45 protein-coding genes and 1 riboswitch are annotated in these 47,414 nt (G+C 40.5%); of the genes, 32 read left to right on the top strand and 13 right to left on the bottom strand.

All coding sequences use genetic code 11. The annotated features are described in order from the left end of the window. Positions 1 to 151: 151 nt before the first annotated feature. Genes IEU71_RS03925 through IEU71_RS03935 form a run of 3 tightly spaced genes read left to right on the top strand, consistent with a single transcriptional unit; the run spans position 152 to position 4,857 of the window. Positions 152 to 3,298 (top strand): pectate lyase-like adhesive domain-containing protein, encoded by a 3,147-nt coding sequence (locus IEU71_RS03925; protein ID WP_143471449.1) that lies wholly within the window; start codon positions 152 to 154, stop codon positions 3,296 to 3,298. 11 nt (positions 3,299 to 3,309) lie between these two features. Further along, the gene (locus tag IEU71_RS03930; RefSeq protein ID WP_004910924.1) at positions 3,310 to 4,197 is read left to right on the top strand and encodes a hypothetical protein; all 888 of its coding nucleotides are present in this window, start codon (positions 3,310 to 3,312) and stop codon (positions 4,195 to 4,197) included. Positions 4,198 to 4,236: 39 nt separating this feature from the next. Beyond that, the gene (locus tag IEU71_RS03935) at positions 4,237 to 4,857 is read left to right on the top strand and encodes a hypothetical protein (protein ID WP_036066433.1); all 621 of its coding nucleotides are present in this window, start codon (positions 4,237 to 4,239) and stop codon (positions 4,855 to 4,857) included. A 105-nt stretch (positions 4,858 to 4,962) separates the two neighbouring features. Here the strand turns inward: IEU71_RS03935 and IEU71_RS03940 are convergent, their stop codons facing one another. After that, the gene (locus tag IEU71_RS03940) at positions 4,963 to 5,727 is read right to left on the bottom strand and encodes a WxL domain-containing protein (RefSeq protein ID WP_004910926.1); all 765 of its coding nucleotides are present in this window, start codon (positions 5,725 to 5,727) and stop codon (positions 4,963 to 4,965) included. A 260-nt stretch (positions 5,728 to 5,987) separates the two neighbouring features. Here IEU71_RS03940 and IEU71_RS03945 point away from each other — a divergent pair, with 260 nt between their 5' ends. From IEU71_RS03945 to thiD, 8 genes are all read left to right on the top strand, one after another. Beyond that, positions 5,988 to 7,058, top strand: a complete 1,071-nt coding sequence (locus IEU71_RS03945) for a WxLIP family cell surface protein (RefSeq protein ID WP_004910928.1) — start codon at positions 5,988 to 5,990, stop codon at positions 7,056 to 7,058. 279 nt (positions 7,059 to 7,337) lie between these two features. Further along, a complete protein-coding gene (locus tag IEU71_RS03950) occupies positions 7,338 to 7,934 on the top strand; it encodes a hypothetical protein (protein ID WP_036068147.1) in 597 nt (198 codons plus the stop codon). A 242-nt stretch (positions 7,935 to 8,176) separates the two neighbouring features. After that, the gene (locus tag IEU71_RS03955) at positions 8,177 to 9,688 is read left to right on the top strand and encodes a peptide chain release factor 3 (RefSeq protein WP_004910937.1); all 1,512 of its coding nucleotides are present in this window, start codon (positions 8,177 to 8,179) and stop codon (positions 9,686 to 9,688) included. Positions 9,689 to 9,846: 158 nt separating this feature from the next. Next, on the top strand, positions 9,847 to 10,299 hold the full coding sequence (locus IEU71_RS03960; protein WP_004910939.1) for an XRE family transcriptional regulator: 453 nt from the start codon (positions 9,847 to 9,849) through the stop codon (positions 10,297 to 10,299). Between the two features lie 11 nt (positions 10,300 to 10,310). Then, a complete protein-coding gene (locus IEU71_RS03965; RefSeq protein ID WP_143471448.1) occupies positions 10,311 to 10,754 on the top strand; it encodes a hypothetical protein in 444 nt (147 codons plus the stop codon). Positions 10,755 to 10,834: 80 nt separating this feature from the next. Then, on the top strand, positions 10,835 to 11,377 hold the full coding sequence (locus tag IEU71_RS03970; protein ID WP_004910942.1) for a hypothetical protein: 543 nt from the start codon (positions 10,835 to 10,837) through the stop codon (positions 11,375 to 11,377). Positions 11,378 to 11,483: 106 nt separating this feature from the next. Next, positions 11,484 to 11,580, top strand: a riboswitch (THF riboswitch). Positions 11,581 to 11,621: 41 nt separating this feature from the next. Beyond that, positions 11,622 to 12,179 (top strand): folate family ECF transporter S component, encoded by a 558-nt coding sequence (locus tag IEU71_RS03975; RefSeq protein WP_004910944.1) that lies wholly within the window; start codon positions 11,622 to 11,624, stop codon positions 12,177 to 12,179. Positions 12,180 to 12,213: 34 nt separating this feature from the next. Further along, entirely contained in the window at positions 12,214 to 13,026 is an 813-nt protein-coding gene (gene thiD / locus IEU71_RS03980; RefSeq protein ID WP_004910946.1) for a bifunctional hydroxymethylpyrimidine kinase/phosphomethylpyrimidine kinase, read from the top strand. A gap of 37 nt (positions 13,027 to 13,063) precedes the next feature. Here thiD and IEU71_RS03985 read toward each other — a convergent pair whose 3' ends face one another. After that, positions 13,064 to 13,747: a DUF6198 family protein gene (locus IEU71_RS03985; RefSeq protein ID WP_004910948.1), complete on the bottom strand. Its 684-nt coding sequence runs from the start codon at positions 13,745 to 13,747 to the stop codon at positions 13,064 to 13,066. 337 nt (positions 13,748 to 14,084) lie between these two features. On the opposite strand from IEU71_RS03985, the gene adhE reads away from it, so the two are divergent. Then, positions 14,085 to 16,787: a bifunctional acetaldehyde-CoA/alcohol dehydrogenase gene (gene adhE, locus IEU71_RS03990; protein WP_004910950.1), complete on the top strand. Its 2,703-nt coding sequence runs from the start codon at positions 14,085 to 14,087 to the stop codon at positions 16,785 to 16,787. 43 nt (positions 16,788 to 16,830) lie between these two features. Here the strand turns inward: adhE and IEU71_RS03995 are convergent, their stop codons facing one another. From IEU71_RS03995 to IEU71_RS04020, 6 genes are all read right to left on the bottom strand, one after another. Further along, positions 16,831 to 16,989, bottom strand: a complete 159-nt coding sequence (locus IEU71_RS03995; protein ID WP_004910952.1) for a hypothetical protein — start codon at positions 16,987 to 16,989, stop codon at positions 16,831 to 16,833. Between the two features lie 132 nt (positions 16,990 to 17,121). Further along, positions 17,122 to 17,661 carry a YagU family protein gene (locus IEU71_RS04000; RefSeq protein ID WP_004910954.1) on the bottom strand — a complete coding sequence of 180 codons (540 nt, stop codon included), beginning with the start codon at positions 17,659 to 17,661 and terminating at the stop codon, positions 17,122 to 17,124. A gap of 295 nt (positions 17,662 to 17,956) precedes the next feature. Beyond that, a complete protein-coding gene (gnd, locus tag IEU71_RS04005) occupies positions 17,957 to 19,384 on the bottom strand; it encodes an NADP-dependent phosphogluconate dehydrogenase (protein ID WP_004910957.1) in 1,428 nt (475 codons plus the stop codon). 294 nt (positions 19,385 to 19,678) lie between these two features. Next, positions 19,679 to 20,077, bottom strand: a complete 399-nt coding sequence (locus IEU71_RS04010; protein WP_004910959.1) for a VOC family protein — start codon at positions 20,075 to 20,077, stop codon at positions 19,679 to 19,681. A gap of 2 nt (positions 20,078 to 20,079) precedes the next feature. Beyond that, on the bottom strand, positions 20,080 to 21,561 hold the full coding sequence (gene rlmD / locus IEU71_RS04015) for a 23S rRNA (uracil(1939)-C(5))-methyltransferase RlmD (protein WP_004910961.1): 1,482 nt from the start codon (positions 21,559 to 21,561) through the stop codon (positions 20,080 to 20,082). 81 nt (positions 21,562 to 21,642) lie between these two features. Then, entirely contained in the window at positions 21,643 to 22,806 is a 1,164-nt protein-coding gene (locus IEU71_RS04020; RefSeq protein ID WP_004910962.1) for a DUF998 domain-containing protein, read from the bottom strand. A gap of 275 nt (positions 22,807 to 23,081) precedes the next feature. Here IEU71_RS04020 and IEU71_RS04025 point away from each other — a divergent pair, with 275 nt between their 5' ends. The 5 genes from IEU71_RS04025 (at position 23,082) to IEU71_RS04045 (ending at position 30,554) form a co-directional block, all read left to right on the top strand. After that, entirely contained in the window at positions 23,082 to 23,309 is a 228-nt protein-coding gene (locus IEU71_RS04025) for a hypothetical protein (RefSeq protein ID WP_004910965.1), read from the top strand. 51 nt (positions 23,310 to 23,360) lie between these two features. Further along, a complete protein-coding gene (locus IEU71_RS04030; protein ID WP_004910967.1) occupies positions 23,361 to 25,508 on the top strand; it encodes an AAA family ATPase in 2,148 nt (715 codons plus the stop codon). A gap of 231 nt (positions 25,509 to 25,739) precedes the next feature. Next, complete coding sequence (locus tag IEU71_RS04035) at positions 25,740 to 28,544, top strand: BspA family leucine-rich repeat surface protein (protein WP_158082475.1); 2,805 nt, start codon at positions 25,740 to 25,742, stop codon at positions 28,542 to 28,544. 83 nt (positions 28,545 to 28,627) lie between these two features. Next, positions 28,628 to 29,647, top strand: a complete 1,020-nt coding sequence (locus IEU71_RS04040; RefSeq protein WP_004910971.1) for a nucleoid-associated protein — start codon at positions 28,628 to 28,630, stop codon at positions 29,645 to 29,647. Next, positions 29,619 to 30,554, top strand: a complete 936-nt coding sequence (locus IEU71_RS04045) for a DUF1810 family protein (protein WP_004910974.1) — start codon at positions 29,619 to 29,621, stop codon at positions 30,552 to 30,554. Before IEU71_RS04040 ends, IEU71_RS04045 begins: the two co-directional genes overlap by 29 nt. Before the next feature lie 10 nt (positions 30,555 to 30,564). On the opposite strand, the gene IEU71_RS04050 is transcribed toward IEU71_RS04045, so the two are convergent. Then, positions 30,565 to 31,929: an aminotransferase-like domain-containing protein gene (locus IEU71_RS04050; protein WP_004910977.1), complete on the bottom strand. Its 1,365-nt coding sequence runs from the start codon at positions 31,927 to 31,929 to the stop codon at positions 30,565 to 30,567. Positions 31,930 to 32,045: 116 nt separating this feature from the next. Between IEU71_RS04050 and IEU71_RS04055 the strand changes: the two genes are divergently transcribed. Beyond that, positions 32,046 to 32,984, top strand: coding sequence for a multidrug resistance efflux transporter family protein (locus IEU71_RS04055; RefSeq protein ID WP_036066440.1), 939 nt, complete (start codon positions 32,046 to 32,048; stop codon positions 32,982 to 32,984). 32 nt (positions 32,985 to 33,016) lie between these two features. Here IEU71_RS04055 and IEU71_RS04060 read toward each other — a convergent pair whose 3' ends face one another. The 3 genes from IEU71_RS04060 to IEU71_RS04070 form a co-directional block, all read right to left on the bottom strand. Next, positions 33,017 to 34,447, bottom strand: a complete 1,431-nt coding sequence (locus IEU71_RS04060) for an aspartate ammonia-lyase (protein ID WP_004910981.1) — start codon at positions 34,445 to 34,447, stop codon at positions 33,017 to 33,019. Between the two features lie 95 nt (positions 34,448 to 34,542). Then, positions 34,543 to 35,229, bottom strand: a complete 687-nt coding sequence (gene rpiA, locus IEU71_RS04065; RefSeq protein ID WP_004910982.1) for a ribose-5-phosphate isomerase RpiA — start codon at positions 35,227 to 35,229, stop codon at positions 34,543 to 34,545. Continuing rightward, positions 35,226 to 35,507 (bottom strand): GNAT family N-acetyltransferase, encoded by a 282-nt coding sequence (locus IEU71_RS04070; RefSeq protein ID WP_004910985.1) that lies wholly within the window; start codon positions 35,505 to 35,507, stop codon positions 35,226 to 35,228. The genes rpiA and IEU71_RS04070 overlap by 4 nt, the downstream gene beginning before the upstream one ends. Before the next feature lie 120 nt (positions 35,508 to 35,627). Between IEU71_RS04070 and IEU71_RS04075 the strand changes: the two genes are divergently transcribed. The 11 genes from IEU71_RS04075 (at position 35,628) to IEU71_RS04120 (ending at position 41,886) form a co-directional block, all read left to right on the top strand. Continuing rightward, complete coding sequence (locus tag IEU71_RS04075; protein ID WP_004910989.1) at positions 35,628 to 36,170, top strand: dCTP deaminase/dUTPase family protein; 543 nt, start codon at positions 35,628 to 35,630, stop codon at positions 36,168 to 36,170. Continuing rightward, entirely contained in the window at positions 36,170 to 36,370 is a 201-nt protein-coding gene (locus IEU71_RS10165; RefSeq protein ID WP_004910991.1) for an NUDIX hydrolase, read from the top strand. The genes IEU71_RS04075 and IEU71_RS10165 overlap by 1 nt, the downstream gene beginning before the upstream one ends. Continuing rightward, positions 36,371 to 36,631, top strand: a complete 261-nt coding sequence (locus IEU71_RS10170) for an NUDIX hydrolase (protein ID WP_004910993.1) — start codon at positions 36,371 to 36,373, stop codon at positions 36,629 to 36,631. It begins immediately after the preceding gene. Positions 36,632 to 36,647: 16 nt separating this feature from the next. Beyond that, the gene (locus IEU71_RS04085) at positions 36,648 to 37,508 is read left to right on the top strand and encodes a metallophosphoesterase family protein (protein ID WP_036068143.1); all 861 of its coding nucleotides are present in this window, start codon (positions 36,648 to 36,650) and stop codon (positions 37,506 to 37,508) included. A gap of 2 nt (positions 37,509 to 37,510) precedes the next feature. Next, a complete protein-coding gene (radA, locus tag IEU71_RS04090; RefSeq protein ID WP_080519300.1) occupies positions 37,511 to 38,878 on the top strand; it encodes a DNA repair protein RadA in 1,368 nt (455 codons plus the stop codon). 372 nt (positions 38,879 to 39,250) lie between these two features. After that, positions 39,251 to 40,126: a hypothetical protein gene (locus IEU71_RS04095; RefSeq protein WP_004911007.1), complete on the top strand. Its 876-nt coding sequence runs from the start codon at positions 39,251 to 39,253 to the stop codon at positions 40,124 to 40,126. 14 nt (positions 40,127 to 40,140) lie between these two features. After that, on the top strand, positions 40,141 to 40,320 hold the full coding sequence (locus IEU71_RS04100; protein ID WP_004911012.1) for a hypothetical protein: 180 nt from the start codon (positions 40,141 to 40,143) through the stop codon (positions 40,318 to 40,320). A 68-nt stretch (positions 40,321 to 40,388) separates the two neighbouring features. Further along, entirely contained in the window at positions 40,389 to 40,574 is a 186-nt protein-coding gene (locus IEU71_RS04105) for a hypothetical protein (protein ID WP_004911016.1), read from the top strand. Positions 40,575 to 40,842: 268 nt separating this feature from the next. Further along, complete coding sequence (locus IEU71_RS04110) at positions 40,843 to 41,391, top strand: hypothetical protein (RefSeq protein ID WP_036066453.1); 549 nt, start codon at positions 40,843 to 40,845, stop codon at positions 41,389 to 41,391. Between the two features lie 15 nt (positions 41,392 to 41,406). Beyond that, a complete protein-coding gene (locus IEU71_RS04115) occupies positions 41,407 to 41,592 on the top strand; it encodes a hypothetical protein (RefSeq protein ID WP_004911023.1) in 186 nt (61 codons plus the stop codon). A gap of 123 nt (positions 41,593 to 41,715) precedes the next feature. Next, a complete protein-coding gene (locus IEU71_RS04120; protein ID WP_004911024.1) occupies positions 41,716 to 41,886 on the top strand; it encodes a hypothetical protein in 171 nt (56 codons plus the stop codon). A 47-nt stretch (positions 41,887 to 41,933) separates the two neighbouring features. On the opposite strand, the gene IEU71_RS04125 is transcribed toward IEU71_RS04120, so the two are convergent. Next, positions 41,934 to 43,172 (bottom strand): YhgE/Pip domain-containing protein, encoded by a 1,239-nt coding sequence (locus IEU71_RS04125; RefSeq protein WP_004911028.1) that lies wholly within the window; start codon positions 43,170 to 43,172, stop codon positions 41,934 to 41,936. A 130-nt stretch (positions 43,173 to 43,302) separates the two neighbouring features. Between IEU71_RS04125 and IEU71_RS04130 the strand changes: the two genes are divergently transcribed. The 3 genes from IEU71_RS04130 to cysS all read left to right on the top strand — a co-directional run bounded on the left by IEU71_RS04130 (position 43,303) and on the right by cysS (position 47,003). After that, a complete protein-coding gene (locus IEU71_RS04130) occupies positions 43,303 to 43,890 on the top strand; it encodes a TetR/AcrR family transcriptional regulator (RefSeq protein WP_004911031.1) in 588 nt (195 codons plus the stop codon). A 97-nt stretch (positions 43,891 to 43,987) separates the two neighbouring features. Then, positions 43,988 to 45,484: a glutamate--tRNA ligase gene (gene gltX, locus IEU71_RS04135; protein ID WP_004911032.1), complete on the top strand. Its 1,497-nt coding sequence runs from the start codon at positions 43,988 to 43,990 to the stop codon at positions 45,482 to 45,484. A 109-nt stretch (positions 45,485 to 45,593) separates the two neighbouring features. After that, a complete protein-coding gene (gene cysS / locus IEU71_RS04140; RefSeq protein ID WP_004911035.1) occupies positions 45,594 to 47,003 on the top strand; it encodes a cysteine--tRNA ligase in 1,410 nt (469 codons plus the stop codon). Positions 47,004 to 47,414 lie beyond the last annotated feature (411 nt).

The following is a 47,414-nucleotide window of genomic DNA, read 5'->3' on the forward strand; positions in this document are numbered from 1 at the left end:
AGTGCGTTCTTGAGATGATAAACTAGTCATGAGTCGCAGTTCCTTTATGGTTGTTTTAGACAATTACCATTAAAGGCACTGCGGCTTTTTTATTCAAGTGTTCGGTTTAATTTTACAATCTACCATAAGTATACAAGAGAGAAATGACAACATGAAAATTAAAATATCAATATGCCTATCGATATTACTAATAAATATTTTAATTTCACCAATAATGATGGTTGCAGCTGATGAAGTGAATGCAACGAGTTCAATGGCAACATCAGTACGTGATGAGCAAAAGGTCATGGCCTCAGACGAAACAGTGAAAGAAGCGATAAAGGAAGCACAAACAGAATCTTCCGACACAAAGATAGATAAAAGCAACAAAAAGACCACTGAAGTTGAATCTAAAGATCATTCTAAAACAAGTAGCACTAAACGTGACATATCCTTATTAGATATGGCTGGGCAAGTAACAGTGACCAATGCAGCTGAGTTTACGGAAGCATGGAATACCGCAGCTGTGACTAAAATAACAGTAACTGATGATATTGATTTGAAGTATGATGCTGAGTTGAGAACACAAGAAACTGGTACAGCGGCGCCCACAATCTCTAATGCAGAAAAGGCAGTCGATGATTATATGGTGGACGCACTAAAGCCTAGAGCTAATAATATTGAAATTACATCTAACAATAAAACTATCAATCTGAGTTCATCCGTTTTCACTGTTAGACGGGCATCGGGCACAACTAATACAAGGATTGTAACGCGATATTACGGTTTACCAGTATCAACTGGTGTGGCGCCTGATATTAATATTAATCACTTAACGTTTACTTCAGCAAGTGCAGATGACTTTAAAAGTATGTCCGATTTTCGTAATAGTATCTTGTATCGTGGCACAACTAGCGCGTCAGGTGATATTGGTGGTACGTTAACATTATCAGACGTAACAGTGGCGATTGATAATGATCCTGCAACCGACGCAGGTAATACCATGTCTGCCTTTGTAGTACCGGGTATGAACATCGAACTTTATAACCATATTGATATGCAAACCCGAGGTACTCAACTGATGGGCTCAAATATTCATGCTGATGCCTCAGTCCGTTATAGAGGTATTCATGATAATGTACCGGGGGTTATTGGTGTAAATTCGTTTAGTTATTTAGCAAATACATGGGCGTTATACAATAACTACTATTCAGGTAGTAGCTCAGGAACGTACCAAAATTATACTAATACTATTGCTAAAAATATTGATATTGAAAAAGGTGCCAAAGTTTACATGTCACGGTTAAATTTTGGCGCAACAAATAATGCCAGTCTATCATATCAAAATGGTGTGATAGATGGCGCCATTAGTAATCTTAACATTGCTGGCACGCTGATGATGAATGTCAAAGATGATGGATTTGTTTTTCAGTCACGCCGAGGTAGCACCGTTAACATGTTGACAACCAAAATTAACGTTGCCTCTGCTGGTATCTTGGCAATGAACGGGACTAATACGACTGCTTCTGATTATTCTGGTGTTATTCAAGCACCTGCTAATCTCGTTCGAGGAGAATTTAACATTGCCGATGATGCGACTTTCTATTTAAAAAGTGGTCAGGGCTGTCAGACATTCTCTATTCCTGCTGGTGTTAACGAAACCAATGGCGGGATTGTTTTTAACGTTGAATCACCAAAATATATGTTAATTGCAAATCATAAGAGAGAAACTGATGCCGATGTTGCTGGTGCTGATTGGACGGGATATACAACTGGGTATATGCAATTAAACGTCAAGCATTCAGATGTTTCATTTTACAGTTCTGTCACGAATTATAATAATGGCAATCATTTAACTTATAATGCCCCTGCCGGATATAGTAGTTGGAAACGAGTTGGTATTGCAGACATGATGCAAGAAACTCAAGTTGGATCTACAGATAGTAGTTATTATAGTTTAAAAGAAACGCCTGAATCAAAAGTTACTGGTTCGGCAGGTGCTTTATGTAATAACAGATACTATCGTGTTTTTGAAATTCAGTCATACGTATTTAACTGGCTTAAATGGGTGCCGATGTCTGAAGCTGATACAGATGCAAAGTTGGCGCTGATTAGTGACGCCGAAAACCAAGAAGAAGCAGTTAGTGATGCGGATCGGTATATTCGTGGTCAATATGGTATATCAGAAAAACTGATTCCTAATTTTGCATTGCCAAATGCTGAGTGTGATGGAATTGCTGACTTTGAAAGCACAGGTGGTGCTAACAAACAAGTGACATGGGAAAGCAATCAGGTTGGCGTTAAACAAAACACAGTAACGACAAATAGCAATGGTATTTTTGTTTTTGAAAGCAATCGAAGTCAAGACTTCTCAATTCCAGGCGGTGATGCAAATAACCATGTTAAATATCAACAGGGTGATGATACAGTGTCTGTCACAGTGGATGGTGGAACCTATGAAACAAAGGTGGCATCAACACCAACCTACGCACCACAAGTCTATTATTTGCCCGCAGTGAATGTTGTTGGTGGCACAATCACTTTTAAAACATCAATGGCTGCGGATAACATTCTGATTAATGGTGAAGACAATGCTGAACAGTATGTCACGTTAGCAACACTAACAAAAGCTAATAATTCTGCGAATGGTGATGGGAAAGAATGGTCATTTAATATGACTGATTATAATAATGCCCATCAAGATGATCCAATTGAAGTTGGTGAAGGACTGGAGTTTTGGGTTATTGGAAATGATCAAGGTGTTGAAGCAGAATCAACTCGAACGACTTATACTTATCATGATTATTTGGCAGAAGCAGTTGGGTATCGGTTAATTGCTGCAGATGATTCATTGCCAATCATAGCTGATACAGTTGAAAAAATGACATTTGGTAATCTGAAACGTGGTAAAGATGGCTTATTTAATCGGGCACCGCTTGATTTGAGTCTGGACTACGGTCACTTAATAGTTGCTGATGGCACAATTCAAAAAACAACACCTTGGCAGATGCAAGCGTCATTGGTTGATAAAGGCTCTTTTGGCGATGATGAGTTACAACTTGAGTATGTTAACAGTACAAATGATAGTTCATTTTTGAGTAACGAAGGCGATTCATTATTGGTTGCTACGGCCCCTAACGGAAATAATGGCGATATGGTTGTGGAATTGGATACATCTTGGAACAAAGTAAGTAATGGTCAGGGCTGGTATTTGACGTTAAATAGTTTGAAAAAGTATTCGGTTGCGGATTATATTTATGATGATATAAAAACGCCGATAATGCAATGGACGCTAACAAGTGTACTTGGAGACGACTAAGGGAAAATATAATGTTACAAAAAATATTAACTTTTGCAACGGTTATTAGTCTATCGATTCTTATAAACCAAACAGTTGTTGCAGATTCAATTGAGTATGGGTCTGTAACGAATGGATTAGAGTTCGACGTGTCAAATAATTCGTTGCTAAATAACATTAATACTAATAGTGATTGGGGTACAGTGGGAGAGGTAATAAACCAAGAAAATGAAGGTATTATTATCGAAGATGGTGTGGGTTTTACACATTTCCCAGTCTTGAACTTCGGTGAAATAACGGAGAGCTCACTTGACGATGGACAAGTTGTGCAAAAATCAGACACGAGTTATAAAGTTTGGCCACTTTCTAATGTGCAACAAGTGGGAGATCAATCTGTTATCACACGACCATATTTGCAAATTGTAGATCAACGTTCTGATAAAGATGATCAACCTCTAAGCATTTCTGTACGTATGACGCAACCTTTCCAAGGTATGTATCGTGAGGCTGGGAGTGATAAAATTGATGTTCAACCGAACTTATTGGTGAGGACTGTGCCCTTTTTTGATTACAGCATCTCCGGATTGATTAATACGACGGGTCATTTTACTCAAAATTGGGGTGGCGAAGTAGGCGCTGGATCGGAATGGACTTTTGGACCAGATAGTTTAGAGATGACGGCTGGACCATCAGCAGATAGTTTTGGCACTATGAGCTACGAATATGGATCACTGAAAAATCAAACGAATATTGAAGCAGGTAGCAACGGTAATAGAGCTGGGACAGCTACTTACAACAGTAATGAACGCATTAAAAATGGTATATATCTTGAGTTACCTCGCAATATAGTTTTAAAATCAAAAAGTTATCAAGCAGAGTATACATGGTCAATTGTTAATGGGCCCAACAGTGATAGTTAGCGTAAAATTTGCAATCGTAGGATGGTGGAAAGATTAATAATGCTAAAAAAAATATTAAAAGGGTGTCACGTTATTGTTGTTATTAGTATTTTAATATCGTCTTGTTTGATGATGAATGTATCAGCTAAAGCCGATACGTCACATTCTAGTATCAATTTTGCAGATGGAGCAATTGATATCTCAGTGCCATCTCTTGATTTTGGTGAAATAGATGTAACATCGCTACAAAATAATGATACTACGGCTCAATTTTTTCAAACATCATTAGGTCATATGAAATATTATCAAGGGGATGCAAAGTTAGTAGCGACGGATAAAAGATTTAATTCACGAGACGGTTTTCGTATTACTGCATCAACTGATGGGGATTGGTATCAAGGTGAGGATAAGGTTGCTGATGTTACGAAATTGGTGTTATTTATGAAAGATCCAGGAGATGACGATTTAAACATATTGTATGGTCCTGGCGCTGTTGTTATGGACGTTGACTCGCCTATTCTAGGTGAGAATAGCGAACGTAGTTTTAATTATGATGAGGATTCGACGGATCATGTTAATTTTGGAATTTTTGTCCCTAATAATGCTGATGTGAGTGCGCTTAAAAATAAGACGCTAACAACAACAATTACTTGGACGACAAGTGATATTCCACAAGTTTAGTATAGATAGCATTTTTTTAACAATGATTGATATCAAAAGGTTATTCTGAAAATAGTAAATTAAAGGAGCGGATAGTAGATATATCCGCTCCTTTAATTTACTATTTTATGATAATGACACCAATGGGACATCGTTCATAATCCAAGTTAATTCTGCTTGATAATGCTTATTCATAATAGTGGTTCCCGCGGGAATGTCTAATGAAAAACCACCAACAACATAGTTTCTTTTGCCATTATTTTTCTGACTAAATGTGTTGGTCCAATCACCCGCAGCTGTTGTTTCTTCGCCCATCATCATGCAAACTGCTTGCTGATCGGCAAAAGCTTGATTATTGTAATCCCGTGTATTAGCTGTTGATCCTAATTCGGTACCGCTTAAATTATGATCAGTAGTACTAACTTTTAGTTGTGCATTGGCAAGTGTTTCACCATCAGCTGTTTTAAAGTCACCGGTTTGAATCACGGATGCGCACCAGACATGTGCATTCGAAACAGTATGCACTTGAACGAATGGATTGACGTTCACTTGCTTATTATTCAAGAGCACCTGATCTGCGGAAGGATATAAGGTGTGACTTGTTTTTAATAGAAGACTTTCATTGCTTTTTTTACTTGCTAAACTATCGATGATTGGCGAAAAATTTAGTTCAGAAGCATAAGCGACGTATATACCATCTGATCCAATTGTTGACATAGCAGTGTTGTTAATTGGCTTCACTGGTGTGTCATTGTTAATAATTGTAATTGGTTTATTCCCAGAAAGCCGTACTGTCGCTTTTGAAGTGTGGTGACCATCAGCTAACGCTATGCTTACAGGTGCCATTGCCAGCGCTAGAAAACTCAGGCTACCCAATAAATATTTTTTCATACAAAATTACCCTCAATTCTTCTTTACGTTTAGTGTATCAAATGGGTTAGTTTAAATTGGTAATAACTTTCGAATAGATTGTGACGAGTTGTGAAGAAAGTGTTGTGATCTGCCAATCCTTTTTGTTAATTAGGTGTTGCGTCATTTATTGCGGTTTAAGGACACAAAAAATTCCCATTTTGTCCACAAAATGCGCAAAGTGAGGTCACAAACTATTGGTATAGTAAAACTATAAATTGAAGTTGAGAAGGTAAAAAGTTATGCTAATTAAAAAAATTGGCCTTATTTTAGCGACAGCAACATTTTCTATGACACCATTACTTGGATTAGCGCATGGTGATGAGTCGTCATCGTCATCTGCTGATTCAGGAGCTATGGGGATGCGTGTTAGTGCCGTTTTGCCAGAAAATCAAGTTAATAAGGATCATACTTATTTTGATTTGTTAGTAAAACCCAATGACGAGCAAACGCTTGTTGTCAATCTGACTAACACGACTGACAAATCACAAACAGTGACGACGGCAGCAGCGGCTGCTAAAACTAATATTAACGTTGTGGCTGAATATGGTCCCTCAAAAAATAAATTAGATAAGTCAGCACCGTTTGATTTTGGAAAAGTCGCTGAGTTGCCGAAACAAGTTGAAGTGCCAGCTAATAGTACAAAAAAGTTAGAAATAAAGGTTAAAATTCCTGATAAGCAATGGCAAGGTATTGTGGCGGGTGGTATCACAATTACACAAGCTGCCACTGCAACAGAAAGTAACGCGTCAAAAAAAGCTGGCGTTACGATTCGTAATCGCTACGCTTATGCTATTGGTGTTGTGCTACAAACGGCTGAGAAGACAGATGTCAAAGAAAATCTCAGTCTTGAAAAGGTAGATGCTGGGCAAATCAGTTCACGCAATGCGATTATTTCAGAATTGCATAGCACGACGGAAGCATATTTGAATGGTATTTCAATTACATCCAAAGTAACCCGTAAAAATAGTAAAAAAGTGTTATATGAAGCCAAAAAAAGCAAGATGCAGATAACGCCAAATTCAGTTTTTGCATATCCGCTATCTCTTGACGGACATGCTTTCAAACCCGGCAAATATACGATGAACATGACAGTTAAGTCGAAAAAAAGCACTTGGCATTTTACAAAAGATTTCACAATCACTAATGAGGAAGCTAAGAAGTTGAATGATAAAGATGTCACGCTTGTTCATGATGAGGGCTTTAATTGGTGGTGGCTTGTGTTAGCCGGTGCAGTCATTATAGCAATCATTCTGTTTTGGTGGCAACGTCGAAAGAAGCAGAGCGTCAATAATGATGTTAAGCATTTCTAGGGGTTAATCGGTAGAACTTTATTAAAGTGTCACTTTGTCCCATCATTTTTAAATTTTAAGCGTACAAGGTGGCAAAGTATTCTTGATAAATGCCAAAAAACATCTTACGAATCAATAAAACTTACAAAATCAAAAAATAAGGGGACTGCTATTGCGCTGCTGTGTGCTTAAATGGCATTCCCTTTATCAAGTGCTGGAAACGCAGTTATTGGCAGTCCAATAATAATATATGTTGATTCTGGTAGGTAAATATGTGTAGTTATAAAAGGTAGGTTAGTTATGAAAATAGTCAATAGAATCATTATTGTGATTTTAACGGCACTAATTGCCCAGTCGCCCATTACAATTTCAGCTGATACTATTGTTAGTAGTTATATTCAGTTCCAGAATGGTGAACTGAGCATGTCTGTTGATGATATGGATTTTGGTGTTTTAGATACGAGTAATCTCGAGGATACAGATAACCAGACATTTATGTCAGACCTTGGACATTTCGTGTTATATAAGGGAGATGCTGAGTTAACAGTTACTGACGACAGGCTTGATAGTAATGATGGGTATACAGTGACTGTCAGTACTGAGGACGATAATTGGTATGATGATTCAGAGTCAGTAGTAGCTACAACTGATAGTATGGCTTTAGTACAGCTAATTTCTGATGATGAGATTAACTTAATTTCTAGCGGGACTAGCACGCTCGTGAAAACCGTCGATAATAGTCCCATTGCGCATCAAGAAGTTATTCCACTTGACAATAGCAGTACAGATATTGGGTATGCGATTTTAGTTCCAGCGAGTGTTGATGTGTCTAATTTGTTGGGAAAATCAATTCACACTAGTGTCGTCTGGACACTTGGTGATACGCCTTCTGAATAGTTAATGTTGTCAGTAAGATCGCGTAATGTCATCATCAAAAAAGATAAAACCCTTGTAAGTTTTATAAGTGAATATGTTTGTTATGAAAAATGTTTCACGTGAAACACTATTTCGATTAAAAAGGGCACTTTCTAATTGAAATGTTGTCAGTAGTTTTGTTAAGTTTCTTAGCGTGTTTGATTTAGTGGCTGTTGATTAAAAAGCTGGCCGTCGACTTGTTTTTCGGGTAAAATAGAAGTACTATGGAAAACTTTCAAGAACAACTAAAAAATCGGCGGACTTTTGCGATTATTTCTCACCCCGATGCTGGTAAAACAACCTTAACTGAGCAGCTATTGTTGCATGGTGGCGTGATTCGTGAAGCTGGAACGGTTAAAGGTCGTGGCTCAAATAAGCTGGCCTCGTCTGACTGGATGGCAATTGAACAACAACGTGGTATTTCAGTGACCTCGTCAGTGTTGCAATTTGATTATGAAGGTAAGCGAATTAACATTTTGGACACACCGGGGCACGAGGATTTTTCTGAAGATACCTATCGAACGCTGATGGCGGTTGACTCAGTTGTCATGGTTGTCGATGCAGCCAAGGGAATTGAGCCTCAAACAAAAAAGCTCTTTGAGATTGTGTCGCAACGTGGTATTCCCGTGTTTACTTTCTTCAACAAGATTGACCGAGACGCACGACCAGCGCTTGATTTGGTTGATGAATTAGAGTCTATTTTAGGTATTCAAGCCTATCCAATGAACTGGCCAGTTGGATCAGGACAAATTTTGCAAGGCATTTATGATTTGCAAAAAGATGAATTAGTACCTTTCAAAAATGCCAGTGATCACCCAGAAGTTGTCAGCGAGGCAATGGATGAAATTGAGTTATTACGTGATGCGGGTAACGAATTTGATGCCGATAAAATTGCTCATGGCAAATTGACCCCAGTCTTTTTTGGGTCAGCCTTGGTGAATTTTGGTGTGACACAATTTTTGCGTGAATATTTGACCTATGCGCCGGCGCCTGCTGCTGTGACAACAGTTGACGATCAAGTAATCTCGCCAGACAGTCCACAATTTACTGGTTTTGTCTTCAAAATTCAAGCCAACATGGATCCGCGTCATCGTGATCGCATTGCCTTTGTTCGTATTGTCAGTGGTGAATTTGACCGAGGTATGGATGTCACTTTACAGCGAAATGGCAAGAAATTAAAGCTGTCTAACGTTACACAGTTCATGGCTGAAGAGCGTGAAAATGTACAAACAGCAGTACCCGGAGACATCATTGGTGTCTATGATACCGGAAACTTCCAGATTGGTGACACGATTTATGCTGGCAAAAAGAGTGTGCAGTTCCCTGATTTGCCAACATTTACCCCTGAATTGTTTAACCGTGTGATTGCCAAAGATGTGATGAAGCAAAAGTCTTACCATAAAGGCATTGAACAGTTGGTACAAGAAGGTACAATCCAACTTTACAAGTCTTCGAATGGTGGTGATTACATCATTGGTGCCGTTGGACAATTGCAATTTGAAGTGTTCCAGTTCCGTATGGAAAATGAATACAACGTCGAAATTCAATTTGAACCAATTGGTTCAAAAGTGGCACGTTGGATTAAACCAGAAGAACTTGACGAAAAAATGGGTTCATCTCGTAATTTACTTGTTAAAGACCGTTATGACGCGCCAGTTTTCTTATTTGAAAACAAGTTTGCACTCAATTGGTTCCATGATAAATACCCAGATGTGACACTAGAAGAAAAAATGTAATGTGACCTAAACCACAAAATCAATAACGATTTTGTGGTTTTTGTTTGCCTTTTTGGTGATAAAATTGTGAATACATACGATAATATATTACATTTTAGGACAACAATGTGTTATTATTACATGTGAAATAGTTAACGAAAGCAAGGGGAGAATATATCATGGCTTTTCATATTGATGAAAATCACTATAATGAAGCATTAAAGTTTTTTATTAGGGAAAAGGGTGTGCCAGTAAAAATCATTTTGGCACACGCTGATATTTCACGTAGTCGTTTCTATGGTTATTTAAATGGGTCGGGTGATCTTGCAATGAGCAGATTACTCTCGATTTTGGAAGTGATTCATGTGTCACTTGACGAGTTTATGTTGTATGCGCGTTCATTAAAACCGGTCAATACCAACATGCAGTCACAACCAGAAGCGCCAATTGTTGATGAAGCAATGGTGGAAAACGCATTACAAATATACAAACAAACCAAGGATGTTGCGGCGATTGGAACAGCTATTACACAAATCAAAGCACATGATTCGGAAGAGGTTGCGGGAAAATTATTTAAAAAATTTTACCAACAGCTCGTAATATTTTGTGCAGACGTCATTATTTCTCGCTGATGGATGCGAATTTGTTATTAGATATCATGGACAATCTACGCTACGAGGATTTGCAAACAATTTTACCGTTTGTACGCAAAACAATTATGCAACAACAAGCTTGTCAACAGGCTGGTTTCAAAATGGAAATCGTACGTCAACAAGCATTACTCACTGTAATCTATCGGTACACATTACGAGCGTTTCACGAAAAAGCAAATGATGATACTAAGCGTGATTTTGATCTTGTTGATAGTCTTGAACCAGCTATCAGCGATTGGTATACGAACGTTATTCGTAAATTGATGACCGTGATAAAAACACTCATCGTTGTCGGTAATGAATATGAGGCGCGAGTGGCATACAATAACATTTTGGCAGCCGTTTATGCGATTCAACCACAATCGGCTTGGAATAATTATGAGAAGCTCATGCACAATAACTTCAATGATTTCAAGACATACGCTATGCCATAACCTCATTTAATTCGGGATTCGCATTCAGTTTTGGTCGTGACTTATGTTAAAATGTAGTAACACCACATTGGAGAAAAATAATGGCATATTACACACAACAACTTTTTAATGGCCAAAGAGATCGCATTTTGCGTGTCGTTGACGCTGCGGATGAAACGCAAGCAACAGCAGGCTTTATCCATATTTTTGACGAACGTCGCCCGTTTGATTTTGAATACGCAACGGAATTAAGTAATGGCGAAATGACACAAGAGGAATTTGATGAACAGGGTGGTGCTGGCAACACATTCAGTGCCAATTTTATGCCTATTGCTCAAAATGAGGATGAAGAGATACCTGCAGAAGTGTTTGAAGAATGGGCTGGTCTAGTTGGACGAGAGTACGCCTTAATTCCTAACTTGCACATCAATATGTACCAACAATCACTCAAGGCAGAAATTGAAGATATTGATAAAGATACTTTTGAAGAACGTTTGATGGAGTTAATCACACGTGTGTTGGGCTCATCTGTTGTGGGCTTTGAAGAAAAGTCATTGACACTTTATCCCAGCTTCTTAATCCAAGAGCAACCTGAACAGGCTGAACCACAAGGCCCTTCAACGCAAATCATTTTACCAGAATAAGACGCTGCCTAGAGGTGGCGTTTTTTTACGAACAATTAGCTAACTTTAATACCAACGTTCGGTTCATTTGGTGTTACAATGTTCGTTGTCGATAAGACAAAATAAAATCGGGGTAGATTGATGCGCGTTAAGTGCAGCGGAAACGGAATGTGGGTCGCTGACGAAACACGCTTGTGTGCGGTGCATCAATCACATTCACCAATATAATCATATAGGTGAACACTCCACTCGGAGGTTCTTTATTATGGAAAGTACATCGCGTACATGGGCGCTGTCAAAATTAGACACACGCCAATTTGTTGTTTTGGCATCTTTAATGGCCATTGACATGGCGTTAAACAAATTCACTGTTGGGACGAACGTGCTACAAGTCAGCTTTTCGTTCGTGGCAATGTCTTTGATTGCCAAGTGGTATGGTCCGCTGTGGTCGATGTTGATTGCTGCCGTATTAGACGTGGTTAATATCACGATTGTTAATCCCGGTGTCTTCTTCATTGGGTTTACGTTGACGGCGGTTGTTTCAACATTAATTTATGCGCTAGCTTATTATCGTCAAGATCACACAAGTCTATGGCGAATTATTGTTGCCGTTGGATTGGTGTTGCTCATCACTAACATTGTGATGAACACAGCTTGGCTGGTAATCATGTATCATACAGCGCATGATTGGCCATCATTGGTGGCGTTCGCAATACCAAGAATTATCAAAAACTTAATTATGTACCCAATCCAAGTTGCTATCACCTATTTCTTTCTAAATAATCCGGTGGTACGCCGCACAACAAAAATAATTTTTAGTTAAACAGCTTCGGCTGTTTTTTTGAAAGCAGGTTATTATGACAAACGAATTTCCTCAAGTATTAACAATTGCCGGTTCTGATTCTGATGGCTCAGCTGGTATGCAAGCTGATTTACACACCTTTTTTATTCGTAAGACGTATGGCATGAGTGTTCTAGTGGCAGCTGTTGCGGGTAATTCTTACGGTATCCACGCAGCGGAAACATTACCATTGGCGTTTATTGACCAACAGTTTGAGGCTTTGGCTGATGATTTTAAAATCAAAGCTAGTAAGACGGGAATGCTGTCTGATGCAGCTTTAATTGGTACGGTAGTTAAGGCATATCAGACTTACGATTTTGGGCCATTGGTCGTTGATCCCGTTATTACTACGAAACATGGGACACAATTATTAGAAAATGAAGCGTTCAAAGCTTTGAAACAACAGCTGCTACCATTGGCAACTGTTGCCACGCCTAATTTTTTTGAGGCACAATTGTTAACAGGACGAACAATTCAAAGCGAAACAGACCAAGCAGCGGCAGCACGGGACATTCAGGCACTAGGTGTTCAGAATGTCATTGTGAAAGGTTGGCATCATCAAGATGACCAACAAGAAGTTGCAGACTACGTGTTACTAGCTGATGGATCAGATTTTTGGCTGCGCCATCCTTATTTTGATACGACACATATCAACGGTACGGGCGATACGTTAAGTGCCACCATTGCAGCTGAAATTGCCAAAGGACAGTCAGTCGCTAATGCCATTCGTATCGCGCACGATGTGACAACGGCAGCTATTGCTAGCGAAATAGCGGTTGGCCATCAATTTGGTCCAATTAATCATTGGGCAGCTCAAAATATTGATTAAAAAAAGTGTGAGTTGATAAATTTCAACTCACACTTTTTTAGGCTTGGCCTGTGATATCACCATGGACAAGCCGTTTAAAAATATGTCGGTCGGCCCAAGCGATGTTACGACCTTGGAAAAGAAAAGATACAACTGTGCCTAGTCCTAAGGCCACAAGCTGGTGACTGAAAGGGAAACAGACTGCTGAAATACCAATGGCAACAGCAAAGTTACTCATTTGCGCTTTACTAGCATTGCCGTGAAAATAATCAAACCGTAAAATGTTGGTCAAGTCATCAAGGGGATGTAGAATCCAATTGACACGCTGATAAATGGAGATAGCAACACCAATCGTCCACACCGCAAAAATATCGATTGGAAGTAACCACCACCAAGCAAGATGTCGAATGCCTAAGGAGACAAAGAGATTAGCAAAGACGCCAACCAACAAACTAAACGACATGCCAAACACAATATTGCCAATTAAACGGGGCCAATTAAAGTGCATGGCGAGCCACATGTTCAAGAAAGCGACACTCGTAGCAAAAAAAGCAAGGAATAAACTGATCGGCGCACCAGTTAGATTGGATAAATTGGCAGCACCAGCCGTCCAAGGAGCTGATCCCATTGCAGTTGCCACACTCAAACCATTTCCAAAAGAATTGATAATTAAAGATACAACGAAAAAACTAATTTTTTGTTTGTACCCTAACTGGTAAAATTGTCCGTCAATATAATACATGTCGTCTCATCCTCAAGCTAATATATTATCTTATTATAGCATTGTCGTCGTAAAGTGCTTGGTACATTTAGATTGAGAGTTCACGATTTCATAACATTTAGGGCGCAATGTTTACACTTTCTTCAAAGAATGGTTATATAATAAGCCGTAGGCGTAATATTAAAAAATATGCCGATACTGTGATTAAGTACACAATATTATTTCCGTGTTTGTAAGCGCTTGCAAATGTACATTTATCAGGCGTTTAACAAATAAAAATTAAAAGTGTTGCTTTTTCTTGACACTTATTATATACTTAGATTGTTAAGAAATGAGCAAACAAAAAGGAGCACAAATTATGGCAGAAGCAACTGCAAAGAAGCCCGCTAAAAAGGTTTTGACACCTGAAGAAAAAGCTGAATTGACAGCTCAAGCTGAAAAAATGACGGCCGAATTGGTCGAAAAGTCACAAAAAGCTTTGGCAGAATTTTCAACATTTTCACAGGAACAGGTTGACAAAATTGTTGCCGCAATGGCATTAGCTGGTTCTGAAAATTCACTATTGTTGGCCCATGAAGCCCACGATGAAACTGGTCGAGGTGTTGTTGAAGATAAAGATACCAAGAACCGTTTTGCCTCTGAATCCGTTTATAACGCGATTAAGTTTGACAAGACAGTTGGCGTTATCAATGAAGATAAAATCCAAGGAAAGGTTGAATTAGCAGCACCACTTGGTGTATTAGCTGGTATCGTACCAACAACTAATCCAACGTCAACAACGATTTTTAAGTCAATGTTGACAGCTAAGACGCGTAATACGATTATCTTCGCATTCCACCCACAAGCACAAAAGTCATCAGTTCACGCTGCACAAATCGTTTATGAAGCAGCTGTGAAAGCTGGTGCACCCAAGAACTTTATCCAATGGATTGAAAAGCCTTCAATCTACGCTACAACTGCTTTAATTCAAAATCATGGCATCGCTTCAATCTTGGCCACTGGTGGTCCATCAATGGTTAACGCCGCTTTGAAGTCAGGAAACCCATCAATGGGTGTTGGTGCTGGTAATGGTGCTATCTACTTGGATGCAACCGTAGATACTGACCGCGCTGTGTCAGACTTACTTTTGTCAAAGCGTTTTGATAATGGTATGATCTGTGCCACTGAAAACTCAGCGGTTATCCAAGCGCCAATTTACGACGAAGTTTTGGCTAAATTACAAGAACAAGGTGCTTACCTTGTGCCTAAGAAAGACTACAAGAAGATTGCTGATTACGTCTTCAAGCCAAACGCCGAAGGTTTCGGTGTAGCCGGACCAGTTGCTGGTATGTCAGGTCGTTGGATTGCTGAACAAGCTGGTGTTAAGATTCCTGAAGGCAAAGATGTTTTGCTGTTCGAGTTGGATCAAAAGAACATTGGTGAAGCTTTGTCATCAGAAAAGTTGTCACCATTATTGTCAATTTATAAAGTTGAAAAGCGTGAAGAAGCCATTGAAACAGTTCAATCATTGTTGAACTATCAAGGTGCTGGTCACAACGCCGCTATCCAAATTGGTTCACAAGATGACCCATTCATCAAAGAATATGCTGATGCAATCGGTGCATCACGTATCTTAGTTAACCAACCAGATTCAATTGGTGGTGTTGGTGATATCTATACAGATGCTATGCGTCCATCATTGACGCTTGGTACCGGATCATGGGGGAAGAATTCATTGTCTCACAACTTGTCAACATACGACTTGCTTAACATCAAAACTGTTGCACGTCGTCGTAACCGTCCACAGTGGATCCGTTTGCCTAAGGAAGTTTATTATGAAGCAAACGCGATTACTTACTTGCAAGAATTACCATCAGTTAAGCGCGCCTTCATCGTGGCTGACCCTGGTATGGTGCAATTCGGCTTCGTTGGTAAGGTTTTGAGCCAACTTGAATTGCGTCAAGAACAAGTCGAAACAAACATCTACGGTTCAGTTAAGCCTGATCCAACTTTGTCACAAGCAGTTGAAATTGCACGTCAAATGGCTGATTTTAAGCCTGACACAGTGATTTTGCTTGGTGGTGGTTCAGCATTGGATGCTGGTAAGATTGGTCGTTTCTTGTACGAATATTCAACACGTCATGAAGGTATCTTGGAAGATAATGATGCTATCAAAGACTTGTTTACAGAACTACAACAAAAGTTCATGGATATCCGTAAGCGTATTGTTAAGTTCTACCATGCACGTTTGACGCAAATGGTTGCAATTCCAACCACATCAGGTACTGGTTCAGAAGTGACACCATTCGCGGTTATCACTGATGATGAAACACACGTTAAGTACCCATTGGCCGACTATGAATTAACACCTGAAGTTGCCATTGTTGATCCAGAATTCGTGATGACTGTACCAAAGCGCACAGTTGCATTCTCTGGTTTGGATGCTTTGTCACACGCCTTGGAATCATACGTTTCAGTAATGGCCTCAGAATTTACACGTCCTTGGGCTTTGCAAGCTATTAAGTTGATTTTTGATAACTTGGCTGATTCTTATCACTATGATCCAAAGAACCCAACTAAAGAAGGTCAAAACGCACGTACAAAGATGCACTATGCCTCAACTTTGGCAGGTATGTCATTTGCTAACGCCTTCTTGGGTATCAACCACGCCTTGGCCCACAAGACTGGTGGTGAATTCGAATTGCCACACGGTTTGGCCATTGCGATTGCAATGCCACATGTGATTAAGTTTAATGCCGTAACTGGTAACGTAAAGCGTACACCTTATCCACGCTACGAAACTTATACAGCACAAAAGGACTATGCTGACATCGCGCGTTTCCTTGGTTTGAAGGGTAACACAGATGTTGAATTGGTTGATTCATTGATTGCAGCTGTTAAGGATTTGGCTGCGTCAGTTGAAGTTAACCAAACATTGTCAGGCAACGGCGTTGACAAGAAGCACTTTGACGATTCTTTGGATAGCTTGATTGATTTGGTTTACAATGACCAAACAACACCAGGTAACCCACGCCAACCTAGTTTGGCAGAAATTAAGCAATTGTTGAAAGATCAATTTTAATTAATGTTCATGAAAAACACACACAACATGAGTTGTGTGTGTTTTATTGTGTCATCACATAAATCAATAATGCAATTATCACGATGATAACCAAAATTATAGTGCCCTTAATTGATAGTAAGCTCAATCCACGCTCTGCGTGGTTGGTGACATCGTTTAAAGTATCATCTAAATCATTGCGACCAAAACTGTCTTTTTTCATGTCGTTCTCCAAAGGGTAAGTTGACGGGATATATTTATCTGATTGCTAGATATTGTAATGCAAATTAATGAGGAATACCAGTTGTAATAAAAAACAAAGGATAAGTTTATCCTTTGTGTGTCAAACTTAGCATTAAATATTTTCAAGATGACCTTTTTTATCTTTAGCGATTAAGTAGTAAACGGTTGCGGCAATTGACCATGCCCAAACGATATGTCCCCAGAATTCTGAGAAATGTTCATCGAATGGTTGATGCCATGGTGCAGGGACAGTTCCAAAGGCGGGCATCAAGATGACGTGCCACACAATCCAAAGAACGATACCATAAGCGGCACCTTGCCACAAGCCAATTTTTGACCAGTATTGTGATACAAAAACGTACAAGACTGAAAAGGCGATAGCAAATGAAAAGTGCAAAATTAAGGTGAACCAGAAAACTTTTTGATCTTGTGAATAGTAGAAGTAAGATTCAACTAATTTTTTTGGGATACCTAATTGCATGGCCATGTGTTGTGGCGGATTAATCAGGTTACGGGCAATTGTACGAGGTGGAAAAATATTTTCCCAACCAATTTTGACCATGCCGGAAATCATACCGGCGATGAAACCGTACCAGACACTTTTGATAATGATTTCTTTGAGACTAGCCTTTGGCTTATTTAAAACAAACATCAACACTCTCCTTAAAATGTGAATAAAATAACAAACAAATACTAATTGTAAACGTTTATCAATTAGTTGTCAAGACAAGAAGTTGCAGTAGCTATTATCATCAAAAAAATAGGACAAAAAACCGCGACACCATTTTGATACAAACAAAAAGCCACCCAATTAATTAGTAAAATTTGATAGCTTTAAAATGAGTATTATTGTCTTCCGATTTAAGTCTCGGAGCTCTTACACTAACAAATAGATAGTTATTATGAGAAATAGTGAACATGAAATCACATATTACCACAGGTTAAAATTAGGCTTCATCATACCAAGAATAGTGGAACATTTCACCGGCTGGCTTATCCACGCGTTCATAAGTATGAGCGCCGAAGTAATCCCGTTGTGCTTGAATCAAGTTTGCTGGCAAAACAGCTGATCGGTAGGAATCGTAATAGGCGACTGCGGCAGACAACGATGGTGTTGGCACACCGGCTGACACAGCCAGTGCAACAACACGGCGGGCTGCACCTTGATACTTTTCAGCAATGTCTTTAAAGTAGCTATCCAAAAGCAAATTATGCAAATCACTTTTAGTTGTGTAGGCGTCAGTGATTCGTTGTAGGAATTGTGCTCGGATAATCGCACCAGCACGCCACAATTGCGCAAGTTCACCAAATGGTAGATTCCAATCATAATGATCTGAAGCCATCCGTAATTGGTCAAATCCTTGGGCGTAAGACATGATTTTACCAAAGTAGAGTGCCTGACGAACATCTTCTGCGACGCTGTCTTTGTCACCATCAAAGGTAAAATCAGGACCGTTTAGCAAATCGGCAGCTACGAGACGATCTGCTTTTAGCGCTGAAATATAGCGTGCGTAAACAGATTCAGTAATCAATGACTGTGGTGCACCAACTTCAAGTGCTGATTGTGATGACCATTTACCAGTGCCTTTGTTACCGGCGCGATCGAGAATAACGTCTACTATTGGCTTGTCAGAGCCCAAATCATCTTTGCGAGTTAGAATATCGGCTGTGATTTCGATTAAGTATGAGTTCAATTCACCACTATTCCAATCAGCAAAAGTCTTGGCCAAATCATTGGCATTCAAATCGAGTACACGCTTTAGAATATCGTATGATTCGGCGATTAATTCCATATCACCATACTCGATACCATTATGCACCATTTTGACGTAGTGACCGGCACCATTTGGACCGACATAAGTAACGGTTGGCCGACCATCTTCTGGTGCTTTTGCGGCAATTTCTTCTAAAATAGGTGCCACTGAATCATAAGCTTCGCGTTGACCACCGGGCATTAGCGATGGTCCTTCGAGTGCGCCTAATTCACCACCAGAAACACCCATGCCAATAAAGTTGATGCCTGATTGTGAGAGCTTTTCTGAACGACGAATTGTATCTTGGAAGAATGTGTTACCACCATCAATGAGCAAATCACCTTTTGATAGATGTGGCAGCAACTCGTCAATCACATCATCAGTGCCTTTACCAGCTTTAACCATTAGTAAAATACGGCGTGGGGCTTTGATAGATTGTACAAAATCTGGGATTGAATAACTAGGAATAAATGATTTATCAGCGTGCTTTTGAACCAAATCGTCTGTTCGCGCGCGAGACCGATTAAACACTGAAACGGTGTAACCACGTGACTCAATGTTGAGTGCCAAGTTGCGACCCATTACTGCTAAGCCAACAACGCCAAAATCTGACTGTGTCATACTATTTACCTGCTTTCCAATAATCGTATTTATACGTGATATGAACTGCGATTTTTATTTTGAATTGTATTTAACTTACTATCCCAAAATCTATTAGTCAGTGTCTCATACAACGGTATAAAAGAGTGCCTACTTTCCAAAATAAAATAATAGATTTGTTACTTTTATGGTAACACGCACATGGCTTTTGTCACTTGATATGTTTGTGAAAATTGTGAGTTTTTTGTGTTCAAATTGGCTTTTGAAAAGATGTTGTTTTAACCATTAGCGCGACAATAAAAAAAGCCTGATGACTCAGACTTCTTGGTAAACGAGTTCAATTTTTAATCGATCTGGATCTTCGAAATAAAGAGCTTGGTAATCTTGCCCGCCAGCGTATGGATATTGTTGCGGGTACAATTCTTTCAGATTAAGCTCATGAATCCAGTTACGCCAGTAGTCAAGTTCCTGACGTGAGGCGACATGGAAAGCGAGATGGTTTAGACCATTGTGCTTGCGATGGAAACTTGGTGATAAATAGTTGTCTTCGGTTTGGACAAATACTAAGTAGGTGTCACCTAATTTCATTGAAAAGCCAGCCGACCATTCTTGATAAAGGTCATAGTCGAGTGCTGTTAAAAAAGGTAGCCAAAATTGACGTGATTTCTCCAAATTAGCAACATTGATTTCAATATGGTGTATCACACCGCGCATAGTTAACCTCGTTTTGTTAATTTAACGACACCTTCCCAACGGGCAGTCTGTGGGAACATATCAATACTTTGAATATAATCAACCTGATAGACTTGTGCGAGATCAACTAAATCACGTGCTAATGTGGAAGCATTACATGAAATATAAACAAATTTCTCGGGTTTTGTGCGTAGAATTTCGCGCCGTAAAGCAGTGTCTAAACCAGTACGTGGGGGATCAACAATCAAGGCGTCGGCCACCCAGCCTTGCGCTTGCCACTTTGGAAATAAGGCTTCGGCTGTGCCAACTTCATAATGTGCATTTGTGATATTATTGCGTGCAGCGTTGTCATTGGCATCATCAACAGCCTCTGGTACAATTTCCATGCCACGGACTTCGCCAGCTTTGTCTGCTAATGTAAGACCAATCGTTCCAACACCAGCGTAGGCATCAACGAGTTTATCTGCATGGGTCAAATTTAGCGCGGTTAATGCTTCTTCATACGCCACAGTCATTTGCGTGTGGTTGAGTTGCATAAACGCCCGAGGCGATAATTGGAAGGTCTTGCCGAGAATGGTCTCTTCAATCGTGTCACGGCCCCATAATTTGAGCGTTTCCTCACCCCACACCAAACTCGTACGACCGGGATTGTAATTTTGGAAGATACCCACGACTTCAGGTAATGCTTGATTGATAGCAGCAATTAAAGCCGTATCTCCCGGGAAACCATCAGTATGCGTGACAAAAGTCAATTGCACGTCACCTGTTGTGTGTGAAACACGGGCGATAATTGTTTTCACAGTTCCGCGATTTTTATCTTCATTATAAATGGAGACAGACAGTTTATCGAGCAGTTCTGCGACCTTGCGGATAACTTTCATGGTGGCTGGGTCTTGCGTGTGTACAACGGGCAAATCGACAAGTTCATGACTGCCGCGTTTGTACATGCCAACACTTAATTTATCGCCAATTTTGCGAACGGGGAATTGCGCTTTATTACGGTAATCGTATGGGTTGTCCATGCCGATTGTGTCGCGTAATTCATAGTGTGTCCAGCCACGGGGTTGGAATTTTTCGAGTGCTTGGGCAATGACGTCTTTTTTGAAGGCGAGTTGCGCCGGATAGGTCATGTGTTCAAGTTCAAAGCCACCCACAGTATCAGCGTACTCATCGAGTGGTTTGACACGTTGTGGTGATTTCTCACGAATTTTGAGCACTTTGGCGGCGATGTATTTTGGTTCGACTTCCGTGACTTTCACCACAGCGACTTCGTCTGGTAAAGCGCCGGGGACAAAGACAATCTTGCGTTTGAAATAGCCAATACCCTCACCATTAATACCCAATCGTTTGATTGTTAATGGGAAATTTTGACCAACGCGAACATTGACCCCGTCTTGTGCGCCATGATTGGGTCGGCGGTTGCCTTTAAAAGACTGCTTATAAGTCGTCTTTTTTGGTGTATTGTTGTGACCGTTTTGGTAGGGCCGTTTTTTTTCTGTTGTCATGTTTTACTTTCTGCATTGCAATGCCAAATAGCGGTTCGTTACGTCCTTAATCATACCATGTTTGGATAAAGGAAAGGCACCTCAAGAAATTTTGACGACAAATGTTTGGTAGGCATGATAATACAGCCGGTAGATATTTTGTAATAGTAATAAAATCCAACTTAATGTCAGCCCAAAAGCAATGATTTCAAAAGCTGTCAGAGACAAATAACCAATGACTTCAAATAGCAGCATCGTGACGACCAAAACACCACCAATGACGTATGAAGTGACCATAAATTCACGCGGTGCATTTGGTAATAACCACCGATTGCCAGCCATCAAAATTAAAATAAAATAGACTAAGCCGTTGGCGATTTGATCATGAATAAAATGCAGTTGTCCGGCGTTATTTGGAAAGGCACCAATACCTGCTAGTGAGATGGCCGATAATGTTAGCAAAACGCGTAAGACAATCAGTCGGTGATTGCCACGCATGACTTGTTGCAGTGGTACAAACAAATAATCGACTAAGGCAATCCAAATTAAGCCAGCCAAAATCAAAGTTGCGTTAAATTGCCAAGCGTCAAGAGCGCCGTCTGTTCCTAAAAAGCTCAAGTTATATTGCCACCATAGCCGTGAACTGTTGGTTACCATCGCAATTAAGACGCCGCCAATCATAGTCATCACAAAAATGGCAGTAATAAATAAAGTCGAAATTGATAAAGCGGCGTAAATCATCAAAAAATTAATAATCGCATCAAATAAAACAAATAACACCACCGAGGTGAATAAATCAAAGGTCACATTTTGAAATAAGTAATTAATTGCCCAAAAGAAACCAGAGGTTATAAAGGCTAAAATAATCGCAAAAGCAATCAATAAAGCAGGGAAAACACGCCAGCTCGTTTTGCGCTTGAGTGAATTAGGTTGACGACGAACTTCTTGAACATAAGTTACCAAAAAACTAAGCATACCACTCATTTCGCCTAACAGAATGACAGCGCTGGCAATTGAATTGTCGCCGCCTAATGGTAATTGAAAGTGTCTTTGATACAGTGCATAACCAATGAATAACAATGCCGCCAACACTGATGGGACTAGGAAATGTCGCAGTGATAATGTTTGAATTTCATTTTGACCGTCTATTGGGTGTAGCGTGAGCGATCCGTTCCGTAAAGTTAAATGAAATGATTGTTCAGGCTGTAAGTGCAATTCAGTGACAACTTCTTCAGGTAAGTTGATATGGTAGGGTGTTTTAGACATGATATTCTCCAATAACATCTAGTTTATCATGACATCACTAGGGGAAAACAACTAATGTAATAAAATAAAACAACAATTCAATAGTTTACACTTGTGTTATGTCACAAATGTGATATACTATAAATATAGAGAGGAACAAGAAAAGTGAGTGATGAAATCTCACGAGCCTCTTTTTGATAAAGGAGATGTAACTAGATGTTTAGAAGCAGCAACTTTATACAAGACTACGCCCACAATCGTGTGCGTGGTCAAACTAACGAGGACGGCGATTGACAATGAGATTTGATATTAAAGCATATTTAGATGATAATTCGCTAACGATTTATCGTGTGGCGAAGGATTCTGGTTACGGGTATACAACGATTCACAAGTCGTTTAATAAAACACAATCAGACGCAACGAGCTTGAATATGCGCGATCTTGACGCACTCGCGAAGGCACAACACAAAGCAATGTGGGAAGTGCTCAGAGAACTTGAGAAACTTTATTTTGATGAACAGTAAACAAGTGCTTGGGGAAGCACAAGCACGTAGATAAAAAGGGGAATTTAAACTATGGCTAACAATAATTTTTTCAATGATCCATTCGGATCAGATATGAATGACATTTTTAACAACATGATGGGCAATATGAACGGTATGAATTCGGAAAATCGTCGTTATTTGATTAACGGTCGCGAAGTCACACCAGAGGAATTTGCGCAATATCGCCAAAGTGGTCAGTTACCACAAGGTAGTCAGCAAGCCGGCCAAGTGGCTGGTAATGGTCGCCCAATGGCACAACAACCGGGACAAGTTAAGCAAGAAGGCATGTTGGCAAAGCTTGGTCGTAATTTGACGCAAGAAGCACGTGATGGCTTGCTTGATCCAGTGATTGGTCGTAACAAAGAAATTCAAGAAACAGCAGAAATTCTAGGTCGTCGTACCAAGAATAACCCTGTGTTAGTTGGTGATGCCGGTGTTGGTAAGACGGCGGTCGTTGAAGGCTTGGCACAAGCGATTGTCAATGGGGATGTCCCAGCAGCCATTAAAGATAAGGAAATTTATAGCATTGATATTTCTAGCTTGGAAGCTGGCACACAATTCCGTGGCGCTTTTGAGGAAAATATCCAAAACTTGATGAAAGAAGTCAAGACAGCAGGTAACATCATCTTGTTCTTTGATGAAATTCATCAAATCTTAGGCGCTGGTTCAACTGGTGGCGAAGATGGTGGTAAGGGATTGGCTGATATTATCAAGCCTGCCTTGAGTCGTGGTGAAATTTCATTAATTGGTGCCACAACACAAGATGAGTACCGTAACACAATCATGAAAAACGCTGCCTTGGCACGTCGTTTCAACGAAGTAACGGTTAATGCACCAAGTCCAAAGGACACGCTTGAGATTTTGAAGGGTATTGCTAAGTTATACGAGAAGCACCACCATGTCTCATTGCCAGAAGATGTCTTAAAAGCAGCGGTTGATTATGCGGTTCAGTATATTCCACAACGGTCATTACCTGATAAGGCGATTGATTTGTTGGATATGACAGCAGCACATTTGTCAGCGAAGAATCCAGTGACAGACAAAGTCAGCCTAGAAAAGCAAATGACTGATGTTAAAGCAAAGCAAGAAAAGGCAGTTAGTGATGAAGATTATGAAGCAGCCTTGAAATATAAGAACCAAATTGCTGATTTGGAGAAGAAAATCAATAGTGCTGAAGATGCTACAAAAGTTGTGGCAACGCCAAATGATGTTGCGGAATCAGTTGAACGTTTGACTGGTATTCCCGTTGCACAAATGGGTGCTTCAGATATTGAACGCTTGAAGACAATTGGTGATCGCTTGGCTGGTAAAGTCATTGGTCAAGATGAAGCTGTTAACATGGTTGCTAAGGCAATTCGCCGTAATCGTGCAGGATTTGATGAAGGTAATCGTCCAATTGGTTCGTTCTTGTTTGTTGGACCAACTGGTGTTGGTAAGACTGAACTTGCTAAGCAGTTAGCGTTGGATATGTTCGGTAGCAAGGAAAACATTGTCCGTCTGGATATGAGTGAGTATTCTGACTTGACGGCCGTATCAAAGTTGATTGGTACGACAGCAGGATATGTTGGTTATGACGACAACAGCAACACCTTAACAGAAAAAGTACGTCGTAATCCTTACTCAATTGTCTTACTAGACGAAATTGAAAAGGCTAATCCGCAAGTTTTGACCTTACTATTGCAAGTGATGGATGATGGTCGCTTGACTGATGGTCAAGGTAATGTGGTTAACTTTAAGAACACAGTCATTATTGCTACATCAAACGCCGGCTTCGGTCATGGCGCAGCAGGTGACGAAGAAGACTTGATGAAGAAGTTGGCACCTTACTTCCGCCCTGAATTCTTGAACCGTTTCAATGGTGTGATTGAGTTTAGCGCTTTGACAAAGGCGGACTTGAAGCAAATTGTTGACTTGATGTTAGATGATGTGAACAAGACATTGGCTAAGAAAGACTTGACATTGCAAGTATCTGAAGCAGTCAAGAATCATCTGATTGAAGATGGTTATGACGAAGCAATGGGTGCACGTCCACTACGTCGTGTCATTGAGCAACAAATTCGTGACCAAGTAACCGATTTCTACTTGGATAACCCCGGTGAAAAGGCTTTGAGCGCTGACTTAGTTGACGGCAAGGTAGTCATCTCAGCAGTGGTTGCAAAGACACCAGTAACTGAATAATAGTTGTTAAATGATTGAACCAGTTCATCTATTGATGAGCTGGTTTTTTTGTGTGATTTGTTCACAAAATGGTCATCTTTTGTTCAAGGTAGCTTCACCCCCCCACTTTATACTAAATGATGACGATAAAACTGGGAGTATGCTGCATGAAAAAATATGTTAGAAAAGCCATCTTAATTAACGATAACTTTGCTACTGGTTAGCGCAAGTCCTGTACAAATGGTAGCCGCTGTGGCTGCCGAACAATCTAATCTGAAATCAGCAACACACGATAAGACAAAAAAGGCTGCATTGCTGGATAAAGTTTTTAAAATGCCAAAAAGACAGTCTGAGGTTAATACCTCGGCTGATACTGATAAGGCACCAGTTGAAGTTCAGCCAGAACCAAAGGCTGACCCTGTGCCAGAACCAGATAAGCCGGTTGTAGCGCAAAAAGAAAAAATAAGTGAACCGACGTTAGCACCACAGTTAAAAGCAACTGAGACGATCACAGGGACTTATGGGACATCACCATACACGCTGGACCCAGATACCGGCATTTTGGAGTTTGGAGCGGGAACGTTGGCAGCGGGTGAAATTATGTATGCTGCCGAGTTCGCAGGCTATGTCTCAATGATTAAGGAAATAAAATTCTTATCAGGTGCTAAGCTACCTTCAAATAGTAGTCAGATGTTTTGCTATTTATCCAATTTAGAAAAGTTTGATAGCGCGAATCTTGATACATCAGATGTGACGACAATGCTCCGAATGTTTTATGGTTCACAAGCACCGACGCTAGATTTGAGTAGTTTTGATACGAGTGCGGTGACTGGTATGAGTGATATGTTTAGTTATTCAGCGGCAACAACGTTAGATTTGAGTAGTTTTGATACGAGTGCGGTGACTGATATGAGTGATATGTTTTCTGGTTCAAAAGCGACGACGCTAGATTTGAGTAGTTTTGATACGAGTGCAGTCACTGACATGAGTCATATGTTTTATGAATCAGCCGCAACAACGCTAGACGTGAGTAGTTTTGATACGAGTGCAGTGACTAATATGAGATATATGTTTAGTGGTTCAAAAGCGACGACGCTAGATTTGAGTAGTTTTGATACGAGTGCGGTGACTGATATGAGTGATATGTTTAATTATTCGAACGCAACGACGATTGACATCAGTAGCTTTGATACAAGTCTAGTGACCGACATGAGCTATATGTTTTATCAATCACAAGTTTTGACGCTGGATTTAAGTCATTTTACGTTCAACTCAGAATGCGACGTTGACAACATGCTATATATGTATAATCGTAGCTTATGGAAGCTAACACTTGGCGCGAACCAAACATTTGATGGTGCAGCCAATATTCTGGATCCAATTGTGGGTTCGACTATTCCGGGAGCTGGTAGTGATTACGTGAGTGGCAATCGCTGGCAAATTGTTGGTGAGGGGACTGACCATGCGCCCACTGGTGCCTTGATTTCCGGTGGTGACATTCCAAGTGACAGTCGTGCAGTTACAACAACGTACGTTTGGCAACCTCGCGAAAAGTGGCGTGGTGTTAATGGTAATTCACCGTGGTATTTGAATCCAGATGATGGTGTTTTGACCTTTTACAAGTCTGAAGACGACTCGCCCACGGTGCTGGCTGAGGGGGTTTATGAGAACTTGAATGCGACTTTTGGGTGGGGTTCAGATTTACCACAGTTAGTCACTGCTATTAGATTTGAAGATGATGTTGCAGCGCCAGTGGATTCAAGCTATTTGTTCTCGGATTTGGAGAACTTACAATCATTTGATGATACGAATCTCGATACTGGTAATGTTGAGGATATGAGTGGCATGTTTGCTTTCGCATCACAGTTAAGTACGCTTGATTTGAGTCACTTCAACACTGATAAGGTTGAGAATATGGATACGATGTTTGGTGGATTGTCTAGTTTGACAGCGCTGAATATTGAAAGTTTTAACACGAGTAATGTAACAAACATGAGCTACATGTTTGCAGACGCGTCACTGAGTAGCCTTGATTTGAGTCATTTCAATACTGATAAGGTTGAGAATATGTCATGTATGTTTCTAATGATGCCTAACTTGACGGCATTAGATTTGTCTAGCTTTAATGCCAGCAATGTCACAGATATGTTTGGTATGTTTGCCTTGAACGGCCTGAAGCACTTAGACTTGTCACATTTCGATACGGCACGTGTTGAGAATATGCAAGTCATGTTTGTGGGTGCGTCACTGGAAACATTAGACACTAGTTCATTTGACTTATCTGGGTTAAAAGAAGTGAACCCTGAAGCGGGTGGAATCGGCGTTACCTCGCCGGTTGCGTTCATGTTTAGCTCATGGCAAGCGTTGGACCCTGAATCTGATCAAGAAAGCAACCTTTGGCAGGTTAAGCTTGGCGAACAGACAGTATTCCCAGAGGACCCCGGATTTGACGCAGCACCAGCGGCTGGCACAACGATTCCTAGCACAAGTTACGTCACGAATGACGCGGCTTGGCAGATTGTTGGTAACGGCACTGTCTTGAATCCAAAAGGTGACAAGGTTTCTACCACTGAAATGTGGGACGATGCGGTTCGACCGGTAACGTATGTTTGGGCCAACAAGAATCAAGCTTCGCCAAGTATTGTATCAGTTGATGACCTTAATTTTGGCACGTTAGCAGCCAGTGACTTCTTTAATGGCAATAGCCCTCTGGCAACCAACATGACAACTGGTTCAGTAGCCTTAGAAGATTTAGACAACAGTACAACGTATAATGTTACCGTGGCGCAAACAAGCGACTGGACAACTGATGGTGAATCAGCTACGATTGCTAATTCAGATTTGAAGATTAAATATGGCGCTAATGATTTATCCACGGGAGCTTGCAGTTTCTGGTCGGGCACATCAGCGACCGCAACCAAGAATATTCTATTTAACCATGATGATACCAAAAACTTCAGCATTTGGTTGAACCCTAATGCTGTCTTGTCGACTAATTTATTAGGCAAACAACTAGAATCAGAATTAACATGGACGTTAAGTGACACGCCAGAGTGATAACAGCAATGAGTGAAAATGGTACAATGAAGAAAATAGATAAAGGACTTTTTGCGTGTTAACCACGCACAACAGACATTACGATGATTATTCAACATGCCATTTTGCATATTTTAGATACGAACACAGGTAGTTTAATTGCTTCCCAAGCGGAAATGAACGTTGATAACGCTGGTGTTCATGATTATATTGACAAGATTGTCGCCAAGGTCATGCAAGGTGATATCAAGACAGGTCATCTCACCGCCGACAATTATCTCAAAAAAAGTTTGGCACAAGATAATTTTGCGACCATGACCACGCAACTCGCTGCTAAATTATTTGACACAATGGCCGGGAGTGAAGCAATTCACCCCGGCGATTTGTTGAGTTTTCAAGCGACGATGGACGAAGGGCCAGTATTTGGGTTGATAAAGTTGGATTTTGCACCACGTTATGCACATGCTGTCGAATACGAAGACGACAAAATGGTGAATAACTTGGTGCTAAATCAAGCTGTTTTGCCCGCTGCGACGCAAACGGTCAGTGAAGCAATATTGGTTGATTTAAACGATGATAGTTATCAACTGCTAGAAAAGAAATACCTCATTGATGGTCACCGCGTGCCGTATTTTTCCGAAAAATTCCTCGAAATAAAACCGGACGTTTCGGTAAAAGAGAATATTCAAACGATTAAGCGCACAGTTAAAAATATCGCTGAAAAATACGACGAACCAGAGCATGAAGCGCTCGCTATCACACAAACCGTGATCCACGATAGTATTGAGGCGACTGGTGAAATTGACACTGACAAAATTGCTGAAAAAGTTTTCACCAATAATATCAGCGCGAAGCAAGAATACACTGAAAAGGCAATTCCAAAGACTGTTGCTGTCCCCAACACGACCAAATACGAAAAAAAGTATCGCGTCCAAAAGTTTAAATTGGATTCCGGTATTGAATTATCTATTCCGATTGATATTTATCAAGATCATAGTAAAGTAGAATTTGTCAATAACGCGGATGGTACGATGTCGTTGGTGCTCAAAGACATTGCGTCCATCGTCAACAAGTTCAGCGTTCAAGGAGAAAAATATGCCCTATCAAGATTCCTATATTGCTAAAATACGTGAAAAAGTTGGTCATGACTTTGAATTGGTGACGGCCACTACTGACACCGTCATTGAAAATCAAAAAGGCGAGCTATTGATGGTCTTTAATCGTGATTTCAATGCGTGGGCTTTCCCCGGTGGCTACGTTGAGCCAGAAATGTCGTGGCAGGAAAATGCAGCGCGTGAATCACTTGAAGAAGGTGGTATCGTCGCGGACCCACAACAATTACAACTGATAGGAACAGTATCAGGACGCCACTACATTGCCCATTATCCTAATGGTGACCGGACGAAACTCTACACAACGGTTTATTTGTTAACATCATGGGATGATGAGTTATCTCAAATTGATGACACTGAAATCGACGCTAAGCGTTGGATGTCACCGAAAACAATTGCCCACACACCACTAACGTTTTCTGGGGACGCTGTTTTTAGAGTGTATCAGCAATACAAAGCAACCGGTCAAGCGCAAACATTGACGGTTGATAGTATCCTACAACGTTTTCTTGACGCCCAAAATGGTGAAATCATTGGCGTGAATTCCTATCAAGACGCACTTCAAGAATTAACCAATGGTCAAAAACAAACCCATTGGATGTGGTTTGTGCTACCACAATTAAAAGGTTTGGGTAGCAGCGCGCGTGCAATGTACTATGGTATTGATGGCGAACAAGAAGCCAACGATTATCTTGCTGATGACACATTACGTGAGCGTTTAGAAACGATTGTCACGACCACACTGAATTTGCCTGACTCTGATCCGGTGGCATTATTTGGTGAAGTCGATGCGCAAAAATTCCAAGCAAGTTTGACATTGTTTGGTAAAGTCGCTGACAATTCTGAACTGTACCAACGTGCATTGGTGAAATACTTCAACGGACGCTTACATGAGCCAACGTTAGCACTGTTAAAATAAAAACGCCTGCTTACCTAATGATAGGTTTCAGGCGTAACAGTATTTGCTGCAGTTGCGCTGTATCGCTAATGCCAGCAATTGCAATTCTGACAAAATAATCCCTGTGCGACCGCCAGCCACCAGCTTGAAATTGGGGGCTCAACAGCACATGGATTTTTTGTTGCGCCAAATCGTCTTTAACTTTTCCAATTTCCAACTTAGGATTAATTTTGACCCATTGAAAAGGACTGTTAGGGGCGCTGAGATCAAATATTTCACGAAAAACAGCAACATGACGTTCTATTTGCTCACGTTGATAATGGATTAAAGGTTCAATAAGATGATGTTCAATCAGATAGCGGATAATTTCAAAGTCTAGCGTCGGTTCTTGCAAATTTAAATTAGTAAATGAATGGCGCAATTGTCGATCAAATTGCTGGTCATACAAGAGAAAGGCGACGCGCAAACCGGGCGCAACAATTTTAGAAAAGCTAGTGATATAAACTGTGTTTTGCGGTGCTAAATCAATTATGGCAGGCAATTTTTGTGTATCTAAATGTCTCAAATAGTCATCTTCAATGATAATAAAATCATGTTGCCTACTCAATCTTGCTAACTGTTGACGCCGAATCAGTGGCATGGAACGATTGGTTGGATTGGATAAAAATGGCATGACGTAAACACCGTTAATTTTTTGATTGGTGAGTAAATGTTCGAGTGCAACGAGATCCATGCCATCTTGATTTTGCGCAATTGCCAGCAGTTTGATATGCAATGTTTTCGCTAATTCAATGAAATTAGAATAGGTGTATTCATCGACGACGATTGTGTCATAAGGTTTGAACAAGCCAGACAAGATGACTGCTAAGCCACTCTGCCCGCCGCCGGTAATCAAGGTTGATTGATTCTTGTTCATGGGCACCTGTAAATAATCAAACCACTGCTGACAAATTTGGTGGTATTGTTGGTCGTCAAAAGCGTTGGTAGAGTAGCGTGACAAAGTTGCTAATGTGACGTGTGACATAGCTAGTTTGATAGTGCTTTCTGCAAGACTATTAGGCGTGTGTCCCATATTGAGACTACCCAAATCGCTGATGTGTGATGCGTTATTTTGTGCTTGAATTGTATTATCGCGCACACCATTAGGCGATACAAAAGTACCACGACCTTTTTCTGAGTAGAGTAGTCCTTGTTTGATTGCCAATTCATAAGCATGTGTGACAGTTGTGAAATGAATGTCTAAAAAATAGGACAGTTCTCGTTGGGAAGGTAGCTGTTTATAGGGTGGCAATATGCCGTTTTCAATGTCGTTTTGAATATTTTGATACAGCGATTGGTAAAGCGGTGGTTGCAAAGGCAATTTGCTGGGGACCCAAGATAAGTCATCATCAACCATAGTTGTTCTCCTAATTATCTGTGATTATTAAATATTATAAGGCATACAATATTTTTATTGTATGCCTTTGTATTTACTGGTAACTTGTTAGTAATCAGAAAAAGGCGGGTTTATGTATGAAAATAAGTGTTAAAGCAATTCTCATCGGTGTGCTATCTGCCTTCTTTTTCTCATTGACCTTTATTTTCAATGAAATCATTGCGAATAAGAACGGTTTTTGGCTATGGTCTGCGTCCCTGCGATTTTTATGGATGGTGCCCATGATGGCTGTTATTTTAGTACCACTCGGTGGGTCATTTAAGCACGTGAAGCAAGCAATCAGTCGGCAACCGGTGTCATGGTGGGTGTGGAGTCATTTTTGTTTTGTGCTGTTTTATGTGCCATTATGTTTAGCAAGCGCATACTTGCCGGGCTGGTTGGTGGCAAGCGTCTGGCAAAGCACAATTGTTTGTGGTGTTTTGACGACCCCATTGCTCAACTTACGTGTTAGAGGGAAGACAACAAGACCAAAAGTTCCTTTTCCGTGGCAAAGTTTGCCTTGGATGGGGTTTATTTTGGCTGGTGTGTTGATGACGGTCATGCAATACATGGGGACAATTCATATCACTGGGCATATCTACTTAGCCTTGTTGGCGATTCTTGTTGGGGCGATTTGTTATCCTTTGGGAAATCGTCAAGTCATGGTGGTAGCGCCCAAAACGAGTGGAATTGAGCGAATCTGGGGGATGTTAATTTGTACAACACCGACGTGGCTATTGCTTGCTGGGATTAGTTTTGTTGTCAACGGCACCCCTAGCAGCAAAACGGTTATGGCAACTTTTCTGGTTGCGCTCTCTTCAGGTGTTATTGCTACGGCACTCTTTTTCCACGCAACCTCAATGGTTTTTAAGAACATCAAATCATTAGCCAAAGTTGAAGCAACACAAGCGATGGAATTAGTGTTTTCAATCATTTTAAGTGTGATTGTTTTACATCATCCGTTCTCGTTTGGCTGGCAATTTTGGGGCGTTTTGGTGATTATTGTCGGTATTGTTGGGATTAGTTTGCGCGATTAAAAAAAGTAGTCGTCTGACTACTTTGGGTTTGACTATGCTTTAGCTTTGGGGGCATGCAACACAAGACCATGCTCTGGTGTTCGAGCGTTGATGACAATGTCTTCAACCTTGAAGATATGTGCCAGTTCATCTTCACTGAATACACCTTTATTTTCAGCGATCTGGCGCAACGATTTGCCAGTACGTAGGGATTCTTTGGCAATTTTAGCAGCTTCTTGATAGCCAATAATTGGGGCCATTGCGGTTGCAAAACTAGCTGACAAATCAATATCCTGTGACAAACGTGATTTGTTAATGGTGATACCGTCAACCGCATTGATACGTAGTGTATCCATTGCACGGGTCAAATGTTCAATGCCTGCAATCAGACTTTTGAAGATAATGGGCTCAAAAGCGTTGAGCTCAAGCTGTCCAGCCTCCGCCGCTGCTGTGATGGTGGCGTCAAAGCCAATCATTTCAAAAGCGACTTGGTTGACTACTTCTGGAATGACGGGGTTAACTTTACCGGGCATGATGGAAGAACCGGCTTGTTTAGCGGGTAGATTGATTTCATGGAGACCAGAACGTGGACCGGAACTAATGAGTCTTAGATCATTTGACATTTTTGATAGGTTGACCGCCAGTGACTTAAGAGCACCTGATAGCGCCACAAAGCTATCTAAATTAGAGGTGGCGTCAAATAAATCATGTGCCTGTGTCAAGGGCAAGTTGGTGATACTAGCAAGGTTTGGGACGATGTGGACTTGATAGTGATAGATGACATTGATTCCTGAACCAATGGCCGAGCCACCCATATTAAGCATATATAGCGCATCGCGAGCGGTGGTGAGCCGTGTTATATCACGACGTAGGGGCTTGAGCCATGCGTGAAAACTATTACCCAACGTCATTGGCACGGCGTCTTGCAGTTGCGTGCGCCCCATTTTGTAAGTTGTAGAGAACGTGTCAGCTTTGTTGCCAAGAGCGTCAACTAGGGATTCTAATGAGTCAAGCAATGGCGCCATCAAACGAATCAAGGCAATTTTACCAGCGCTTGGATAAGTATCGTTGGTACTTTGACCCATATTAATATGATCATTGGGATTAATGCGTTGATAGTCGCCACGGGCGCGACCAATTTGTTCTAATGCAATGTTGGCAATCACTTCATTGACATTCATATTGGTGCTTGTACCAGCACCACCTTGAATGTCACTAATGGGAAACATACGAGAATCAATTGGTTGCTTGAGGAGTAATTTAGTTGCACTGACAATGTGCTTGGCAATTGAACGATCCAAATTACCTGACGTGGCGTTTGTTTGGGCAGCTGCTTGCTTAATTTCCAGAAAGGCGCGAATAATTTCTGGGTGAGTGACATTATCTGAAATCGGGAAATTATTCAAAGCTCGCTGGGTATGAACACCAAAGTAGACATCTTTTGGCAGTTCGATCTGACCAAGTGAATCTGATTCTGTACGCATGTTGGTTCTCCTTGCAGGTTATGAGAATATTTTACCGCACAAATCGAGTATACCAATTATCTATGTTATGTTTTATGACATCAAAAAAAGGCCCCTCAAGGTGCCTTAATAATTTCAACGTTATTCTCATGACCAATCACAATTTGATTGACGACATCGGTGAACAAACCGTGTTCAACAACACCAACCATACCAATAAGTTCTTCACCCAAAGCCCTTGGGTCTTCAATGACTGGTAAATGTAAATCAATTAAGAAGTTTGCCGAATCGGTGCGGACAGGATTACCATTTTGGTCTAATCGCCAAGTTGGGTGGAATCCATCTGCGGTAAAGCGCTTGAACAATTGTTCAGAACCATAAGGAATGACTTCCACGGGTAAATATTGTTCGAGTTTTGGGACACGTTTGGTTTGGTCAATGACCCAGATGTTTTCACGTGAATTGAAAGCGACAATTTTTTCCCATAGGAGAGCAGCTCCGCCACCTTTAATGGCTGAAAAGTCGTCGGCAACTTGGTCGGCACCATCAATCGTCAAATCAATTTTGTCGACATCGTCAACATTATACATGGGAATGCCTAGTTTAGCCGCATTACGACGCGTTTTCTCGGAAGTTGGGACGCCAACAATTTTGAGATTTTCGTTGGCAACACGTTCACCCAATGCTGTGATAACGTGGGCAATGGTCGAACCAGAGCCAATGCCGACCACCATACCATCTTGAACAAATTCAGCGGCACGTCGGCCAGCAATAATCTTTTGCAAATCTTGTGTTGAACTCATGACTTGTATTCAATCTCCTGATAAATGTCGGGATTGCGGAAAAACAAAGCGCGTGCGTATGAGCAGACGGGTTTCACTGTTTGACCGTTTGCTTGTGCTTCATGAACGACAGTATCGACTAACTGACGTGCGACACCTTGACCACGTAGTGATGGGTCAACGATTGTCGAGTTGAGTGACAAGGTTTTGCCATCATTAATTGTGGTATAAAGCACTTCTGCAATTGTTTTGCCGTCTTTTTCCAAAAAATAACGACCATTTTCATGTTGAAAGTCCATAATGATTTCCTCTGTCTACATTATAACAATAGAAGAGCAGTTAAGTGACAAAAATGCTGTCTAAAATTTGACCGAAATAACGTATAATGAAATATAAACAATTAATGAGGTATTTGAAAGATGACACGTGGTTTTGAAATAGTAAGTCAATACGCTAATGCTGGTTTAAATTTGCCTAAGCGAAGCACAACACAAGCAGCTGGATATGATTTTGAAGCATCAGCAGACGTTACCTTGCCAAGCGTTTTGAGTAATCCTTTTTTTAAGGGACTCAACATTTTATCCCTTGGTAAACTAAAAGGTATTCGTGATGATGCCGATTTACAAGACCTTTTAAAGCCTGTTTTGGTACCAACGGGTATTAAAGCATATATGGCTGAAAGTGAGTATTTGCAGCTTGTGTCACGTTCTAGCGGTCCAATCAAAAAGCGTATCATGATGCCAAATGCAATTGGTATTGTGGACGCTGACTACTATAATAATGATGCTAATGAAGGTGAAATTTTCTTCCAGTTCATTAACTTTGGCATTAAAGATGTTCACATCAAAAAAGGCGAACGTATTGGTCAAGGAATTTTCTTACCGTATCTGCTGGCTGATGGGGACGATCAAGTTGCTAAACAACAACGACAAGGCGGATTTGGGTCAACGGGTCAAAATTAATGGCAGATGAGGCGACAGATATTGTTTGGCGAGGGGTTGAACACGATTTTAAGTTGCGCGTGACAGGCGCCTTTTTTAACAAACAGCATCAGGTGGCAGTTAATGTCGACATCGACAATCACTTTTCAGCCTTACCGGGTGGAAAAATTAAGTTTGGTGAGACAAGTCAGGTTGCTATTGTCAGAGAATTTGCTGAATAAATGGGCATTCACGTCCGACCGGTACGGTTGATTGCCGTCACGGAAAATCTGTTTGCTTTTCGTGGTAAGCAGACTAATGAAATTAATTTTACTTGGCTAGTTGAACAAGCTGATCAGACTAAATTATTTGCTAAAGATGCGTGGGAGCAAACTGTAACATGGCGTGACACCAATGATTTAGCTGACTTTAAGCCAACAGCATTGCAGCCGTTTATACGTGAATTGCCTACTACGCCAATCCACCTCATGAATCAAGATTAGGAGAGCAATTCATCACATGCAACAAAAGATAGGTGTTTTAGCAGATGTTCATGGTAATTTAACAGCTTTAGAGGCTGCGATTGCTGATGCAAAAGCGAATGGGGTGACCGAGTTTTGGTCATTAGGCGATATTACAACGTTTGGGCCTGGCACGGTAGCGAGTTACCATTTGCTGCAACAGGAGAACACTACGGTTTTCTTACAAGGTAATTGGGAATCCACTTATTTTGAAATTGAAGCTGGCGAGCCAATAGATTTTGGTAATGCTAAGGATGTGGCCTTTTTGGCTTGGATGTCACGTGAATATGCGGCATTTAATCAGGCAGAGATTGATCAAATCAGGCGGTTGCCAATTAAGCGTCGTATTGAACGTGCAGGGCTAAAAATTGACCTCATGCATAATCAGCCCAATAAGAATTACGGTAGTGATTTATCGCCCGACGCACCACAAGCCAACTTTGATAGAGTATTTCAAGGTAGTGATGCGGACATGGCAATACATGCACATGTTCATGCTCAAATTATGCGCAGTGACAACATTGTTTATGAACCGTATCGGATGCACCGTATTTTGAATACTGGGACAGTGGGGCAATCATATCAACTGACTCAAAAAGGTATGATTGCACAGTATTTGTTATTGACATTAGACGATATTGTTGGTGTGGCGAGCGCTGATTTTCGACGGGTCAATTATGATACATCACTTGAAATAGCCCGTGCCAAACAGGCTGACTGGCCATTTTCTGAGTCCTATATTCGCATGTTAAAAACAGGTCAATTTACACGTGATGTTGATAGTTTGGCGGCGGACAAACGTTTTCCAGAGTATCAAGCGCAAGCCCAGTCATTTTATCAACAGCTGAAAGGAGAATAACTATCGCTAAAGTTAAAACGCAATTTATATGTACCAATTGTGGGTTTGTATCAGCTCGTTATCTTGGGCGTTGCTCGAATTGTGGTGAGTGGGGGACATTAGTTGAAGAAAAAATTCAACCAGAAACCAATGATCGCAAGAGCCGTGTCAGCCTTGATGGTCGAACGGCCAAAGTTGAAAAAATTAACGAAGTGACTTCTGAGGCGACCCCACGGGTGGCAACGCAACTAAAGGAGTTAAATCGTGTCCTTGGTGGTGGTGTCGTACCGGGATCAATGGTACTGATTGGTGGCGATCCGGGTATTGGTAAATCAACGTTATTGCTACAAGTTTCAGGGCAATTGGCGCAAGCGGGTCGTGTTTTGTATGTAACCGGTGAAGAATCTGCGACCCAAGTTAAATTGCGTGCTGATCGTTTGGGCGTTGGGCATGACGAATTTTACCTTTATCCGGAAACGGATATGACGGCTATCAAAAAACAAATTGAAAGTTTACAGCCGGATTTTGTGGTGATTGATTCGGTTCAAACGATGCAAGAACCAGATATCACGTCTGCCATTGGCTCAGTCTCACAAATTCGTGAGGTGACAGCTGATTTGCTGCAAATCGCCAAGACTAATAATATTTCCATCTTTATCGTCGGTCATGTGACCAAAGATGGTGCTATTGCGGGACCCAAGATTTTGGAACACATGGTGGACACGGTATTATATTTTGAAGGTGATAGTCACTACAAATACCGTATTCTACGTGCTGTCAAAAACCGTTTTGGGGCGACTAACGAATTAGGTATTTTTGAAATGCGAGATGGCGGGCTAATTGAGGTTGCCAATCCTTCTGAAATTTTCCTTGAGGAGCGCTTGGCTGGTGCAACCGGATCGGCCATCGTGGTGGCATTAGAAGGATCACGCCCAATTTTGGTTGAGCTGCAAGCTTTGGTTACACCGACTGTATTTGGAAATGCGCAACGGACCGCGGCTGGATTAGATCGTAACCGTGTGTCACTTATTATGGCTGTACTTGAGAAACGTGCTAATTTGCTACTGCAAAATCAAGATGCCTATTTGAAGGCGGCTGGGGGTGTCAAACTTGATGAGCCAGCGATTGATTTGGCAATTGCAATTGCGATTGCGAGTTCTTACTATGATAAAGAGTCACAATCTAGTGATGTATTTATTGGTGAAATTGGTTTGACTGGTGAAGTGCGCAGTGTTGCTGATATTGAAGGGCGTTTAAAGGAAGCAAAAAAGCTTGGCTTCAAACGTGCAATTGTACCAAAAAACAATTTAAATGGGATTACCAAGCCACGTGACATTCAAATCGTTGGTGTCGCAACCTTGAGCGAAGCGCTTAAAATTGCGCTAGGGTAATATTTAAAAAGCCAGTTTAACTGGCTTTTTATTTTGTCAAAAAATGAGAATGATTGCACAAAAAAATATCAAAATAGTCGATGAAAATTCATAAAAGGCTGTAATAATGAAGTTTATGTTAAAGAAAAGAGAAGAAATATGACAGGAAAAATTGTGAATAAGGTAATGGAAAATGGGTGGTAGGTATGGTTAGTTAGTATTAAACACGAACTGTCTTCTAAATGATAGTGTGATGAAGACGTGATTTTCATTTGATGATTTTAGGAGTCGATTGAGTGAAAATATTGACGCAAATAGACAAGTTATTAGCTTACGATAAACGTGTATGTAGAACGTATGTAGAACTAAAGATTTCAAGGAGAAATGTTTATAATGAAAAAAATTATTACACTCATGATGTTGATAGTAACAGTTGTTGGTGCTTTTGTACCTATAGTGCCGGTATTAGCTGATGAAATAGGCAAACGTACTTATACAATGATTGATGGTCGAAGCATAACAATTAAAGACAGTGATATCGTAGATGCGACAGATGGTAGCAAAGGTGATCGAGCTGCGCTCGACTTAGATTCGAAAGAACGGACACTCATCATTAATGGCAAAACATTATTGATGCCTTTAGTGGATGGTAAATGGAATGAAATGAATAATTATTTATTTGATAGCGATACTGAAACATTAAAAGTAAATCAAAAGCCAACGGTTGGAGCTTCTATTAATGCTGTGACACCAGATCATCTGCAAACTAGTAACGGATGGTCTTGGCAAAGTGGTCATCAATCTGGAATTTGTGTTGCAGGATATAATTACCAAAATTCTTTGAAAATGTACGACAATATGTGTGCCGCGAGTTTTATTACCAATGCCACTGTTGCCATAGTTTCTCCTGGAGGGCTGATTGGTAAAATCCTTTCTGTTATTGGAATTAGTAATATCGACATTCTCGGAATCAACGCAATGAATGAAGAAATTGCTAAGTTAAAAAATGCCTATGATAAAACTACAGACAAAGGCTTCGGCACAGTAACAACTACTAAGAATGGCAAATTTTATGACTATTTTTACAATGATAGTTGGGGGACGCCACAATCGGCTTTGAGTAAACCTGACGGGTCAGATAATCGCACGCCAAACAATTGGCCGGGTGGGCTTAATGCAATGCACATGGACTTTTACTTAGGTTGGTCGTGTGACTATAATAGTGCCGGTCGTTGGGTGGGAGTAAATGGCAATAAAACAGCATACTAAAAGAGGAAAGCAGAATGTGGAAAAGTCTTAAAGGGATAGCAAAAAAAGTTAATTATCGAGATGGCGCGTGGTTTTTCTTTGGCTTTTCAATGGCCTCTTTTAGAATTGATGCAGTAGTCGGCTATTCATATCTATTTGTTTCAGTAATATTTGGATTGATATCTTTTGGAAAGACAGAGAATAAAGACAAATAAAAGACTGTAAGAATACAATAGTCGGATAAGCGTTAATGGCAATAAAAGGCATACTAAGGAGCAAGCTGATGTGGCATAAAATAAAAATGTTGTCACCTGGTACGAGCTATCGTGAAATGTCAGCCTTTTTTCTAGGACTCGCCGTTTCTGGCGCTTTTGTTGATATGCAGTGGGCGATTACGATGCTTTTGGGATCAGTAATATACGCTGTGTTGGCTAATTCTAAAGAAGCTAAGCAACGTAATGAAAAGTGAGGTTGATTAGATCAAAAACAAGACAACTTACTAAAAAAGGGACTAATATGTGGCAGAAATTTATGAACTGGCGAGAAACAGTAACTTTTACGTGATAGTGCATGGTGTATGTTTGGAATGGCAGTACCTGAGTTTTTAATAGATATACAAATGGCCTGCATGTTATTGTTTTTTCATTAGTGTTGGCCTTAAGAGCAAGGTCCGCTTATAAGAAAAAACAGCAAGGTGCAAAAAAGTATTGACTATCGTACTGATAGAGTGGGCACACATGAAAAAAACAGTCATCATATTAGTTACAATCACAATTTTGTTGATACCAATAACTCATAAAGTGTGTGGCGCTGTGGCAAACGATGCACTACCAAAACCACATGCTGTTGGTAAAGGAAATATGTACTATTTATCTTACGATGAGAGTGTTCGGTATGCTAAAAACTTTGATAATCATAGCCAAGGTGTCAACTTGTTTGGCATGGATTTGATACAACTCATAAATAATGTAAGTGGTGCTAATACGTTAAAGTATCGTGCTCAAATGGCCGTGGCAAATGGTTTTGGTGTTTGTTGGCGATCTGGTTCATGTACTAAAGGCGATAAATATTGGTATTGTAATGATTGTTGGCCCAATCCACAGGCAGCGTGCCATAAACCATCGATTCGTTTTCCAAAAAATGGCGTTTCAGTTGTCTGGGACAGCACAGTGCCACATTATAGTGTTTCAACGGCCTTTTATGGTGGGTGGTCATGCGAGATTACGCAGGCATCAACTATGGTGCTAAGTGGGCTGGCATTGGAAAAGGGCATAAGTAAGTATTAAACGAGGGACTTTAATATGAGACAATTAAAAACAGTTTTCCGTGACCGGTGGGTAAAATATTTTATTGTGGTGGTTCTAGTAGCAATCATCACGTTTTATTTTCCAAAGGCTACTGTGTCAGCATACTTCATGCTAATTATTATTGCTGGGGGTCTCTTAGCTAATTCCGACCGTGAACTCAATCAGGTAAAAAAAGATTAAATGATAGCAATAAAGCAGTAATTTCAAGACTTAAAGCTACTAAATATTAACGGGGAAAACAAAAATGAAATATACAAAAAATTTTTTTCAGGACGTTGGGGAATTTATTTTGCAGTCACCGTTGTGGCAATTATAGCAACATCATATTTCCATAATCTAATTTCTTTAGCAGAAGCTGCTATTTATGGTTGTGGTGGCTACCTCCTAGTTAATTCCGACCGTGAACTCAAGCAACTGAAACGCCAGCTTAAAGACAATGACGTTGCCAACAAAAACGTGACACATAATTTATAAATCAAAAAGGACCGCATTTCCATAAATGTGGTCCTTTTTTGCAACTTCTAAGCGACGTCGACAAGTGGGTTTTTATTCTTTTGAAATGCGACAATGATGAGATGAATTACTATTGTCACAACGCCAATGGCGAAAAGTTGAAGCCAGAGTGTTTCTGTGTGATTGCCACCGTACAAAATGTTGTAATCAGCGCGAATCGCATAAAAACAAGGTGAAATGTTACTCATGGCTTTGAAAAATTCAGGCAAAATCGGACGTGGAATTAAGCCAGCACCAGAGACAACTTGTGTCAGCATGAATGGCATATTGATCATAATGCCCAGCTGACCTAATATCAATGAGAAAATTAAGTTGACGTTTAAGGCTGCGAACAATTCTAGTGTGTGTGTGAACCATAGTTGCCAGTAGACGTTCGTGCTGAAATGAATCATGCTCTTGCTGAGGCCAACAATCAATAGAGGCGCAAACATGGCAATCATAACAATAGCGATTTCAGTGTAAACATATGACCTCCAACGACCAATTAATGGCGCAAATGATTTATATGCCATCACAATGAGCATGGCTGCAATCATTGAACCGATATAGAAAGATAGTGACATAAAGAAAGGTGCCATGCTGTGCTGCATGCCGGTTGGCACTTTGTTGACCTTCACAATATCATATTGGTATGATTTGGCAACATTAGCGTAGGTTTGGTTAATTTTTGCAGTTGCTACTTGCTGTGTTGCCTTGGCTTTTGCTAAAATAGCGTCCTTTTGAGTAGGATTTGCCGCAATCAAAGATTTTGTTTCGGTTTCTAATTGAGACAAGGTTGCTGCTGATAAGACGCCTTTACCTTGCTGAAGTAAAACATTCTTTTGTACCTTGGCACCAACTGATTTTGACACGGTTTCCATGGCGGAGACGGCAGTCGTTGGATTGGCATAGTTGATATAAAACTTTAATTTGGCTGTACTTTTACCATCTATTTTTTTCAAATCAGCATTGAAGTTTTTGGGAACGTTAATAATCAAATAAATTTTACGATTATTAAGTTGCGCTTTGGCGTCGGACAAACTGATATTTTTCTTGATATGTTTGAATGGCAAAGCGTCTTCTAATTGATGAGCGAGCTTTGTGCTATCTTTGTCTTGGCTAACGACGGCGACGGGTAATTGATCAATTTTACTGGGAACCGCTTTGTAGCCAGAAAAATAAATACCGACCATTAATAATCCGTAAAATAAAACGATGATGAGTGCGCCAATCACACCCTTGTTGAGCAGAAATTTTTTGAAATTCATGTGGCTCTCCTTTTTATTTGCTGACAACAGAATAGCACTATTATGTTTTGCATGCAAGTTCTTGCTTGCATTTATGAAGAACAGTCCTTTAAAATAGAAATATGATAATATAGCTAAGAAGAGGTGTGATATGACAACTAATCCAACATCAAAACAAGATTTGATTTTAAATGCTTTCATTACTTTGTTAATTCAGGGTGGCTATCAATCGGCAACTATCAATAAGACAGCCGAAGTGGCGGGTGTTAATCCCAGTACGATATTTCGTAAATTCACTGATAAAGAAGGATTGCTTTCAGCCGTTGTCGAGCGCCATTTGCACGACTTATCGACCATTTTTGATGGCATGGTTGTCATTGGCGACGTCGAAAAAGATTTGATTACGATGTCTAGAATTTATCAAGAATTTCAAGCCAATCATCAAGAGATTGTGTTAGTTGGGGTCCAAGAATCATTTAGAATGCCTGCAATGAGTCGAGCAGTTGAAGAAATACCCCTCCAATTCAAGCAAATGTTAAGAGAATATTTTACGGACATGCGTGCACAACACAAAATTAGTGACCAAGTCGATATTGAAGCAGCCACTATGAATATGATTTGGTTAAATTTTGGCTATTTTTTAGCAGCTATTCGTTTTGAAAATCCCGATTTGGTAACGCCACCGGAAGATTTTTATGACAAACAAATTCGTTTTTTTGCCAAAAGTTTAGCAGTATGACTAGCATTCGCTTCGTTATTGGAACTAGCTTACTGATTGTTGTATACTAGTAGCTAGACAAATCGTGATCACATCACAAATAGGAGATTGATAACACATGACAGAAGACATTCGTGTCCGCTATGCGCCGTCACCAACGGGACATTTACATATTGGTAACGCGAGAACTGCAATTTTCAACTGGCTTTTTGCGCGCCATTATAACGGCACATTCATTATTCGTATTGAAGATACAGATTCAGCACGTAACATTGCTGACGGTGAAAAATCACAGCTGGATAATCTAGCGTGGCTTGGTTTGGATTGGGACGAAAGTCCTGATAAGCCGGGAGAATATGGTCCTTATCGTCAATCAGAACGTAATGAACAGGGTGTTTATCAAGAATTTATTGATGCTTTACTAGCCAATGGGCAAGCTTACAAGTCATACAAAACCTCGGAACAATTAGCTGAAGAACGCGAAGCACAACAAGCTGCCAAACAAGCACCACATTATATTTATGAATATGAAGGATTGACTAACGAAGAACGCGAAGCTAAGTATGCTGAATTTGAGGCGCAAGGGCTTAAGCCGGTTGTGCGTTTCCGCGTACCAGAGGAAAAAGTTTTTGCGTGGGACGATATTGTTAAGGGTCACATTGAAATTGGTGCCAAGGAAGTCGGTGGCGATTGGGTCATTCAAAAAGCTGATGGCATGCCAACTTACAACTTTGCCGTGGTGGTAGATGATCATTTGATGAAGATATCTCATGTTTTGCGTGGTGATGATCACGTTTCCAATACACCAAAGCAAATGATGATTTACGATGCTTTAGGTTGGGACGTGCCAAAGTTTGGCCACATGGCATTGATTATCAATGGTGAGACGGGTAAAAAATTGTCAAAGCGTGATGAAAATGTTTTGCAATTTGTCGAACAATATAAAGAACTCGGGTACCAACCACAAGCAATGGTTAACTTTATTGGCTTATTGGGCTGGTCACCTAAGGGTGAGGACGAAATTTTCTCACTCGAAGAATTTAAAAATATGTTTGATGAGACACGCCTATCAAAAGCTAACGCTAAGTTTGACCAAAAGAAGTTGGAGTGGATTAACAACCAATGGATGCGTCGTGACACAGCTGCTGTTATGCCACAGTTAATTCAAGAACTAGTGAATGCTGACTTGATTTCTGAGTCGGATGCGCAACTCAAAAAAGATTGGTTAGCCGACGTTATTAAGATTGCTGGGGTTGATGGCATTTCCTATACACGTGAAATCGTTGCATTAGTGCGCAAACCTTTCTTTGAACTTGGCGACGTGACTGATGAAATGGTTGACTATTTGACTTCCGATGATGGTCGCAAAGTATTTGATGCTTGGGAAGCCGCATACACAGCTTTGCCAAACGATGCCACAGCAGAAGATTATATGGCAGCCATTCGTGGCATTCAAAATGATTTGGAAATTAAAGGTCGCAATTTGTGGAATCCAATTCGTATAGCCACAACCCACGAAATTCAAGGTCCAAACTTACCAGAAATGTTAGTAGTTTTGGATAAGAATACTGTTCTACAAACAATGGCTGACATTAAACAAAAATATTTGAACTAATAACAGGCGCCACGATGTGGCGCTTTTTGTTTGCAGTGCCTCATGAAAAGCCCCAAGCGTTTGACGAGTCCTGTATAATATAAGTAAATATGTTTACAGGAGACAATGTATGATTCAGGTATTCAACACTTTGACTCGCGAAAAAGAGGTGTTCAAGTCAATAACACCGGGCAAAATTAACATGTATGTTTGTGGACCAACAGTCTACAACTATATTCATATTGGTAACGCACGTTCTGCAATTGCCTTTGATACTGTGAGACGATATTTTGAGTATCGTGGATATGATGTGAATTATGTCTCTAATTTTACAGATGTTGATGATAAAATTATTAACCGCGCCCAAGAAGAGGGTATTTCAGAAATGGCAGTGGCTAATAAGTATGCTGATGCTTTTCATGAAGACACATTGCCACTTAATATCAAGCCTGCAACTGTTCGATCACGTGCTACCGAGGTGATTCCAGAAATTATTGCCTTTGTCCAAGACTTAGTCAATGAAGGCTATGCTTATGAAGTTGAAGGGGATGTTTATTTTCGTGCTAAAAAGTTCAAAGGTTATGGCATATTAGCACATCAAGATTTGGCCGAAATGGAAGCAAACGCCGCAGGGCGTCTCGATGATGAAGAAACGGCTCGTAAAGAAGATCCAATTGATTTTGCAGTTTGGAAAAGTCAGGAAAATCCAGACGTTATTTCATGGCCATCACCTTGGGGCAACGGACGACCAGGTTGGCATATTGAATGCTCAGTCATGGCACAAAAATATTTGTCAGATACCATCGATATTCATGGCGGTGGTATTGATTTGGCCTTTCCGCATCATACAAATGAAATTGCGCAATCTGAAGCGCATACGGGGCAAAGGTTTGTCAATTATTGGATGCATAATGGCTTTGTTAATGTTGATAACGAAAAAATGTCCAAGTCATTAGGCAATTTCACTACTTTGCATGACCTGTTGGCTAACTATGATGATCCAATGGCTATTCGTTATTTGCTTGCGACAACACAGTATCGACGACCAATTAATTATGCTGAAGAGACATTAGCGCAGGCGCGTGCGGAATTAGACCGTATTCGTACAGGGTACCGGAATCTTGAGTTCCGTTTGACATCAGCTATCTCAGGTCATGATAATGTGATAGATCAAGAAGTGAATAGACAACAGCAAGCATTTGAAACAGCGATGGATGACGACTTCAACGCCCAAAACGCAATTGCTGCTGTATTTGAACTTGTGACATTGGCTAATACTTATGCTGAGTCTGATACGGTTAAGCAATCGTCTGGTAATCAGCTACTAGAAACACTTCAGATGTTAATGCAGATATTTGGTGTGGATATTGTCGAAACACAGACTTCTTTAAACCCTGAACAGAAACAATTATTTGATGACAGAGCCAATGCTAGAAAATCACATGATTTCCAAAAATCAGATCAATTAAGAGATGAACTAAACGCTCAAGGGATTATCGTAGAGGATACGCCACAAGGACAGCGCTGGCATAAAGCATAACCCGACAAAATATCAAACAATAAAACCGATAACTTAGACTAAGAAACATATGTCAAAAGTTATCGGTTTTGTTTTTGACAATAAACTCTCTTTTGAAATATTAAGATAAGGTAAAGGGAGAGGTGAATGAAGCGAACGGGGGAGAGGGAAACGGGGAAGAAGTGAGGTAAAAAGCGAACGAAACGAGGGAAAAAAGGAGGCGGGGTAAGGAAAGGACAAACGGGGTAAAGTGGAGGTAAAAGAAAGGGAAAAAGGAGTTGACGAGGCGGGATAAAGTTGGTATATTAATATATGTTCTGACGGAGGCAAAAGCGAGTCAGGGCGAGCCGGAAGCTTGAGCGAGTCAACGAAGAAAGTAGTTGACAAGGCAAGAACAAGGTGATAAGATAATATAGTTGTCTCAAGGGGCAA

It is taken from the genome of Leuconostoc falkenbergense (assembly GCF_014634805.1).
GTDB lineage: Bacteria > Bacillota > Bacilli > Lactobacillales > Lactobacillaceae > Leuconostoc > Leuconostoc falkenbergense.

Excerpts from the sequence above, each read along its gene's own strand:
- IEU71_RS04030 (WP_004910967.1), top strand. The coding sequence starts at position 23,361 with ATGGCTAACAATAATTTTTTCAATGATCCATTCGGATCAGATATGAAT.
- IEU71_RS04125 (WP_004911028.1), bottom strand. The coding sequence starts at position 43,172 with ATGAATTTCAAAAAATTTCTGCTCAACAAGGGTGTGATTGGCGCACTC.
- IEU71_RS04055 (WP_036066440.1), top strand. The coding sequence starts at position 32,046 with ATGAAAATAAGTGTTAAAGCAATTCTCATCGGTGTGCTATCTGCCTTC.
- IEU71_RS04075 (WP_004910989.1), top strand. The coding sequence starts at position 35,628 with ATGACACGTGGTTTTGAAATAGTAAGTCAATACGCTAATGCTGGTTTA.
- IEU71_RS04045 (WP_004910974.1), top strand. The coding sequence starts at position 29,619 with ATGCCCTATCAAGATTCCTATATTGCTAAAATACGTGAAAAAGTTGGT.
- cysS (WP_004911035.1), top strand. The coding sequence starts at position 45,594 with ATGATTCAGGTATTCAACACTTTGACTCGCGAAAAAGAGGTGTTCAAG.
- IEU71_RS03985 (WP_004910948.1), bottom strand. The coding sequence starts at position 13,747 with ATGTATTATATTGACGGACAATTTTACCAGTTAGGGTACAAACAAAAA.
- IEU71_RS10165 (WP_004910991.1), top strand. The coding sequence starts at position 36,170 with ATGGCAGATGAGGCGACAGATATTGTTTGGCGAGGGGTTGAACACGAT.
- IEU71_RS04095 (WP_004911007.1), top strand. The coding sequence starts at position 39,251 with ATGAAAAAAATTATTACACTCATGATGTTGATAGTAACAGTTGTTGGT.
- IEU71_RS04060 (WP_004910981.1), bottom strand. The coding sequence starts at position 34,447 with ATGCGTACAGAATCAGATTCACTTGGTCAGATCGAACTGCCAAAAGAT.
- IEU71_RS04110 (WP_036066453.1), top strand. The coding sequence starts at position 40,843 with ATGAAAAAAACAGTCATCATATTAGTTACAATCACAATTTTGTTGATA.
- IEU71_RS04050 (WP_004910977.1), bottom strand. The coding sequence starts at position 31,929 with ATGGTTGATGATGACTTATCTTGGGTCCCCAGCAAATTGCCTTTGCAA.
- IEU71_RS04105 (WP_004911016.1), top strand. The coding sequence starts at position 40,389 with ATGTGGCATAAAATAAAAATGTTGTCACCTGGTACGAGCTATCGTGAA.
- rlmD (WP_004910961.1), bottom strand. The coding sequence starts at position 21,561 with ATGACAACAGAAAAAAAACGGCCCTACCAAAACGGTCACAACAATACA.
- adhE (WP_004910950.1), top strand. The coding sequence starts at position 14,085 with ATGGCAGAAGCAACTGCAAAGAAGCCCGCTAAAAAGGTTTTGACACCT.
- IEU71_RS03955 (WP_004910937.1), top strand. The coding sequence starts at position 8,177 with ATGGAAAACTTTCAAGAACAACTAAAAAATCGGCGGACTTTTGCGATT.
- rpiA (WP_004910982.1), bottom strand. The coding sequence starts at position 35,229 with ATGAGTTCAACACAAGATTTGCAAAAGATTATTGCTGGCCGACGTGCC.
- IEU71_RS04040 (WP_004910971.1), top strand. The coding sequence starts at position 28,628 with ATGATTATTCAACATGCCATTTTGCATATTTTAGATACGAACACAGGT.
- IEU71_RS03930 (WP_004910924.1), top strand. The coding sequence starts at position 3,310 with ATGTTACAAAAAATATTAACTTTTGCAACGGTTATTAGTCTATCGATT.
- IEU71_RS10170 (WP_004910993.1), top strand. The coding sequence starts at position 36,371 with ATGGGCATTCACGTCCGACCGGTACGGTTGATTGCCGTCACGGAAAAT.
- IEU71_RS04025 (WP_004910965.1), top strand. The coding sequence starts at position 23,082 with ATGAGATTTGATATTAAAGCATATTTAGATGATAATTCGCTAACGATT.
- IEU71_RS03970 (WP_004910942.1), top strand. The coding sequence starts at position 10,835 with ATGGCATATTACACACAACAACTTTTTAATGGCCAAAGAGATCGCATT.
- IEU71_RS03935 (WP_036066433.1), top strand. The coding sequence starts at position 4,237 with ATGCTAAAAAAAATATTAAAAGGGTGTCACGTTATTGTTGTTATTAGT.
- IEU71_RS03940 (WP_004910926.1), bottom strand. The coding sequence starts at position 5,727 with ATGAAAAAATATTTATTGGGTAGCCTGAGTTTTCTAGCGCTGGCAATG.
- IEU71_RS04020 (WP_004910962.1), bottom strand. The coding sequence starts at position 22,806 with ATGTCTAAAACACCCTACCATATCAACTTACCTGAAGAAGTTGTCACT.
- IEU71_RS04085 (WP_036068143.1), top strand. The coding sequence starts at position 36,648 with ATGCAACAAAAGATAGGTGTTTTAGCAGATGTTCATGGTAATTTAACA.
- gnd (WP_004910957.1), bottom strand. The coding sequence starts at position 19,384 with ATGACACAGTCAGATTTTGGCGTTGTTGGCTTAGCAGTAATGGGTCGC.
- IEU71_RS04100 (WP_004911012.1), top strand. The coding sequence starts at position 40,141 with ATGTGGAAAAGTCTTAAAGGGATAGCAAAAAAAGTTAATTATCGAGAT.
- IEU71_RS03975 (WP_004910944.1), top strand. The coding sequence starts at position 11,622 with ATGGAAAGTACATCGCGTACATGGGCGCTGTCAAAATTAGACACACGC.
- IEU71_RS04070 (WP_004910985.1), bottom strand. The coding sequence starts at position 35,507 with ATGGACTTTCAACATGAAAATGGTCGTTATTTTTTGGAAAAAGACGGC.
- IEU71_RS04000 (WP_004910954.1), bottom strand. The coding sequence starts at position 17,661 with ATGTTTGTTTTAAATAAGCCAAAGGCTAGTCTCAAAGAAATCATTATC.
- gltX (WP_004911032.1), top strand. The coding sequence starts at position 43,988 with ATGACAGAAGACATTCGTGTCCGCTATGCGCCGTCACCAACGGGACAT.
- IEU71_RS04115 (WP_004911023.1), top strand. The coding sequence starts at position 41,407 with ATGAGACAATTAAAAACAGTTTTCCGTGACCGGTGGGTAAAATATTTT.
- IEU71_RS03950 (WP_036068147.1), top strand. The coding sequence starts at position 7,338 with ATGAAAATAGTCAATAGAATCATTATTGTGATTTTAACGGCACTAATT.
- IEU71_RS03925 (WP_143471449.1), top strand. The coding sequence starts at position 152 with ATGAAAATTAAAATATCAATATGCCTATCGATATTACTAATAAATATT.
- thiD (WP_004910946.1), top strand. The coding sequence starts at position 12,214 with ATGACAAACGAATTTCCTCAAGTATTAACAATTGCCGGTTCTGATTCT.
- IEU71_RS04130 (WP_004911031.1), top strand. The coding sequence starts at position 43,303 with ATGACAACTAATCCAACATCAAAACAAGATTTGATTTTAAATGCTTTC.
- IEU71_RS04010 (WP_004910959.1), bottom strand. The coding sequence starts at position 20,077 with ATGCGCGGTGTGATACACCATATTGAAATCAATGTTGCTAATTTGGAG.
- IEU71_RS03995 (WP_004910952.1), bottom strand. The coding sequence starts at position 16,989 with ATGAAAAAAGACAGTTTTGGTCGCAATGATTTAGATGATACTTTAAAC.
- IEU71_RS03960 (WP_004910939.1), top strand. The coding sequence starts at position 9,847 with ATGGCTTTTCATATTGATGAAAATCACTATAATGAAGCATTAAAGTTT.
- IEU71_RS03945 (WP_004910928.1), top strand. The coding sequence starts at position 5,988 with ATGCTAATTAAAAAAATTGGCCTTATTTTAGCGACAGCAACATTTTCT.